The sequence below is a fragment of the Pseudomonas sp. B37(2017) genome (assembly GCF_002112885.1).
In the GTDB taxonomy this organism is placed as follows: Bacteria; Pseudomonadota; Gammaproteobacteria; order Pseudomonadales; family Pseudomonadaceae; genus Aquipseudomonas; species Aquipseudomonas paraglycinae.
In genome coordinates this window covers 53,819-110,095 of the sequence record NZ_NEIX01000003.1, presented here as the reverse complement: position 1 = coordinate 110,095, position 56,277 = coordinate 53,819, and the positions used below count along the sequence as shown (strand labels likewise).

Sequence of the window (56,277 nt, the reverse complement as noted above, 5' to 3'; positions counted from 1 at the left end):
GTCGGATCCGCGCCTGGGGCACAGCGCCCTCGAAGCGATGCACGATGCCATCGGTGAGCTGCGCGGCCTGCGCCTGCTGTGGCAGCGCGAATTCAACAACCCGCAGTTCAGCGTGCCGCAGCCGACCATGAACTTCGGCTGCATCCACGGTGGCGACAACCCCAACCGCATCTGCGGCCAGTGTTCGCTGGAGTTCGACCTGCGGCCGCTGCCGGGGATGGACCCCAAGCTCTTGCGCAGCGAGATTTTGCGCAGGCTCAACCCGGTCGCCGAGCGCCATCAGGTGAAGATCGATTACGCGCCGCTGTTTCCCGAAGTGCCGCCGTTCGAGCAGGCCGAAGACGCCGAGCTGGTGCGAATTGCCGAAAAACTCACCGGCCACACGGCCGAAGCGGTAGCGTTCGGCACCGAAGCGCCTTATCTTCAGCGCCTTGGCTGCGAAACCATCGTGCTCGGTCCCGGCGACATCGCCTGTGCGCACCAGCCGGACGAGTACCTCGAAATGTCACGTTTGCAGCCTACCGTGCATCTATTGCGGCAGTTGATCGAACATTACTGTCTCAAAGCTGTATAAATTGCCCAAACACCCACCCGTATTGATGAGGAGAGCGCGCGTGTCGCCAAGCCTGTTCCGACGATAACCATCAGCCCGCTGTGCGTTTTCCGTTTCGCCCCTTTTCCGGCTGCTATTTATTACAGGCCCAGGTTCATGCCCGAATACGTCAATTGGCTTCGCCACGCGTCTCCCTATATCAATGCTCACCGCGATTGCACCTTCGTCGTCATGCTTCCGGGCGACGGCGTGGAGCATCCGAATTTCGGCAACATCGTCCATGACATCGTGCTGCTGCACAGCCTCGGCGTGCGGCTGGTACTGGTTCATGGTTCCCGTCCGCAGATCGAAACCCGCCTCGCCGCCCGCGGCCTGACTCCGCATTACCACCACGGCATGCGCATCACCGATGCCGCGACGCTGGAGTGCGTGATCGACGCGGTCGGCCAACTGCGCATCGCTATCGAAGCGCGGCTGTCGATGGACATGGCCTCCTCGCCGATGCAGGGCTCGCGTCTGCGGGTGGCCAGCGGCAACCTTGTGACGGCGCGGCCGATCGGCGTGCTGGAAGGCGTCGACTACCACCACACCGGCGAAGTGCGCCGGGTCGACCGCAAAGGCATCAACCGCCTGCTCGACGAGCGCTCCATCGTGCTGCTGTCGCCGCTGGGTTATTCGCCGACCGGTGAGATCTTCAACCTGGCCTGCGAAGACGTCGCCACCCGCGCCGCCATCGATCTGGGCGCCGACAAGCTGCTGCTGTTCGGTGCCGACCTCGGTCTGATCGACGAAAACGGCAAACTGGTGCGCGAGCTGCGCCCGCAACAGGTGCCGGCGCATTTGCAGCGTCTGGGCAGCAATTATCAGGCGGAACTGCTGGATGCCGCCGCCGAAGCCTGCCGTGGCGGCGTGGCGCGCAGCCACATCGTCAGTTATGCCGAGGACGGCGCGCTGCTGACCGAACTGTTCACCCGTGACGGTGGCGGTACGCTGGTGGCCCAAGAGCAATTCGAACTGGTGCGCGAGGCGGCGATTGAAGACGTCGGTGGCTTGCTGGACCTGATCAGCCCGCTGGAAGAGCAGGGGATTCTGGTGCGCCGTTCCCGCGAAGTGCTGGAACGTGAAATCGAGCAGTTCAGCGTGGTTGAGCGTGAAGGGATGATCATCGCCTGTGCGGCGCTGTATCAGATTGCCGATTCGGATGCCGGCGAGCTGGCGTGCCTGGCGGTGAATCCCGAATATCGCCATGGCGGTCGCGGCGACGAATTGCTTGAGCGCATCGAGACCCGTGCCCGGGCGCAGGGCCTGAAGACCCTGTTCGTTCTCACCACCCGCACCGCCCACTGGTTCCGCGAGCGCGGCTTCGAACCGAGCAGCGTCGAGCGCCTGCCGGCGGCGCGGGCTTCTCTCTATAACTATCAGCGCAATTCGAAGATCTTCGAAAAGTCTCTGTGATGTGACGCCCTCATCGCGAGCAGGCTCGCTCCCACAAAGGTTCACTGAGCCTGTGTGGGAGCGAGCCTGCTCGCGATAGCGTTTATTCGGTTACAAACTTCGCACTGACATAAGGCGAGTAGTCAGGCAAAACGCTTTCGACCTTGCCCTGTTCCTTCAAGAACTTCGCCGTCTCACCAATCGCCTTCGCCGTGCCGCCGTCCAGCAGCGCTGTGGTCTGTTGCGCCTTGGCGTCCGGGAAGGCCGAACCGGCAAGCAATTCCGGAACGTCGGCAGCATTGGCACCGGTCAGTTTGGCGATTTTCTGTACAGGTACGGAATCGGCTGTCCAGCTGTCTTTATGGGCGGCGTAATCAGCGAACGAGTCCAGAGTCACCTTGGCGAATTTGGCCACGACTTCAGGATGCTTCTCGGCAAAGTCCTTGCGCGCTACCCAGACTTCGAAAGTCGGCGCGCCCCACTGGCCGACCTGCGCGGCATCGGTCAGGGTCTTGCCGGTCTTGCGGATTTCGCCCAGCGCCGGCGACCAGACAAAAGCGCCGTCGATGTCGCCACGTTTCCAGGCGGCCGCGATTTCTGCGGGTTGCAGGTTCACCACTTTGACTTTCGAGGTGTCCAGGCCCCAGTGCTTGAGCGCACCGAGCAGGCTGTAGTGGGAGGTGGAAACGAACGGGGTGGCGATGGTCTTGCCGATCAGGTCTTCGGGCTTGTTGATACCGCTGCCGTTACGCACCACCAAGGCTTCGGCGGCATTGATCTGCGCCGAGACGATGAAGGCAACGATCGGCAGATTGCGCGAGGCGGCGGCCGCCAGCGGGCTGGAGCCGAGGTTGCCGATCTGCACATCGCCGGAGGCAATGGCTGTCACAACTTCCGGGCCACTGTTGAACCGGCGCCAGTCGATCTTCTCGCCGATGGTCTTCTCGTAGATGCCGTCGGCCTGGGGGACTTTGCTCGGGTCGATACCGGTCTGGTAGCCCACGGTGAGGTTGGCGGCATGGGCTGAAAAAGAAATCAGCGCTGACACACAAACTGTAACAAATTGACTAGATAGTGCGCGTTTGGCCATCATGGCGTCGCCTTTTTGATAGGGATTGACGAATCGGGGTTGCGTCAAAGCTAATCGATCTAAAAAAAGGCTAACAAATACCATTTAGTAATGAGCTTAGTCGCCGATACGCTGTATCCCGGTGAAGATGGCAATTGGCTGGCCATATAGCCGAATGGTATGAAAAAGAATGAATAAATTCTTTTTGGGTTTATCAGGAAGTCTTTACCCTGCAGGGACCAAATAACTGCGATTAGACCTTGGTCGTAGACACACAAGGTTACGATTGACTTGTCAGTCACGGTCTGGCGCTAATCGCGCATCTTAGGATCCAGGGGCATCAGACCCCGGACCAGGAACACAAGAATTAGAAACGAGAGGAGCGAAACATGAACAAGTCCACCTTGGCCCTGGCCGTGGCCGTAGGGGTTTTGGCGCAGCAGGCAGGCGCCGCAGGTTTCATCGAAGACAGCAAGGCCACCTTGGGGCTGCGTAACTTCTACATCAACACTGACAACCGCGATGGCGCTGGCGCCAACAAGAACGAAGAGTGGGGCCAAGGCTTCGATCTGCGTTTCATCTCCGGTTACACCCAAGGCACTGTGGGCTTCGGTATCGACGCCATCGGCCTGCTGGGCGTGCGTCTGGATTCGGGCGGCGGCACCAACGGCAACAGCGGCACCGCTTACGGCGGCACTGTGTTCCCGAGCGAGTCCAACGGTAAAGCCGTAGACAACTTCTCCAGCCTGGGTCTGACTGCCAAAGCCAAGATCTCCCAGACTGAACTGAAGCTGGGTACTCTGCAGCCGAAGAACCCGGTCATCGTGACCAACGACGGTCGTCTGCTGCCACAAACCTGGCAGGGCGGCCAGATCACCTCCGGCGAAATCAAGGACCTGACTCTGGTCGGTGGTCAGATCGAAGCCGTGAAAGGCCGTAACTCCAGCAACAACGAAAACCTGTCCATCAGCGGTGCAAACACCCGTGGTACTGGCTTCCGTGACAGCAACAAGTTCATCTACGCCGGTGGTGACTACAAGATCACCAAAGACCTGACTGCCCAGTACTACTACGGCAACCTGGAAGACTTCTACAAGCAGCACTTCCTGGGTCTGGTACACAACTGGGCCATCGGCCCGGGCGTATTGAAGTCTGACTTCCGTTACTTCAACAGCTCCGACGACGGCAAGAACGGCACTGATCCTGCGTACTTCAGCACCGGTAACTACACCGGCGTGCGCAACGGTCGTGGCGAAGTCGACAACAACCTGTACAGCGGCCTGTTCCTGTACACCGTTGAAGGTCACACCTTCGGTGGCGGTTACCAGGTTTCCAACGGCAGCTCCGACTTCCCTTGGCTGAACCAGGGCGACGGTTCGTCGAACTACACCATCACCGACATGCAGATCCAGAAGTTCGGCCGTGCCGGCGAGAAAACCTGGCAAGCTCGCTACTCCTATGACTTCGCCAAAGTCGGCGTACCTGGCCTGACCGCCGGTGTGGTTTACCTGAAAGGCGATTCGATCGACACCGTTGGCACCAACGGTCGCGAAAGCGCTTCGAACCGTTCCGAGTGGGAACGCGACTTCACCATTGGTTACGTCGTACCGGAAGGTCCGTTCAAGAACGTCGGCCTGATGTGGAAAAACGCTGTATGGCGCACCGACCTGCCGAACACCCGTTCGCAGGACGAAAACCGCCTGATCGTCAGCTACTCGATCCCGCTGCTGTAATAGCGCGCTCCTGCACTGATGTAAAAAACCGATGTAAAAAAGCCCCGTCCGGCATCGCGCCGGACGGGGCTTTTGCGTTTTCGGGTCCGGCTCACCCCCGTAAGCCGTTCCCGATGTTCCCCTCTTTACAGCAACTCAAGGCCTTCTCGAACCTTGAGGGCGATGTTCGTCGCGATGCTGCGGGACGTCCAGTGAACAGATGTTTAATATTCTTTAAAGATATAAATATCTAGTTATTTATTCTTTTTCAGAAGATCGAATCCCGAGCTACAGTTGAGGTCTCCAACAACTCATCAGGAGCCGCACCATGAGCCTCAGACTTGGCGATATCGCCCCCGATTTCGAACAGGATTCCAGCGCCGGCAAGATTCGTTTTCACGAATGGCTGGGCGATAGCTGGGGCGTGCTGTTTTCCCACCCGGCGGACTTCACTCCGGTCTGCACCACCGAGCTGGGCTTCACTGCCAAGCTCAAGGACGAGTTCACCCAGCGTGGCGTGAAGGCCATTGCACTGTCGGTCGATCCGGTGGACTCGCACCACAAGTGGATCGAGGACATCAACGAAACCCAGAACACCATCGTCAACTTCCCGATCCTGGCCGATGCCGATCGCAAGGTGTCCGATCTGTACGATCTGATCCACCCGAACGCCAACGACACCCTGACCGTGCGTTCGCTGTTCGTGATCGATCCGAACAAGAAGATCCGCCTGACCATCACCTACCCGGCGAGCACCGGGCGCAACTTCCACGAGATCTTGCGGGTGATTGATTCGCTGCAGCTCACCGATAACTACAAGGTGGCCACCCCGGCCAACTGGCAGGACGGTGAAGAAGTGGTGATCGTGCCGTCGCTCAAGGACGAAGAAGAAATCAAACAACGCTTTCCGAAAGGCTACCGCGCGGTGAAACCGTACCTGCGCCTCACCCCACAGCCGAACAAATAACCTACCTCGGATCGTTCCCACGCTCCGCGTGGGAATGAATACATGGACGCTCCGCGTCCACTGTGACGCAGAGCGTCACGGGCGGCATTCCCACGCGGAGCGTGGGAACGATCAGTCAGGGAGCGATCAGTACGAACCACGATGCAGGGTTTCAGGCCGTTTTCACGGCCTGTTTTTTTGCCCGCAGGAAAGTGAAATGCATATCTCCATAAAGAATAACCAAATGAATAAATATGATTTATAGATATATGAATCAGCTGGTAAGGTCACTGACATCGAAGCGAGATCGCAACCCGCGAATCGCCTGTAACGCGCAAGGAATCGTCTGAATGCTGGTCGTCTCACTCGGTGGCAGTCCCAGTCAACGTTCCCGCTCCGGGGTGTTGCTGGAGCGCTCGCAACGCTGGTTGCAGCAGCAAGGGGTGGAAGTGGTGAGTTATCAGGTGCGGGACTTCCCGGCCGAAGACCTGCTCCACGCCCGCTTCGACAGCCCGAAGGTGCTCGACCTGCTGCAACAGATTGAAAACGCCGATGGCCTGCTGATCGCCACGCCGGTGTACAAGGCGTCGTTTTCCGGCGCCCTGAAGACCGTGCTGGATCTGCTGCCCGAGCGTGCGCTGAACCACAAGATTGTTCTGCCGATGGCTACCGGCGGCAGCATCGCCCACATGCTGGTGGTCGATTACGCCCTCAAGCCTGTGCTGTCGGCGTTGAAGGCCCAGGAAATGCTGCAAGGGATTTTTGCCGAGGACAGCCAGATCGCCTACGGCGAAGGCAGTGCCCAGGCGCAGTTGGCGCCGGCTCTGGAGCAGCGGCTGCATGAAGCGCTGGACCAGTTTGTCAGCGCCATGGCCCGCCGGCCGAAGCCGCTGGAGCCGGGGCTGTTGAACGAACGTTTGTTGAGTGCTCGCTGGAGCATTTGAGCCACACCGAACCTTGAAGTACTCACCTTACTCAGCCGCCAACGGCCAAGCAGGTGCAGCCAAAACCCAACAGCAAAAAGGAGAGCGCTATGCGCACTGTATTTTTGCGTCGTGGTCTGGTCGCTCTGTTTGCTGCGGCTGTGTCCTTCGGCGCCATCACTCAAGCTCAGGCCGAGACGCTTCGGATCGGTTATCAGAAGTACGGCACGCTGGTGCTGCTCAAAGCCAAAGGCACTCTGGAAAAGCGTCTCGCTGCTCAAGGCGTCGACGTGCAATGGACTGAATTCCCCGGCGGCCCGCAACTGCTGGAAGGCCTGAACGTCGGCTCGATCGACTTCGGCGTCACCGGCGAAACCCCGCCGGTCTTTGCCCAGGCGGCCGGTGCCGATCTGCTCTACGTGGCTTACGAGCCACCAGCGCCGAACAGCGAAGCGATCCTCGTGCCGAAAGATTCGCCGATCAAATCGGTGGCGGATCTCAAGGGCAAGAAAGTCGCCCTGAACAAAGGCTCCAACGTTCACTACCTGCTGGTGCGTGCGCTGGAAGACGCCGGCCTCAAGTACACCGACATTCAAACCGTATTCCTGCCGCCGGCCGATGCCCGCGCCGCGTTCGAACGTGGCAGCGTCGACGCCTGGGTCATCTGGGACCCGTACCAGGCCGCCGCCGAGAAACAGCTGCAAGCGCACACCCTGCGTGACGGCAAAGGCATCGTCGACAACCACCAGTTCTACCTGGCGACCAAACCCTACGCACAGAAAAATCCCGAGGTGATCAAGACCCTCGTGGAAGAAGTGCGCGCCGTCGGCGAGTGGTCCAAGGCCAACCCGGAAGACGTGACCCAACAGGTGTCGCCGCTGCTCGGCCTGCCGGCAGACATCACCCTGACCTCGGTGAAACGCCAGGGCTACGGCGCGCTGTTCCTGACCCCGGAAGTGGTCGCCGCACAACAGAAAATCGCCGACACCTTCTACCAGCTCAAGCTGATCCCCAAGCCGTTGAGCATCAAGGACGTGATCTGGACCCCACCGGCCGCTGTGGCCCAAAGCTCGGTCACCCAAGCCCAGTAAATCGAATCCCCAAGGAGACCACTCCATGAGCCTCAACATCTTCTGGTTCCTGCCTACCCACGGCGACGGCCATTACCTTGGCACCGCCGAAGGCGCCCGCGCCGTCGACCACGGCTATCTGCAACAGGTCGCGCAAGCGGCGGATCGACTGGGTTTTGGCGGCGTGCTGATTCCCACCGGCCGTTCCTGCGAGGACTCGTGGCTGGTGGCGGCATCGCTGATCCCGGTGACCCAGCGTCTGAAATTCCTTGTCGCCCTGCGCCCCGGGATCATTTCCCCGACGGTGGCGGCGCGTCAGGCTGCGACGCTGGATCGATTGTCCGGTGGTCGTGCGCTGTTCAACCTGGTGACCGGTGGCGATCCGGAAGAGTTGGCCGGCGACGGTCTGTTCCTCGATCACGAAGCGCGCTATCAGGCCTCGGTGGAATTCACCCGGATCTGGCGCCGCGTGCTGGAAGGCGAAACCGTGGATTACGACGGCGAGCACATCAGCGTGAAGGGCGCCAAATTGCTCTATCCGCCGATCCAGCAGCCGCGTCCGCCGCTGTATTTCGGTGGTTCGTCGGAAGCGGCGCAGGATCTGGCCGCCGAACAAGTGGAAATGGTCTTGACCTGGGGCGAGCCGCCCGCAGCCGTTGCCGAGAAGATCGAACAGGTGCGTGCCAAAGCCGCCAAGCTCGGACGCACCGTGCGCTTCGGCATTCGTCTGCATGTGATCGTGCGGGAAACCAACGCCGAAGCCTGGCAAGCGGCGGATCGCCTGATCTCGCATCTGGACGACGACACCATCAAACGTGCCCAGGCTTCGCTGGCGCGGTTCGATTCGGTGGGCCAGCAACGCATGGCTGCGCTGCACGGTGGCAGTCGCGACAACCTCGAAGTCAGCCCGAACCTGTGGGCCGGCGTCGGCCTGGTGCGCGGCGGTGCCGGTACCGCGCTGGTTGGCGACGGCCCGACCGTGGCGGCGCGCGTGAAGGAATACGCGGATCTGGGCATCGATACCTTCATCTTCTCCGGTTATCCACACCTCGAAGAATCGTATCGGGTAGCCGAACTGCTGTTCCCGCACCTCGACGTCGAGCGTCCGGAATTGCCGAAAAGCGCCGGTTACGTCAGCCCGTTCGGCGAGATGGTGGCCAACGACATTCTTCCCAAAGCCGCGTCCCAGAGCTGAGGCGCCGCCATGAAGAAATTTATCCACAGCCTCGCGCCCTGGGCGTTGCCGGTGTTGTTGCTGGCGGTGTGGCAGTTGTTGGTGTCGGCGGGTTGGCTGTCGACGCGGATTCTGCCGGCGCCGGTGGCGGTGATCGAAGCCGGCGTCAGCCTGGTGCGCAGCGGCGAAATCTGGACGCACCTGGCAATCAGCGGCTGGCGCGCCGCGCTGGGGTTCACCATCGGTGGCAGCATCGGTCTGGTGCTGGGCTTCATCACCGGCCTGTCGAAGTGGGGCGAGCGTCTGCTCGACAGCTCGGTGCAGATGATCCGCAACGTGCCGCACCTGGCGCTGATTCCGCTGGTGATCCTGTGGTTCGGCATCGACGAGTCGGCGAAGATTTTCCTGGTGGCATTGGGCACGTTGTTCCCGATCTACCTCAACACCTATCACGGCATCCGCAACGTCGATCCGGCGCTGGTGGAGATGGCGCGCAGTTATGGCCTATCCGGTTTCAGCCTGTTCTGGGAGGTGATTCTGCCGGGTGCGCTGCCTTCGATTCTGGTCGGCGTGCGCTTCGCCCTAGGCTTCATGTGGCTGACGCTGATCGTGGCGGAAACCATTTCCGCCAGCTCCGGCATCGGCTACCTGGCGATGAACGCTCGCGAGTTCTTGCAGACCGACGTAGTGGTGCTGGCGATTCTGATGTACGCGGTGCTCGGCAAGCTGGCCGACCTCGCTGCCCGTGGCCTTGAGCGTGTGTGGCTGCGCTGGCATCCGGCGTATCAAGTGGCGAGAGGAGGTGCGGCATGACCGCTCAACAACCTCCACGCCTGCTGCGCGGGATTCCGCTGGCGGTGCGCAACCTGCGAAAGACTTTCGGCTCGCGGCAGGTACTGCGTGACATCGATCTGCACATTCCGGCGGGGCAATTCGTCGCCGTGGTCGGGCGCAGCGGATGCGGCAAAAGCACGTTGCTGCGCTTGCTGGCCGGTCTCGACCAACCCACCGGCGGCGATCTGCTCGCCGGTGCTGCACCGCTCAGCGATGCGCGGGATGACACCCGGCTGATGTTCCAGGAAGCACGGCTGCTGCCGTGGAAAAAGATCATCGACAACGTCGGGCTCGGCCTCAAAGGCAACTGGCGTCCACAAGCCTTGCAGGCGCTGGATGCGGTCGGCCTCGCCGATCGCGCCAATGAATGGCCGGCGGCGCTGTCCGGCGGGCAGAAGCAGCGCGTGGCGCTGGCCCGGGCGCTGATTCATCAACCGCGTCTGTTGCTGCTCGACGAGCCGCTGGGCGCGCTGGATGCGCTGACCCGGATCGAGATGCAGCAACTGATCGAACGTCTCTGGCAACAGCATGGTTTCACCGTGTTGCTGGTGACCCACGACGTCAGCGAAGCGGTGGCGATTGCCGACCGGGTGATTCTGATCGAGGACGGCGAAGTCGGCCTCGACCTGCAAGTGGAGCTGCCGCGCCCTCGAGTGCGTGGTTCCCATCGCCTGGCGGCGCTGGAAACCGAAGTGCTCAACCGTGTGTTGTCCCTGCCCGGCGAGCCGCCGGCGCCGGAACCCGTTTCACCCTTGCCTACGCAACTGCGTTGGGCTCAATAACTCAAGCAAACGACAGGAATCAATGCCATGACTATCAAAGCCATCAACGTACGCAACCAGTTCAAAGGCGCGATCAAGGAGATCGTTCTCGGCGACGTGCTGTCGGAAATCGACGTGCAGACCGCTTCCGGCATCGTCACGTCGGTGATCACCACCCGTTCGGTCAAGGAGCTGGAACTGGAGGTCGGCAGCGAAGTGATCGCCTTCGTGAAATCCACCGAGGTGTCCATCGCCAAGTTGTAAGGGCGTGGGACAAAAACAACCCCGAAGGGTGTGAGCCCTTCGGGGTTTTTTGTTGATCGTTCCCACGCTCCGCGTGGGAATGCCTCTGGGGACGCTCCGCGTCCAGTGACGCGGAGCGTCTCGGGCTGCATTCCCACGCAGAGCGTGGGAACGATCATCGCTAGAGAATTCGCTTGGGAAGATACGGCGGCAGATAAAGTCCGATATAGGCATCGAACACCCGCATGCCTTCCTCGGCCATGCGCGGGGTGATCTGCCCGTGCTGTTGCACCGAGCGGGCGTAGACGCGGTCGCCCAGTTCCATGGCCAGCGCGAACACGTCGACGTCATCCGGCAGTCGCGGCAGTTCGAAATGATGGTCGAACAGCTTGTGCATCAGGTCGCCGAGTTCGAGGTCGTGCTGACGGTCAGCCTGGGTGACTTCGGTGAGGCCGTGTTGCGCGAGGATCAGCTGGCGGGCGGCGGCATCCTCGCCATAGATCTCCAGCATCCGCTCTTCGACCAGCCGCGACAGGTCACGCCAGTCGCGCAGGGCATCGTGATCGATCGGCGCTTGCAGGCAGGCGCGGAAGGCCGCGTGCACATCTGCCGTCAGCGCTTCGAGCAGCGCCGGGACGCTGGCGAAGAAGTGGTAGACCGAAGAGGGCGGAATCTGTGCGCGCTCGGCCACGCTGTAGATCGACAGGCTCGCCACGCCCTCGGCGGCCAGCAGCGTGCGCGCGGCGTCGAGTATCGAATCGATCCGCGCCTGACTGCGGGCACGGGGTTTGCGGACGGGGGCGGGACGCGTCATGAAAGTCTCCTGCGGGGCAGCGGGCATTGTACGAGCCGGCTCTTGTGTTGTCTTGTCGGCCGCTTTCGGGAGCAAGCCCCCTCCCACGGGGTATCTCCTGTGAGATGAAATTTTCTGTTCGCAGGAGATTCACTGTGGGAGCGGGCTTGCTCGCGAACCGCCGCAGGCGGCCATAAAAAAACGCCGCTGGCTGCGATAGCCGACGGCGTTCTTTTTGGCGCTGCAATCCGCTTAAACGGTGTGCAGGTACCAGTTGTACTCGAGGTCGGAGATGGAGTGTTCGAACTCCTCCAGCTCGCTCTCTTTACAGGCGACGAAGATATCGATGTATTTCGGATCGATGTACTTGGCCATCACCTCGCTGTCGTCCAGCTCGCGCAGGGCGTCGCGCAAGTTGTTCGGCAGGCTCTGCTCGTTCTGCTCGTAGCTGTTGCCTTCGACCGGAGCGCCCGGTTCGATCTTGTTGACCAGACCGTGGTGCACGCCCGCCAGGACCGAAGCCATCAGCAGGTACGGGTTGGCGTCGGCGCCGGCAACGCGGTGTTCCAGACGGACCGCGTCGGCGGAGCCGGTCGGTACGCGCAGGGCCACGGTGCGGTTGTCCAGGCCCCAGCTCGGCGAGTTCGGCACGTAGAACTGTGCGCCGAAACGGCGGTAGGAGTTGACGTTCGGGCAGAGGAAAGCCATCTGCGCGGGCAGGGTCTCGAGCACACCGCCGATCGCGTGACGCAGCGCGGCGTTCTGCTCGGGATCCTCGCTGGCAAAAATGTTTTTGCCTTCTTTGTCGAGAACCGAAATATGGACGTGCAGACCGTTGCCTGCCTGGCCCGGGTACGGCTTGGCCATGAAGGTGGTGTCCATTTCATGGTCGTAAGCGATGTTCTTGATCAGACGCTTGAGCAGGACCGCGTAGTCGCATGCCTTGATCGGGTCGGCGACGTGGTGCAGGTTCACTTCGAACTGCGCCGGGGCACTTTCCTTGACGATGGCGTCGGCCGGGATGCCTTGCTCTTTGGCGCCTTCCAGAATGTCCTGGAGGCAGTCGACGTATTCGTCGAGGTCGTCGATCAAGTAGACCTGGGTCGAATGCGGGCGTTTGCCGGAGATCGGCGAGCGCGGCGGCTGAGGGCGGCCGTTCACGTTTTCCTGGTCGATCAGGTAGAACTCGAGTTCGAATGCGGCGCAGATGGTCAAGCCCAGCTCGTCAAACTTTGCAACAACTTGACGGAGCACTTCGCGCGGGTCGGCGAAGAAAGGGTCACCTTCGAGTTCGTGCATGGTCATCAACAGTTGCGCGGTCGGGCGCTTCTGCCATGGCTCGTTGCACAGGGTATCGGGGATTGGATAGCAGATACGGTCGGCGTCGCCGATGTCCAGGCCCAGGCCGGTGCTTTCCACCGTCGAACCATTGATATCCAGAGCAAATAGAGAGGCCGGCAGGTTGATGCCTTTCTCGTAAACCTTGTGGAGGCTGGTGCGTTCGATGCGCTTGCCGCGCACCACACCATTCATATCCGCAATCAGAAGGTCAACGTACAGAACCTCAGGATGTTCCTTAAGGAACGCGTTCGCTTCGTTAAGCTGAACGGCACGCGGGGGTACCGACATGATGCAACACCTTTGTTGTTAAAAATATCAATCATTGATCTTTTCTGGTTTCAGTCAACCCGAACGGCCTGCCGAAGTCAAGCGAGGCCTTTTCTGCCCTGAAAAAGCGCCACGAGGGCATTTATGGGGCACTTTGGGGCATTTTTTTATCCGTGAAGGACGCGCCACCCGCAGGCTTGAGCAGGCCGTGTTGTATTTTTTACGGGGGTGTTGTGTAAAAAAATGAACAAGGCTAAGCTCGGATCAAACCCATAACAGCAATAATACCGGGGTGCTTCATGTCTCGCCTGCCGTTAATCGGCGTCACCGACTGCTCTTTGCAGTCCGGTCTGCATGCTTATCACATCAGTGGCGACACGTCCGTCCGCAGTGCGGCCAGCAAGGCCTGCAACGTGCCAGCGATCTCCCAGCGCATGGCAGATCGAGCGCCAGCGTCCGATATTCTGGACGTGTGCGAGGGCATCCTCTTTAGCGGTTCTCCTTTCAATATAGATCTCTTTCCTGCTCCCGGCCTGCACCGCGTCCGTCGCCGTGCCCGTGATTCCGCACGCCCGGGATGTGCACAGGAAATGCAACGCCAGCGTAAAGGGCAGGTAAGCTCCTCCTTCATTGTCTATGCGCGGTGCCTGGCGTAAGCCGGCACTGCGCGCAAGCAAGGCCCTTTAACGCGACGCCCCGTGCGTCAAACTTGCCTGACATGCGTCAGGAGACTCAGCCCAGAGGCATTTATGAGTAACAACCTCGACCAGCTCACCGATTGGTTGAAAGACCACAAGATCACAGAAGTCGAATGCATGATCGGCGACTTGACCGGCATCACCCGGGGCAAGATCTCGCCGACCAACAAGTTCATCGCCGAAAAAGGCATGCGCCTGCCAGAGAGCGTTCTGTTGCAGACCGTGACCGGCGACTACGTCGAAGACGACATCTATTACGAGCTGCTCGACCCGGCCGACATCGACATGATCTGCCGTCCCGACCAGAACGCCGTGTACCTGGTGCCCTGGGCCATCGAGCCGACCGCCCAGGTGATCCACGACACCTACGACAAGCAAGGCAACCCGATCGAGCTGTCGCCGCGCAACGTCCTCAAGAAAGTCCTGAAACTCTATGCCGACAAGGGCTGGCAGCCGATCGTTGCGCCGGAAATGGAGTTCTACCTGACCAAGCGCAGCGACGACCCTGACTATCCGTTGCAGCCGCCAGTTGGCCGTTCCGGGCGTCCGGAGATCGGTCGTCAGTCGTTCTCCATCGAAGCGGCGAACGAATTCGATCCGCTGTTCGAAGACGTCTACGACTGGTGCGAATTGCAGGAGCTGGACCTCGACACGCTGATCCACGAGGACGGCACGGCGCAGATGGAAATCAACTTCCGTCACGGCGATGCCCTGTCCCTGGCCGACCAGATTCTGGTGTTCAAACGCACCATGCGCGAGGCCGCCCTCAAGCACAACGTGGCCGCGACCTTCATGGCCAAGCCGATGACCGGCGAGCCGGGCAGTGCGATGCACCTGCACCAGAGCATCATCGACATCGAGACCGGCAAGAACGTGTTCTCGAATGAAGACGGGACCATGAGCCAGTTGTTCCTGCACCACATCGGTGGCCTGCAGAAACTGATTCCGGAATTGCTGCCGCTGTTCGCACCGAACGTCAACTCGTTCCGCCGCTTCCTGCCGGACACCTCGGCGCCGGTGAACGTGGAGTGGGGCGAAGAAAACCGCACCGTGGGCCTGCGCGTCCCGGATGCCGGCCCGCAGAACCGCCGGGTGGAAAACCGCCTGCCGGGCGCCGACGCCAACCCGTACCTGGCGATTGCCGCGAGCCTGCTCTGCGGCTACATCGGCATGGTGGAAGGCATCAACCCGAGCGCGCCAGTGGTGGGCCGTGGTTACGAGCGCCGCAACCTGCGCCTGCCGCTGACCATCGAGGACGCCCTGGAGCGCATGGAAAACAGCGCGACCATCGAGAAATACCTGGGCAAGACCTTCATCACCGGCTACGTCGCGGTCAAGCGGGCCGAGCATGAAAACTTCAAGCGCGTGATCAGTTCCTGGGAGCGTGAGTACCTGCTCTTCGCCGTCTGATACGCCGGGCGCGGTGGCCAGCCGCCGCGCCTTCACCGATAACAAGGAGAATTGGCATGACCAGCAACAACCCGCAAACCCGTGAGTGGCAAGCCCTCAGCAGCGATCACCACCTGGCCCCGTTCAGCGACTTCAAGCAGCTGAAAGAAAAAGGTCCACGGATCATCACCAACGCCAAGGGCGTGTACCTGTGGGACAGCGAGGGCAACAAGATCCTCGATGGCATGGCGGGTCTGTGGTGTGTGGCGATCGGTTATGGGCGCGATGAGCTGGCCGATGCGGCCGCCAAACAAATGCGCGAACTGCCTTACTACAACCTGTTCTTCCAGACCGCCCACCCGCCAGCACTGGAACTGGCCAAGGCGATTGCCGACGTGGCGCCGGAAGGCATGAACCACGTGTTCTTCACCGGTTCCGGCTCCGAAGGCAACGACACCATGCTGCGCATGGTTCGCCACTACTGGGCGATCAAGGGTCAGCCGAACAAGAAAGTCATCATCAGCCGAAAGAACGGCTACCACGGTTCCACCGTGGCCGGCGCGAGCCTGGGCGGCATGACCTACATGCACGAACAGGGCGACTTGCCGATTCCGGGCATCGTCCACATCGCCCAGCCGTACTGGTTCGCCGAAGGCGGCGACATGACCCCGGAAGAGTTCGGGATCTGGGCGGCCAATCAGCTGGAAGAAAAGATTCTGGAAGTCGGCGTGGACAACGTCGGTGCCTTTATTGCCGAGCCGATCCAGGGCGCCGGCGGCGTGATCATTCCGCCAGACACCTACTGGCCGCGCATCAAGGAAATCCTCGCCAAGTACGACATCCTGTTCGTGGCCGATGAAGTGATCTGCGGTTTCGGCCGTACCGGCCAATGGTTCGGCAGCGATTTCTACGACCTCAAGCCACACATGATGACCATCGCCAAAGGCCTGACGTCCGGCTACATACCGATGGGTGGCCTGATCGTGCGTGACGAAGTGGTGGCGGTGCTCAACGAGGGCGGTGATTTCAACCACGGCTTCACCTACTCCGGCCACCCGGTGGCGGCAGCGGTGGGTCTGGAAAACATCCGGATTCTGCGCGAAGAGAAAATCATCGAACGCGCCCATGAAGAAACGGCACCGTATTTGCAGAAACGTCTGCGCGAACTGAACGATCACCCGTTGGTGGGTGAAGTGCGCGGAGTCGGTCTGCTGGGGGCCATCGAGCTGGTGAAGGACAAGGCCACTCGCAAGCGTTACGAAGGCAAGGGTGTGGGCATGATCTGCCGCCAGTTCTGCTTCGACAACGGGCTGATCATGCGTGCCGTGGGCGACACCATGATCATTGCGCCGCCGCTGGTGATCAGCAAGGCGGAGATCGATGAGCTGGTGACAAAGGCGCGCAAGTGCCTGGACCTGACCCTGAGTGCGTTGCAGGGCTAAGTGCTAGGCTCTGAGCGATGGAGCTGTTGCGCTGTCGCTCGGAGCTGTCAGAAAGGCTGGTCTTTTCTTGAAAGACCGCCTCGGATCTTGCCAGACTAGCCGCGGTTCCAGTTGTCCGGGTTCGGCCACTGAACAAAGTGGTTCAAAAAAGAAAAATTTGGAGCATTAACGCATGAAGGCATTAGGCAAAAAGCTCGCTGGCAAGACTCTGCTCGCCATGTCCCTGATGGGCGTGATGGCGGGTGCGGTTCAGGCGGACGACAAGGTGTTGCACGTTTACAACTGGTCCGACTACATCGCGCCGGACACGGTTGCCAATTTCGAAAAAGAGACGGGCATCAAGGTCGTCTATGACGTTTTCGACAGCAACGAAACCCTGGAAGCGAAGCTGCTGGCCGGCAAATCCGGTTACGACATCGTGGTGCCTTCCAACAACTTCCTGGCCAAGCAGATCAAGGCCGGCGTTTATCAGGAACTGGACAAGTCCAAGCTGACGAACTGGAAGAACCTCGACGAAGACCTGCTCAAAGCCGTTGGCGACGCCAGCGACCCGGGCAACAAGCACGCGTTCCCGTACATGTGGGGTTCGATCGGCATCGGTTACAACCCGGAGAAGGTCAAGGCTGCGCTGGGCGTCGACAAGATCGATTCCTGGGACATCGTGTTCAAGCCTGAAAACATCGAGAAGCTGAAAAGCTGCGGCGTGAGCTTCCTCGACGCGCCGACCGAAATGATTCCGGCGGCTTTGCACTACCTGGGCAAACCGACCAACAGCAAAGACAAGGCTGACCTGAAAGCCGCCGAGGACCTGTTCCTCAAAGTGCGTCCTTCGGTTGCCTACTTCCACTCCTCGAAGTACATCTCGGACCTGGCCAACGGCAACATCTGCGTGGCGGTCGGCTACTCGGGTGACCTGGAACAATCCAAGACCCGCGCCAAGGAAGCCGGTGACAAGGTCAAACTGGCCTACACCATTCCGAAAGAAGGTGCCGGTACTTTCTACGACATGGTCGCCATTCCCAAGGATGCCGAAAACGTCGAAGCCGCCTACAAGTTCATGAACTACCTGCTCGAGCCGAAAGTGATGGCCGAAATCACCAACGCCGTGCGTTTCCCGAACGGCAACAAGGCGGCCACCGCCCTGGTGGACAAGGAAATCACCAGCGATCCGAGCATCTACCCTTCGGCTGAAGTGAAGAAGCAGCTCTATGCGATCAGCGATCTGGACGCACCTACCCTGCGCCTGATCACTCGCAGCTGGACCAAGATCAAATCCGGTAAATAAGCCGGTTTGAAGCAGTCACCGCTGGCCGTCGCCTTCATCTGGGCGGTCAGTGGTGCAATTAAATGACAGAAAGTTTTGCTGGAACGGTTTTTCGAAGGTAAGTTGCGCGCCGGTTTTGTTGCCGGGCAACCGTGACTGTCATGCAGCACGGGGCAACTTGGGCCCAACTAAATTAGAGGACCTCCACTTGCCTATTTTTTCTTCTTTGCGCAATGCCCTGCTGGCCGCTGCCGGCCTGACGTTCGCTGTCGGTGCCCAAGCCGCCGGTACTGTGCATATTTATAACTGGTCGGATTACATCGGCGAGACCACCCTGGCCGATTTCCAGAAAGAAACCGGGATCAAACCGGTCTACGACGTGTTCGATTCCAACGAAACCCTGGAAGGCAAACTGCTCGCCGGGCGTACCGGTTACGACGTGGTCGTGCCGTCGAACCACTTCCTCGGCAAGCAGATCAAGGCGGGCGCGTTCCAGAAGCTCGACAAGGCGCAACTGCCGAACTATTCCAACCTCGATCCGGTGCTGCTCAAGCGCCTGGAACAGAACGATCCGGGCAACCTGTACGCCGTGCCGTACCTGTGGGGCACCAACGGCATCGGCTACAACGTCGATAAAGTGAAGGCCGTGCTCGGCGTCGACAAGATCGATTCCTGGAGCGTGCTGTTCGAGCCGGAGAACATCAAGAAGCTGCACAGCTGCGGCGTGGCGTTCCTCGATTCGGCCGATGAAATGATGCCGACCGTGCTCAACTACATGGGCCTGAACGCCAACAGCACCAATCCCAAGGATTACGAGAAGGCCACGGCCAAACTGCTGGCGGTGCGTCCGTACGTGACCTACTTCCATTCCTCGAAATACATCGGCGATCTGGCCAACGGCGACATCTGCGTGGCCATCGGTTTCTCCGGCGACATCTTCCAGGCCAAGAATCGCGCCGAAGAAGCCAAGAAGGGCGTGAACATCGCCTACTCGATCCCGAAAGAGGGCGGCGCGCTGTGGTTCGACATGCTGGCGATTCCGAAGGATTCGGCCAACGTCAAAGAGGCCCACGCCTTCATCAACTATTTGCTGAAACCTGAGGTGATCGCCCAGGTCAGTGATTACGTCGGTTACGCCAACCCCAACCCGGGTTCGGACAAGCTGATGGAGCAGTCCATCCGCACCGACGAGTCGGTTTATCCACCGCAGGCCGTGCTCGACAAGACCTACGTGTCGATCGAGTTGCCGCCGAACATTCAGCGTTTGATGACCCGCAGCTGGACCAAGGTCAAGTCGGGTAAATAGCTTCAACGTACAAACTATCCTGGGTTCGTCTTGCGTGGGCGAACTGCACTCTTTTTTTCTGGGAGTTTTGTAAATGGCAGTTGCCTCCGGCGCCTATAAGAAAGCCCTCGAGGGCGACCAGACACCGAAACAGGTGCTGGTCAAAATCGACCGGGTCACGAAGAAGTTCGACGAGACGGTTGCCGTGGACGATGTGTCCCTGGAAATCAAGAAGGGCGAGATTTTCGCCCTGCTCGGCGGTTCGGGATCGGGCAAATCCACTCTGCTGCGGATGCTGGCAGGGTTCGAACGGCCCACGGAGGGGCGCATTTTCCTCGACGGCGTCGACATCACCGACATGCCGCCGTACGAGCGACCGATCAACATGATGTTCCAGTCCTACGCCCTGTTCCCGCACATGACCGTGGCGCAGAACATCGCGTTCGGCCTGCAACAGGACAAGATTCCCAAGGCCGAAATCGACGCCCGCGTGGCCGAGATGCTCAAGCTGGTGCAGATGAGCCAGTATGCCAAGCGCAAGCCGCACCAGTTGTCCGGCGGTCAACGTCAGCGTGTGGCACTCGCCCGTTCTCTGGCCAAGCGGCCGAAGCTGTTGCTGCTCGACGAGCCGATGGGCGCACTGGACAAAAAACTGCGTTCGCAGATGCAGCTCGAGCTGGTTGAGATCATCGAGCGCGTAGGCGTGACCTGCGTGATGGTGACCCACGACCAGGAAGAGGCCATGACCATGGCCGAGCGCATCGCGATCATGCACCTGGGCTGGATCGCCCAGATCGGCAGCCCGATCGACATCTACGAAACCCCGACCAGCCGTCTGGTCTGCGAATTCATCGGCAACGTGAACATCTTCGAAGGCGAAGTGATCGACGACGCCGAAGGCCACGCGACCATCACCTGCAAGGATCTCGACCGGCAGATCTACGTCGGCCACGGCATCAGCACCTCGGTGCAGGACAAGTCCGTGACCTACGCGATCCGTCCGGAAAAACTGCTGGTCACCGCCGACCAGCCGACCTGCGAATACAACTGGTCGAGCGGCAAGGTGCATGACATCGCCTACCTCGGCGGCCATTCGGTGTTCTACGTCGAATTGCCGAGCGGCAAGCTGGTGCAGTCGTTCGTGGCCAACGCCGAGCGCCGTGGCGCACGTCCGACCTGGGGCGATCAGGTCTACGTGTGGTGGGAAGACGACAGCGGCGTGGTACTTCGCTCATGAACATGCGCAAATTCAAACGCCGGCTCAATCGAATAATTCCCGGTGGCCGTCAGCTGGTCATCGGGGTTCCGTTCATCTGGCTGTTCCTGTTCTTCATGCTGCCGTTCTTCATCGTTCTGAAGATCAGCTTCGCCGAAGCGGACGTGGCCATCCCGCCGTACACCGAGATCTACACCTACGCCGAGCAGAAGCTGCAACTGCTGCTGAACCTGGGCAACTACGCGATGCTCGGCGACGACGAGCTGTACATCGCCGCCTACCTCGGCTCGCTGAAGATGGCGTTTTTCAGCACGCTGCTGTGCCTGTTGATCGGTTATCCGATGGCCTACGCCATCGCCAGCGCCCGCAAAGAGCTGCAAACGGTGCTGGTGCTGCTGATCATGATGCCGACCTGGACCGCGATCCTGATCCGCGTCTATGCGTGGATGGGCATCCTCAGCAACAACGGCCTACTCAACGGTTTCCTGATGAGCATGGGCCTGATCGACGAGCCGCTGCAGATCCTCAACACCAACCTGGCGGTGTACATCGGCGTCGTCTACTCGTACCTGCCGTTCATGATCCTGCCGCTGTACGCCAACCTGGTGAAGCACGACACCAGCCTGCTGGAGGCCGCTTCCGACCTGGGTTCGAGCACCTTCAACAGCTTCTGGAAAATTACCGTGCCGCTGTCCAAGAACGGCATCATCGCCGGCTGCATGCTGGTGTTCATCCCGGTGGTGGGCGAGTTCGTGATCCCGGAACTGCTGGGCGGTCCGGAAACCCTGATGATCGGTAAAGTGCTCTGGCAAGAGTTCTTCAACAACCGTGACTGGCCGGTGGCGTCCGCCCTGGCGGTGGTGATGCTGGCGATCCTGATCGTGCCGATCATCCTGTTCAACCGCAGTCAGGCCAAGGAAATGGAGGGTAAAGAATGAAGCGCTTCCGTTTCTCCAGCCTGATGCTGGTGCTCGGTCTGTTGTTCATCTACCTGCCGATGCTGATCCTGGTGATCTACTCGTTCAACGCCTCGAAACTGGTAACGGTGTGGGGCGGCTGGTCGGTGAAGTGGTACGTCGGCCTGCTCGACAACTCGCAACTGATGGGCTCGGTGGTGCGCTCGCTGGAAATCGCCTGCTACACCGCGATTGCCGCCGTGGCGCTGGGTACGCTGGCAGCCTTCGTGCTGACCCGCATCACCCGCTTCAAGGGTCGCACGCTGTTCGGCGGCTTGGTCACCGCGCCATTGGTTATGCCTGAGGTGATTACCGGTCTGTCGCTGTTGCTGCTGTTCGTGGCCATGGCGCAGATGATCGGCTGGCCGCAGGAGCGGGGCATCGTCACCATCTGGATTGCGCACACCACGTTCTGTGCGGCGTATGTGGCGGTGGTGGTGTCGGCGCGTCTGCGTGAGCTGGACCTGTCGATCGAAGAAGCGGCGATGGACCTCGGTGCGCGGCCATGGAAGGTGTTCTTCCTGATCACCATCCCGATGATCGCGCCGTCGCTGGCAGCGGGCGGCATGATGTCGTTCGCGCTGTCGCTGGATGATCTGGTACTGGCGAGCTTCGTCTCCGGCCCGGGTTCGACGACCCTGCCGATGGAAGTGTTCTCGGCCGTGCGTCTGGGCGTGAAGCCTGAAATCAACGCCGTGGCCAGTCTGATTCTGCTGGCGGTGTCGCTGGTGACTTTCCTGGTCTGGTTCTTCAGCCGCCGTGCCGAAGAAGCCCGCAAGAAAGCGATTCAGCAGGCCATCGAAGAAGGCGCTGCCGATTCGTGGAAGCAACCGGACGTGCGCCGGGCGCCGACGCCGGAAGCGGCTTAAGTCTGCGGACACAAAAAACCTCGCGACCGGAAACGGTCGCGAGGTTTTTTTATGCCGGTCAGGAAACCCAGGGCGACTGGCGAATCACCTCGACGAAGTTCATCGGCTTGAACCCCGGCGCCTGATCCTTCAGCACATCGGTCTTCACATTGCCGAACGTGGTCTGCGGACGATGACGCAAGCCATCGGCGAACGCGCAGATGATGCACTCCTTGAAACCTTCGCCCCGTGGATGCGCATGCACCACCGCCTCGCGCTGCACCGTGGTGAACGCCGCGTAGTCCATGCCCAGCACGTCCATCTCGACGCCTGCGGTCACCAGCGCCACGGTCGGGCGCAGATGCTTCGGCACCCCCGGCGTGGTGTGCAGGGCGATCGACAGCCAGACCTGCTCGATGTCGTCATCGCTCAACCCGTACGGCTTGAGAAACGCGGCGGCTGCGTTGGCGCCATCGACTTCGAAGCGCTCGTCATCACTGCGGTGACCTTCGACCAGACCCAGGTCGTGGAACATCGCGCCGACGTACAGCAGCTCCGGATCGTAGGCCAGTTGCTGGCGCTCACCGCTCAAGGCACCGAACAGAAACACCCGGCGCGAGTGATGGTAAAGCAGGTCGGATTCGATGTCGCGGATGTACTCGGTGGTGGCCCGGGCGAGGGCGCTGTCGGGGATCTGGATACCGGCGATGGTCGTGGTCATGTTGAGCTTCCTCGTCGAAAACGCCGTCGCGGCGCTGATGGGGAAAGTCTGTTCCCGGGGGCAAAACCGGACAATCGATCCATGGCTGCGATCCTTGCCATTCCACCTGCAAATCGTGCCAGCTCGCTTCTGCGGCGAGGATTGGCTAGGGTTGGCGCTGATCCGCCATTCCCCGGGAGCCGAGATTGCCATGAACAGAACCGTCGCCATCGTGGTGTTCCCCGGCGTGCAGGCGCTGGATGTCAGCGGGCCGATGGACGTGTTCGCCGAGGCCAACCGCTTCCTGGCGCCGGAGGATCATTACCGGCTCGACGTGATCGGCGTCGAGCGCGGATCGATGGCGTGCTCCAACGGGCTGAACCTGAGTGCGCATCGGCATTTCAGCGAAGCGTCGCAGGTTTACGATTTACTGCTGGTGGCGGGTGGGCCGCAGTTGCCGTTTCTGGACTTCGGCAGCACGTTCGATGCCTGGTTGCGTGAGGCCTGTGGGCGGGCGCGGCGATTCGGCTCGATCTGCAACGGCGCATTCATGCTCGCCCGTGCCGGGTTGCTGGACGGGCGCACGGTCACCACCCACTGGAACGACGCCGAAGCGCTGGCGCAGTTGTGCCCGTCGAGCCGGGTCGAGGCTGATCGGTTGTACGTCGAGGATGGCCAGCTCTACACCTCGGCGGGGGTGACGGCGGGGATCGATCTGTCGCTGTACCTGCTGGCGCGTGATTACGGGGCCGAGGTGGCGCTGAGCGTGGCCAAGCGGCTGGTGGTGTTCACCCAGCGCTCGGGCGGGCAGTCGCAGTTCAGCCCGTTCCTCACGCCCCATGCCGAGCCGACGTCGGCGGTGGCGATGGTGCAGCTGTATGTGCTGGCCAATCTCACCGGCGACCTGACCATCGCCGATCTGGCGAATGCCGCGAACATGAGTGCGCGGAATTTCTCCCGGGTGTTTGCTCGCGAAGCGAAAGTCACCCCGGCGGAGTTCGTCGAGCGGGCTCGGGTGGATGCGGCGCGGGTGATGCTTGAAAGCACCACGGCGCCCCTGAAGACGGTGGCGTATCAGTGCGGGTTTCGTGATGCGCAACATATGCGCAGCGTGTTCAATCGGCGGCTGGGGGTGACGCCGCAGCAGTTTCGGCTGAATTTTGCGGCGATGGTTTGAGATCTGTTTTGTTCTGACTGACCCCTTCGCGAGCAAGCTCGCTCCCACAGGAAACCGCGATCCAATGTGGGAGCGAGCTTGCTCGCGAAGGTGCCGCTCCAGTCAGCAAAAACCTATTGAGCTGACCGCGCCGGCAACAGCTTCAAGGTACTGCGCGTATTCGCCGTCACCTCTTCATCACTGAAATGCGCCTGCACATACATCCCGTCCACATACGCTTCCGCCTGATCGTCATAGTGGCTGTCGAACGGCACGCCGCTCTGGCCCACCGGGTTGATGGTCAGGCTGTGAGCCGGGTCGGCGAAGTCCACGAGCCGGCGGGTCGACGGGCCGTAGGTCACCGGCCACGGCGCCGGGCCGATCTTCGCCGAGAGGTTGTTCGGCACTTCATGGGAGCCCGGTGCGGCGAAGGGGCCGACGTTGAAAATGCGGTCCAGCGGTTTCTGCTGACCCAGCGGATGACCATGGGTCAGGGTGTGCGCCTTGCCCCATTGCCAGCCGGAAGCGTCGTCGCCGAGGATCGACTTCAGGTGCGCCATGCTCGCCTGCCACGCGGCGCGCACGGTGTCGGCGCGGGTCTCCTTGTTCGGCGTGCTGCGGTTGTCCCACCACGGTGAATCGGCATTCGCCGCGAGCTTAGGCAGGGCTGCATCGATCACTCGGGTCGACAGCAGGGTTTCGAAGAAATCATTGCCCAGCTCATCGCGCATCGCCGCGTCGGCGAGGTCGTAGAGGAACTGGTTGAACACCGTCGCACTGACCGAATCCAGCGGATAGTCGCCTTGCCATTGGGCCAGTTGTTCGATCAGCTTTTGCTCGGCAGGATTGCCCGCCACTTCACGCAATACTGGCAGCAGCGGCGCCAGCAGACGCGGGCCGTAACCGGTGGTGGTGCCCAGTTGCAGCTTCTGGTTGGCTTCGTTGTCCCACTTCACGTTCTTGTCGGCGAGCTGGTGGTTGAGCTGCTGGCCACGGTCGGCGAGGTTGTAGTAACCGGGAATCTCCATGCCGGTCGGCGACACGGGCTGGAAGTTGGCCGAGACGATATAGCCCCGCGCCGGATTCTCTTCCTGCGGGTTGGCGCTGAACGGGAAGTAGCCGTCCTTGTCCGCCTGATTGCTGCTGCCGTCGAGAATGAAGCCAGGCTTCACCCCGGCCGGTCGCTTGGGCAATAGCGCCGAGGCCCACCACGCGATATCGCCCTTGGCGTTGGCGTAGACGATGTTCAGCCCCGGCGCCTGCACCTTCGCGGCAGCGGCACGGGCTTTGGCCAGGGTGTCGGCGCGGTTGAGCTGGTAGAAACCTTCGAGGATCGGATTCGGTGTTTCGAGGAGCGCCCACCACATCGCAATCGGGGTTTTCCCGGCGGCGCTGCCGAGGGCGTCGTTGACGATCGGCCCGTGGGGCGACTGACGCAGAGTGATGGTCACCGGGGTCTGGCCTTTCACCGCGATCTGCTGCTCGGTCTTGACCATGTCGGTCCACTCGCCGCGATACCAGACCTGATCCGGGTTGTCCGGATTGACCTTCTCGGCGATCAGGTCGAGGTCATCGTTCTGGAACATGGTCAGGCTCCAGCCGAAATCCAGGTTGTGGCCGAGAAACGCAAACGGCACCAGCGCCTGATGATGTCCGTAGAGTTCAAACCCCGGCGCCGACAACTGCGCCTCGTACCACACCGACGGCACCGAAAAACGAATGTGCGGATCGCCCGCCAGCAAAGGCTTGGCGCTCTTGCTGTGGCTGCCGGCGATCACCCAGGCGTTGCTGCCTTCGAACTGCGGCAGACCGTTGTCGATCAGCGCCTGTTCGCTGACGCGGGCGAGGGTGTTCAGGTCTTTCCAGTCTTCGGCGGCGAGGGCCGGTGCGGTGCCGGCGTGGCCCTTGGCGAGCACGCCCTTGGGCTGCCAGTCGAGGTCGAAGACGTTGAGGTAATCGGCGCCCAGTTGATCGCGCACGTAGGTCAGCAGCGGTTCGGTGCGAAACGCGGCGGCGAAGCTGTAGGCCATGTAGCCGGCGACGCTGATGCTGTCTTCGGCGGTGAACGGCCGCTTGGGGATGCCCAGCACGTCGAACTCCACCGGGGCGGCGTGCGAGTCCTGATATTGATTGATGCCGTCCAGATAGGCTTGCAGGGCCTTCCACGCCGGTGACTGCTTGTCGAGGCCGGCCACGTAACTGGCGGCACGCTCGCGAATGCGCAGGCTGCGGAACAGTTTGTCGGTGTCGAGCAGTTTCGGCCCGAGCACTTCGGCCAGTTCGCCCCGGGCCAGACGGCGCATGGCTTCCATCTGAAAGAGGCGATCCTGGGCGTGCACATAGCCGAGGGCGCGGTAGAGGTCGGTCTCGTTTTCGGCACGGATGTGCGGCACGCCGCGCTCGTCGTAACGCACGGTCACCGAGCCTTGCAGGTTGCGCAGCTCCACCTGGCCCTGACGCGTCGGTTGCTTGCTGTAGAGGTAACCGCCGACCCCGATGGCGGAAATGACGATCAGCAACGCAAGTACGGTCAGGCCTTTTTTCATGAAAAATCTGCTCCCTGTCGTTCTATTTATATGAAGGCATTGATGGTGCTGATCTATTTGAGGATCACAACCGGGATTTCATAACACAGTATTTCTTGAATAGGAAGTTTCCTTCAGGTTTTCGGGAAGTGCACTACAAGTTTGTTGTTGCTGCGTTTAACGGGGCGGGCCTATAAAAGACCTCGAGAAAAAGCAGAGGGCGAAAACAAAGTTCGCGAATTCAATACATGGAATAACTGACATGGAGAAGTCGTATGAGTGATATTGAAAATTATCTTGGACCTCACAGACAAACCGGGCCAGGCAGATATGAACTGGCCCCCATACCGGTTCGGGACAGGGCTCCGTCTCGATTGGGGCAGGGTGGGTTTTTCTCGGGAAGTTGGGGTTTGAATGAAGGACCGCATAGAGGAACAGGTCAAGGGTCTGGAAAACTTGATCCGTTAACTCCATTTATCTGGAATGATTTGATGCAGGAGCAACAGAATGCTCAGGCATATATTGATCTTGAGTACGCTGGAGTATTCAGCAATATCGGCGCGGCATCAAACAATGAAGTAGAGCAGGCCAGGCAAGCAGCCAGTGCTGGACTTTCTGCGGCTCAGAAGGTCAAGGCCGATCAAGAAGTAACCATTCAGGTTATTCATTCAAAGTTGTTGGAGTATCGGGCTCATACCGAGACCGCTTACTCGCTGTATGGACATAATCCATTTTTCCTGATGAAGGATTTGTCCTTCAAGAAGATAAGAGACAGTCTGGCATTGCCGGTTCCGGATGTTTCCGTCGCTTATGCGGCGATCGACAGGGCCTATCGCTCGGCAATGGAGCTCCGGCGCCTTTCGTGGGTGATGGCTATCATCGCCAATCAACTTCCGGAGTTGGCCACAAGAAGAGCCCAGGTTGAGGCCGCGACGCCAACCACGAGGGACGCCCAGCAGATTCTTTCTGCCGAAAGGCTATCCGTGGTGAATCTGGAAACGAATATCCGCCTGCACTTCCTGCCGGGTTTTCTGGTTGAAAAAATCGCCGCTGCAGCGGGCTCAACCGGAGGCAGTCTCTCCCAGACACTCACCAATTATAAAATCGCAGCGGACAGCATTCGTGCTGTCGAGCAGGCAGCCGTCCGGCCTTATGCAATCGCCAATCCGGCGATCAACGCCCCGTTGAGCAAGCCTGAGCTCGAAGCGCTGAAGAACCTGGTGGACTTGCAGGCCACGACCGAACTGGGCAAGCGCTGGCAGGACTATCACGCGTCACTCCTGCATTCGGAAAACGCCCGGCATATGGCAGCGGCGGCGGACGCATTTGCCGGTCTGATCGCCCGCGCCCAGGAGGCGGAGCGGTTGCAGGAGCAGATACGCGTTGCCCGGGAGCAAGAAGCCCGGCAGTTGCAGGAACAGGCACGTATCGCCGCGCAGGTTGAAGCCAGGCGTGTTGCCGATGAGCAGGCACGTATACGGGAGCAGGCTCGTATTGCCGCTGAAGCAGAGGCAAGGCGCCTTGCCGAGGAACAAGCACGCATATCGGCAGAGGCCATTCGCAACGCCCATACCTTCCGCGCGCCAGGTGCCGCTTCGGCTACAGGGCCGTTGTTCATGACATCAGCCGGAGCCGTGGCGGTTGTCGAGGCCGCTTCGGCCAGTCTGCAAGCGGCCGTTCGTAGCGCCATCGCGGGGTTAGGCAGCCTTGCGGCCAGTGTCGGGGCTGGCGCGGTCGTCGGTGTTTCAGCGTTGGTCTACTCGTCGAAACTGGGCAACGGCGAATTGCCTGACCGTTACGCGTTCAGCACGCCGCTGTCGGACCTCGCACCAGATTTCGCACCCGATCTGCACGCCATCGCGGCGGCTGGCGGGACGGTTGATCTGCCTTTCCGTGTCAGTTCAAAGACCGACGCGAACGGGCAGTCAGAGGTTTTTGTCGTCAAGACTGATGGGCGGAATATTCCGTCGGCGGTCAGGGTAGTGGCAGCCTCCTACGACGCCGAACGCAACGTCTACACCGCGACCACCACCGATGTTCCGCCACGCACCCTGACGTGGACCCCGATCGTCAATCCGGGAAACAGCTCGACGACCTCACCGTACGGGCAACCGGATGTGCCTGCCTATACTGGGGCAACAGTGGTTCCGGTAGAGGGACGCCTCGATTCGTTCCCGGGCGTTTTCGAAGCCGGATTCGATGACTATGTGCTGGTGTTCCCGCAGGACTCCGGGCTGCCACCGAACTACACGATGTTTCGGGATCGGCGGGAGGATCCGGGTGTCGCATCAGGTGTGGGGCAGGCGGTATCGGGCAACTGGCTCGGGAGCGCATCGCAGGGCGAAGGCGCGCCGGTGCCGGCGCAGATTGCCGATCAGTTGCGAGGGCGGGAGTTCAGGAATTTTCGGGCGTTTCGAGAGGCGTTTTGGAAGGCGGTGGCTGGGGATCCGGAGTTGGCGGCTCAGTTTGATCGCAGCGCGCTAGCTAGTATGAAAGACGGCCAATCGCCTTTTGTTAAAGAGAGTGAGCAAGTTGGGAAGCGTGTGAAGATTGAGTTGCATCACAGGAAATATATTTCTGAAGGTGGCGGGGTTTATGAGGTTGACAACATAGTCGCAATGACTCCAAAGAGACATATTGGTATGCATAGAGGGTCAGATAATGATTAAGTTAATTAGCGAAATGTCAGAGTCGGATTTTCTGAAGTTTGTTACGAGAATTTATGACAACGACTATGAAAGTGAAGAGGAACACATCGATGCTGTTTTTGAGTTCAAGGCCTTGAGTGAGCATCCATCTGGATCGGATCTGATTTTTTATCCAGAGCCAGGAAAAAGTGGACCGGCAGCTGTAGTTGCAGAGGTCAAAGCGTGGCGTGCAGTCAACGGAAAGTCTGGTTTTAAAGAGGTTTGATATTCATAAATGTGGTTGTGCCCCTGGCAATTTTGTCAGGGGCATTTTTACAGGGTGGTGTGGCTTGTTAAATATTTCGGACTATGCGGAAAGAGAGTTCTTGGATTTTGTAATTTCAATTTGTGATGCTAGTGCTCGAACAGAGGAGGAAGATGTAAAACTGGTATTGGAATTCAGGCGGTTAACAGAGCATCCGGACGGCTCGGATCTGATCTATTACCCAAGAGATGATAGGGATGATAGTCCTGAAGGGATTGTAAAGGAGGTTAAAGAATGGCGCGCTGCTAATAACAAGCCCGGATTCAAGGCGGTTTAGTCTTTTACTGTCAATATGCTTCTAACGTCTTTGATTGATGCAATTTCTATATGTCAGCCCGAAGCCGTTCACTCCCCACCAACCCACGGGCAGTAGCAACCCACCGCCAACGTATGAGTCGCATTGACCGGCCGATCATCACTCAACGCTTGCAGGATCGGTTCGATAAAACTGTTGCTGGAGTTGCACGTCAGGCCTTCGCTGTACGGGCCGAAGTACGCCAGTTTGCCGCTGCGGTCCCAGATCGCCACGGCCGGGCTCGCGGGAATCTGTTCGGAGCCGGGCAGCACCGCGATGGTTTTGAGATTGCTGAGGGTGGCGGGCAACTGGCCGTGGCTGCCGGCCTTCTGCACCGCGAAGAATTCCACGCCCCTGGGGCCGAACTGTTCGACCATCTCGGTCAGGTGCTGTTGGTTGCCGACGTTGCATGGGCAGGCGGGATCCCAGAAGTGCACCAGACGGATATTGCCGGGGCCGGCGAGGTCGTCGGGCAGGCGCAACGGGTCGCCGGAGAACACCGCGGTGTGTTCGCTGAAAGCCCGCAGGTAGCGGCCCTGAAACCAGTCGTACGCGGCCCACAGCACGCCGGCACACACGATGGCGAGCAGGCTGGCAAACAGTGCGGTGCGGTGGGGCGAACGCATGGTTTTGATTCCTCAGAGGCGCGCTAGCTTGCCATGCTTGCCGCGACAGATGAATATCGCAGGCCGATAAAGTCCGTTTACCGTTCTGGAATTGCCCATGTCTGTTGCCTTCGATCCCGATCATCTGCGTGCGAGCCTCAAGCCTTTGGCCGAGTGGCAGCCGTTGTCCGAGGAGGCGAAGGCGTATCAGCGGTTCTACAAGACCGACTTTCCGGAACGCGATGTGTGGCGCGGCATGGGCCGGTTCGACATCGATGGCTATCAACTGGTCAGCCATTGCTGGTGGCCCGCGGAAACGGCCAAGGCCACGCTGTTTCTGGTGCACGGCTTTTATGACCACACCGGCCTGTACCGGCATGTGATCGAGTGGGCGCTGGATCAGGGCTTCGCGGTGATTGCCTGCGATCTGCCGGGGCATGGTCTGTCCAGTGGCGAGCGGGCGAGCATCCGCGATTTCTCCGAATATCAGGATGCGCTGCAAGGCCTTTTCGCCGAGGCGCACTCGATTGCGCTGCCGCAGCCATGGCACCTGTGCGGGCAAAGTACTGGCGGGGCGATCATTGTCGATCACGTGCTCAATCATGGTGAAAACAGCCCGGCGCAGGGGCAATTGATTTTGTTGGCGCCGTTGGTGCGTCCGCGTGCCTGGGGCTGGTCGCAGTTCAGTTATTACCTGTTGCGGCCCTTTGTCAGGGGCATCGCCCGGCGTTTCAGCGAGAACTCCAACGACCCGGATTTCCTGCCGTTCCTGCAGGCCGATCCGTTGCAGCCAAAACGCTTGCCGACCGCATGGGTCGGGGCGTTGTCACGCTGGATCAACCGGGTTGAGTACGCGAAAAAAAGCCCGCGCCGGCCACTGATCGTTCAGGGCCAGGCGGACATGACCGTGGACTGGCAGCACAACCTGCAAGTGATGAAATGGAAGTTCGACCGGCCGCAGATTCTGTTGCTGGCCGAGGCACGGCATCACCTGGCCAACGAGACGGCGGAAATGCGCGAGGAATATTTCGAGTTCTTGAGCAAACGGATCAAGGGCCGGAATCACTCGTGATCCTGAGGGCCCCTTCGCGAGCAAGCTCGCTCCCACAATAGATCGCAATCCTTTGTGGGAGCGAGCTTGCTCGCGAAGGCGGTCGGTCAGGCAGCAGAGATTTATTGATTCAGGTTCGAGGTGCTCTGGCCCACGGCCAGCCCGGCGCGGATTGCTGCCAGTGCGGCCTGATAGTAGGCCTTGCCTTCGGTGGATTCGGCAAAGGTCGCGAACTCTTCCAGTTCTTCATCCGACAGGTCGCGATAGACGTACAGCAGCGTGTTGTTCAGGTCGGCGCCGATCTGATCCATCAGACGCTGGCGTTGACCGTTCAACATGCCCTGGGCCTGACCGCCGCCGAGCAGGCCGGGGATCATCGAACTCAGGCTGTCCGCCGCCACGCCGGCAATCGCCAGGCTGACTTCGGCACCGGCTTCACGGGCGGGCAGGGCCTGGGCGAGGTGGCCGATGATCAGCAGACGGCTGTCGCTGGCCGGCATCTTCGGCAGGCCCTTGGCGTTCTTTGCCAATTGATCGCGACGGGTCGCCAGCAGTTCGGCGGCGACGATCTTCTTGCCCAGCGGTGACTGAAAGAACGACAGGGCCGGTTTCGGATCGGCGAGGTTCTTGCGCAGTTGCGCTTCGGCGCGTTGATCCACGGCCTGGGGGGCGAAGCGCTGATTGCTGTTGTTCACCAGCGCCTGAAACACCGCCGGCGGCAGGCTGTTCTGGTAACGCTGCTGCGCGGCACTCAGGGCGTCGTTGAAATGCGCGCGTTGTTCTGGCCAGCCGGCGACCTTGTACAACTGGTCGTGGCCGTCCGCCCAGGCGGGCAAAACGCAGAACATCAACAGTGAAAAAAGCAAACGGCGCATAAGGACTCCTGTCGGCAGCCGACTATTCTCCGTGCGGTGCCAGTACTTGTCGAGAATTCGTATCAAGCCGCCGCGCGGCTCTGTCGGATTTCTTGCTGCAGGCATACTATGCGCGCCATGCAAATATCCTCTGATCACCCGCTGCTGTTACGTATCGTCGACGACCTGGCCGAGCGCGGCTGGTCGCAGCAGAACATTTTCCTGCCTGCGGATTTGACCCGCGCACTGGCGGCCGAGTGCCGCAAACGTGACGCCGAAGGTGAACTGGCGCCGGCGGGGGTCGGACGTGGCCCGTTTTCGGAGATCCGCGAGGGGATTCGCGGCGACCATATCCAATGGATCGACCCTGGTCAGGCCGAAGCCAGCGACCGTTATCTGAACCTGATGGACAGCCTGCGCGAGGCGCTCAACCGGGGCCTGTTCCTGGGGCTTGAAGACTTCGAGTGCCACTTCGCCCTGTACCCGCCGGGTGCGTTCTATCGCAAGCATGTCGACCGTTTTCGCGACGATGACCGGCGCATGGTCTCGGCGGTGATCTACCTCAATGACGGCTGGCTGCCGGAGGATGGCGGGCAACTGCGCATGTACCTGGAGAATGACCGCGTTCATGACGTACAGCCTACGGGCGGTTGTCTGGTGGTGTTTCTCTCCGGCGAAGTCCCTCACGAAGTGTTGCCAGCCAGTCGCGAGCGGCTGTCGCTGACAGGCTGGTTCCGCCGCCGTGGCAACGAGCCGTTCTGAGATGCACAGGATTTTGGTCAGTCGCTGCCTGCTGGGCCATCGCGTGCGTTACGACGGTGGGGCCAGCGGGCCGTTCGATCTGCTGGAACAGTGGATTGCCGAAGGGCGCGTAGTGCCGTTGTGCCCGGAAGTCGCTGGTGGTTTGCCGACGCCACGGGCAGCGGCAGAGATTCCGGGCGGGCAGGGCAGCGAAGTGCTGGACGGACTCGCTTCGGTGATCACCACCGAGGGCGAAGATGTCAGTGCGCAGTTTCTCGACGGCGCGCAGCAGGCGCTGGCGCTGGCGCAAAAGCACGGGATTCGGGTGGCGGTGCTCAAGGCCAACAGTCCTTCGTGTGGGAATCTGTTGACCTATGACGGGACGTTCAGTGGGGTGAAGGTGAGTGGCGAGGGGGTTACCGCCGCGTTGCTGAAGCGCCATGGCGTACAGGTCTTCAGCGAACTCGAACTGCCGCAAGCCGCACAGGCCCTCAGCTTGCTCGACTAGTCACGTTCACTTCAGTTTTCCGTAGCCTGCACACTCAACCACTTCTTCGACAACGCCTCCAGCCGCCCATCCGCCCTGATCCGCTGCAAGGCATTCTCCAGGCTCGCGTGAAACGCCGGGTTGCCCTTCTGAAACGGAATCGCCAGATCCACCGGCGGCCCGACCTTCGGTTTCTCTTCAGTCAGCGCCTGCACCAGAACCATCGGCCGAGGTTGCTCGTCCTTTTTCGCCAGCAATTGCGCATTGACCTGCGTGTAAGGTTCGCTCACGTCGAAACGATCCTTGAGCTCGGGTGTCAGTGCTATGTGGTTGAGCGCGACGTCGTACTTGCCGCTTTCAACGCCCTGGAGCAGATCGGCTTCGTCGGTGACGATGAAGTCGGCGCGCACATCCAGTTCGTTGGCCAGCAGTTGCCCAAGCTCGACCTCGAACCCCGTGAGCGTGTCGCCGTCCTTGAAATTGAAGGGCGGTGTATTAGCCTCAAGGGCTATGCGCAACTCGCCACGGTCGTAGACGTCATCAATCAGTTCGGCGTGAGCCAGAGGGCTCAGAAGGGGAAGCAGGCAGATCAGGCCAGGCAGAAAACGCATGGTCACTCCTTTGAAATCGATATCGGCCTGTTTTCCAGGCTCGCTTTGCTATGGTTGTCGAGTGCCTTCGACAACGAATGGTCATGAAGTTGTCATGACCGTGCGGATTTTACGGAAAAACTGGAGAAGAAAATGAAAAGCTTTATGTCACGTGCAGCGTTGGCCGGTGTGCTGATGGGTGTTTCGGTACTGGCCAGTGCGGCCACACCGGCACCGAAGGGCGCCGAAGTGTTCATCGTTTCTCCCGAGGACGGAGCCACGGTTCCGCAGACCTTCACGGTCAAGTTCGGTGTAAAGGACATCGCGCTGGCACCGGCCGGTGACGTCACCAAGAACACCGGTCATCACCATCTGCTGATCGATGCCAAGGAAATCGTTCCGGCCGGCTCCGTCGTGCCGACCGACGCCAACCACATGCATTTCGGCAAGGCGCAGACCCAGGCCGACATCAAGCTCGCGCCGGGCAAGCACACCCTGCAACTGGAGCTGGGTGACAGCGGCCACATGGCGTTCGATCCGCCGATCGTGTCGAAGAAGATCACCGTCAACGTCGAATGACGTTTTCGCGTGCATGAAAAAGGGAGCCCGAAGGCTCCCTTTTTTGTCGCTCAACGCTTGATCAGAACAACACGCGGCTACGGATGGTGCCGTTGACGTGTTGCAGCTTCTCTTGCGCCAGCTCCGAGTACTCGGCGTCGACGTCGATCACCACGTAGCCGACCTTCTCGTTGGTCTGCAGGAACTGACCGGAGATGTTGATGCCGTTTTCGGCGAAGACCTTGTTGATCTCGCTCATCACACCCGGGATGTTCTCGTGGATGTGCAGCAGGCGGTGCTTGCCAGGGTGAGCCGGCAGGGCCACTTCCGGGAAGTTCACCGACGATACCGAAGTACCGTTGTCGCTGTACTTGACCAGTTTTTCTGCCACTTCCAGACCGATGTTGGCCTGCGCTTCAGCGGTGGAACCGCCGATGTGCGGGGTCAGGATCACGTTGTCCAGGCCACGCAGCGGGCTTTCGAACTCTTCGTCGTTGGAGCGCGGCTCGACCGGGAACACGTCGATGGCGGCGCCGATCAGGTGCTTGTCCTTGATCGCAGCGGCCAGGTGATCCAGTTCGACCACGGTGCCGCGTGCAGCGTTGATCAGGATGCCGCCCTTCTTGATGGCGCGGATTTCCTTCTCGCCGATCATCCACTGGGTCGCAGCGGTTTCCGGAACGTGCAGGGTGACGATGTCGGACATGCCCAGCAGCTCGTGCAGGTTGCCGACCTGGGTCGCGTTGCCCAGTGGCAGCTTGGTCACGGTGTCGTAGAAGAACACCTGCATGCCCAGGCCTTCAGCCAGGACCGACAGCTGAGTACCGATCGAGCCGTAGCCGACGATGCCCAGTTTCTTGCCACGGATCTCGAAGGAGTTGGCTGCGGACTTGATCCAGCCGCCACGGTGGCAGGAAGCGTTTTTCTCAGGGATGCCGCGCAGCAGCAGGATCGCTTCGGCCAGCACCAGCTCGGCAACGGAGCGGGTGTTGGAGTACGGCGCGTTGAACACGGCGATGCCGCGCTCGCGGGCCGCTTCCAGGTCAACCTGGTTGGTGCCGATGCAGAAACAGCCGACCGCGACCAGCTTCTTCGCGTGATCGAAGATCTCTTCGGTCAGCTGGGTGCGCGAACGAATGCCGATGAAGTGAGCGTCAGCGATCTTTTCCTTGAGCTGGGCTTCCGGCAGGGAGCCTGTCAGGTATTCGATGCTGGTGTAGCCCGCCGCCTTGAGGACGTCGACAGCCGATTGGTGGACGCCTTCGAGAAGAAGGAACTTGATCTTGCTCTTATCGAGAGAAGTCTTGCTCATCTGCGTAAACCTGTATCCCGGAGAAAAATGGCAGGAAATGGTCAACAGACATTGACCTGGACGACAAGAAAGCCGTCACCGCAGAACCGGCCTTGGGCACTGGCCTGCGGGGTCGGTATGCTAGCATAGCCACCCCGCTAAACACTCATTCCTGCGACGTGAAGCGTTCTCAGGATGACCATGAATTGTTCGAGAGTTCCGTCGATGACCAATCCTGCCCTGATTGATGAACTGAAGACCCTGGTCGAGCCTGGCAAAGTCCTGACCGATGCCGACTCCCTGAACGCTTACGGCAAGGACTGGACCAAGCACTTCGCTCCGGCGCCCAGCGCCATTGTGTTCCCCAAGACCATCGAGCAGGTGCAGGCCGTCGTCCGCTGGGCCAACGAGCATAAAGTGGCGCTGGTGCCGTCGGGCGGACGCACCGGTCTTTCCGCCGCGGCCGTGGCCGCCAATGGCGAAGTGGTCGTGTCGTTCGACTACATGAATCAGATTCTCGACATCAACCTGACCGACCGCACCGCCGTCTGTCAGCCGGGCGTGGTCACCGAGCAATTGCAGAACGCCGCCGAAGAACATGACTTGTACTACCCGGTGGACTTCGCTTCGGCCGGTTCCAGCCAGATTGGCGGCAACATCGGCACCAATGCCGGCGGAATCAAGGTCATTCGCTACGGCATGACCCGCAATTGGGTGGCGGGCATGAAAGTGGTGACCGGCAAGGGCGATGTGCTGGAACTCAACAAAGACCTGATCAAGAACGCCACCGGTTATGACCTGCGGCAGCTGTTCATCGGCGCTGAAGGCACTCTCGGTTTTGTGGTCGAGGCCACCATGCGCCTGGATCGTGCACCAAAAAACCTGACTGCGATGGTCCTCGGCACCGCCGATTTCGATTCGATCATGCCGGTGCTGCACGCCTTTCAGGGTCGACTCGACCTGACCGCGTTCGAATTTTTCTCCGACAAGGCCCTTGCCAAGGTCATGGGCCGTGGTGATGTTCCGGCGCCGTTCGAAACCGATTGCCCGTTTTATGCCTTGCTGGAATTCGAGGCGACCACCGAAGAAGTGGCCAACACCGCCCTGGAAACCTTCGAGCATTGCGTGGAGCAGGGCTGGGTGCTGGACGGCGTGATGAGCCAGAGCGAAACCCAGTTGCAGAACCTGTGGAAGCTGCGCGAGTACATCTCCGAAACCATCTCCCACTGGACGCCGTACAAGAACGACATCTCGGTCACCGTCTCGAAAGTCCCGGCGTTCCTGCAGGAAATCGACGCGATCGTCGGCGAACACTATCCGGATTTCGAAATCGTCTGGTTCGGCCACATCGGCGACGGCAACCTGCACCTGAACATCCTCAAGCCGGACAACCTGAGCAAGGACGAGTTTTTCGCCAAGTGCGCCACCGTCAACAAGTGGGTGTTCGAAACCGTCGAGAAGTACAACGGTTCGATTTCCGCCGAACACGGCGTGGGCATGACCAAGCGCGACTACTTGACCTACAGCCGCTCGCCGGTGGAAATCGAATACATGAAAGCGGTCAAGGCGGTGTTCGACCCGAACGGCATCATGAACCCGGGCAAGATCTTCGCGGTTTGATTGGCAATCCCTGATGAATCAATGAAGGCAGGAGTCGGTAATGAGCTATCAGCACCAGTATGTCGACGGTACGCGGATTCATTTTCCGCTGGGGAAAGTGGTGTGCATCGGCCGTAACTACGCCGAACACGCCAAGGAACTGGACAATCCGGTGCCTACCGAACCGTTGCTGTTCATCAAGCCCGGCAGTTGCGTGGTGCCGCTGGAAGGCGGTTTCAGCATTCCGACCGAGCGTGGCTCGGTGCATTACGAGGCGGAAATCGCCGTGTTGATCGGCAAACCGCTGTCGACCAAACCGAGCCGCGAAGAAGTGCTGGACGCGATCTCCGGTTTCGCCCCGGCGCTGGACCTGACCCTGCGCGACAAGCAGGCCGAGCTCAAGTCCAAGGGCCTGCCGTGGGAAATCGCCAAGTCGTTCGATGGCGCGGCGGTGATTGCGCCGTTTGTGGTCGGCAGCACTTTCGCCGACCTGACCGACATCGGCATTCGCCTGACCATCAACGGCGAAGTGCGCCAGGACGGCAACAGCAGCGCAATGCTCAACCCGATCGTGCCGATGATCCAGCACATGGCCGGCTGCTTCTCGCTGCAGGCCGGTGACGTGATCCTGACCGGCACGCCGGTGGGCGTCGGCCCGCTGAACGTTGGCGATGAGATCGTGCTGGAGCTGCCGGGCGCCAGTCGCTTCACCAGCAGCGTTCGCTGACTGCAACTCTGAAATACCTTTGTGGGAGCCAGCCTGCTGGCGATGACGGACTGTCAGTTGATGTTTCATTCGACTGATACACCGCCATCGCCAGCAGGCTGGCTCCCACGTTTGTTTTTGTGTTGTAGCCCGCAAACACATAAGGCATTCCGGCCATTTGCCGTTTTTTTCACATTTTGTCCGGATAATTCCGGTCATTCTGGCGTCTGAGCCGGCCTCTTTGTGCTATTACCCGTAGCCTGAATTTTCGGAACGCGTCCTTCGATGTCATCTCAAACTCAGCTCAAACCCGCCCGCCGTTCACGTTTCGCCCTGCGTTGGTATTCCTGGCTTTTGTTGGCAGCCGCGGCTGTGTACGGGCTGGCGTTTGCCATGCATTGGGACGACCGCGGTGTGCTGTGGGTGCTGGAGCGTTTCGAAAGCACGGCCGAGCAGCAGGAAAGCGTCTGGCTCCCGGACTACCGGGTGGTGATCGACGCCAAGCTGCTGCCGGGCATGGAAAAGGACGAAGCTTCGGACCTCTCCTATAACCCGCAGACCAAAACCCTGTTTTCGGTGATGGGCAAGAATCCGTTCCTGGTCGAGCTGACCCTGCAGGGTGACGTGCTGCGCAAGATGCCGCTGGTGGGCTGGAGCAATCCAGAAGGCCTGACGGTGATGGAAAATGGCTTGATGGCGATTGTCGACGAGCGCGAGCACATACTCTCGATCGTCAAGGTCGATGCCGAGACCCGCGAACTGAAGCGCGACGATTTCCCGAAATACGACCTCGGCCCGTCGAAAGACCAGAACAAGGCCTTCGAAGCCATCACCTGGGACGCCCGCAATCAGCAACTGCTGCTGGGCGAAGAGCGTCCGCCTGCGCTGTTCACCTGGAAAAGCGACGGCAGTCAGACGCTCAAGGGCGACAAGCAGAAACTCGACAGCGACGAACTGGACCTGCGCAACCTTTCGGCCCTGGCGATCGACCCGCGCACCGGCCACACCCTGGTGTTGTCCGCCGATTCGCATCTGTTGCTGGAGCTGGACGAAAAGGGCGAGCAAGTCAGCTTCATGACCCTGCTCGGCGGTTTCAACGGCTTGAAGAAAACCATTCCCCGCGCCGAAGGCGTGACCATGGACGAGGCGGGCACGCTGTACATGGTCAGCGAGCCGAACCTGTTCTACCGCTTCGAAAAGCAGAAGTAACAACTCCTACAGCAATTGCAGATCTGTGCAGTTGTGGCCTGAGGCAAGTGGCCATTAAGCTTCAGTTCAGACAGGCGTGATATTTCATCCGCCTGTTTTGACTCCGAGCCTGCCCGAATGCGTCGACTTGCCCGCCCCAAGCCTCTGTTCATCATCCTCTCGGTGATTGCCCTGATCGCGCTGATTGCGATCGGCCAATACATGCGCCTGTTCGAGCGTGCCTGGTTCAACCTGCATACGCTCTGGCAGCCGATGAGCAGCGAGGCCATCGGGCTGGACCAATATCGGGTAGAGATCGAGGCAAAAGTCATCGACGGGCTGAACGACGATGTCTCGGCGCTGACCTACGATCCGGTGCGCAAGAGTCTGTTCACGGTCACCAACAAGAATGCCGAGCTGATCGAGCTGTCGCTGGACGGCGCGATCCTGCGTCGGGTCGCCTTGATCGGCTTCGGTGATCCGGAGGCGGTGGAGTTCATCAGCGCCGACACCTATGTGATCACCGATGAGCGCCAGCAACGGCTGATCAAGATCCATCTGGAACACGACACCACGTTCCTCGATGCAGCGGACGCCGAGCAAATGACCCTCGGTGTGCACATGAGCGGCAACAAGGGCTTTGAAGGCCTGGCTTACGACTCGGTGGGCAAGCGCCTGTTCGTGGCCAAGGAACGGGATCCGATGCTGATCTATGAAGTGCACGGTTTTCCGCACTTCAACCCGGAAAAATCCTACGCGGTACACGTGATCAATAACCCCAAGCGCGATGCCGGGATGTTCGTGCGCGATCTGTCGAGCCTGCAATACGACGAGCGCAGCGGCTATTTACTGGCGCTGTCCGACGAGTCGCGGCTGATTCTGGAACTGGATGTGGACGGGCGCCCGTTGAGCACCCTGTCGTTGAGCGGTGGCCGGCAGGGCCTGAAGAAAACCGTGCCGCAGGCGGAAGGTATCGCGATGGATGACGACGGGACGCTGTATCTGGTGAGCGAACCGAATCTGTTTTATGTCTTCAGGAAGCCTGCGCAGAACTAATCCGCTTCACAAAACACTGTGGGAGCGAGCCTGCTCGCGATGAGGGAGGGTCAGTCGCCAAACATGTCGACTGACACACCGCTATCGCTAGCAAGCTAGCTCCCACAGGTTTTTCATCTGCCCACAAATATGTGGGCAGCCTGGTTTATTCAGCTTTGAGGGTCTTCACGCCTTCGCTGGTACCCAGCAACAGCAGATCCGCCGGACGCGCCGCGAACAGACCGTTGGTGACGACGCCGACGATCGCGTTGATCTGCGCTTCCAGCTCCACCGGGTTGGTGATTTGCAGGTTGTGCACGTCGAGGATGATGTTGCCGTTGTCGGTCAGCACGCCTTCGCGGTAGACCGGGTCGCCGCCCAGTTTCACCAGTTGGCGGGCCACATGGCTGCGGGCCATCGGGATCACTTCCACCGGCAGCGGGAACGCGCCGAGCACCGGCACCAGTTTGCTGGCGTCGGCGATGCAGATGAAAGTCTGGGCCACGGCCGCGACGATCTTCTCGCGGGTCAGGGCTGCGCCGCCGCCCTTGATCAGGTTCAGGTGTTCGTCGCTTTCATCGGCGCCGTCGACGTAGAACTCCAGGTTGCTCACGGTGTTCAGCTCGTACACCGGAATCCCGTGGCCCTTGAGGCGCGCGGCGGTGGCTTCGGAGCTCGCGACCGCGCCATCGAACGCGCCCTTGTGCTGGGCCAGGGCGTCGATGAAGCAGTTGGCGGTGGAGCCGGTGCCGACGCCGACGATGCTCTTGTCGTCGAGTTTCGGAAGGATGAAGTCGACGGCGGCCTGGGCCACGGCCTGTTTGAGTTGATCCTGGGTCATGCGGGCTCCGGAAGCGGGCAAGGTAAGAACGGAAAGGCCGGCATTATAGCCTCAAGCCGGGCTAAAACCTCTGCATTCGTGTGGTCGTCCGGCCGAAAGCCGGGTTAGACTCGCTGGTCCCGCCCAACCGCCAGTGATGCTTTCCGATGCTCGAACAGTACGTCAAGAAGATCCTCACCTCGCGCGTTTATGACGTTGCCGTAGAAACCCCGCTGCAGAACGCCCGCCAGCTCTCCGAGCGGTTGGGCAACGACATCTGGCTCAAGCGCGAAGACTTGCAGCCGGTGTTCTCGTTCAAGATTCGCGGCGCCTACAACAAGCTGACCCAGTTGAGCGACGAAGAGCGCGCTCGCGGCGTGGTCACCGCGTCGGCGGGCAACCATGCGCAGGGCCTGGCCCTGGCGGCGAAAGTGTTGGGCGTGAAAGCGACCATCGTGATGCCCAAGACCACCCCGGAGATCAAGGTCGAAGGCGTGCGCTCCCGTGGCGGCAAGGTGGTGCTGCACGGCGACTCCTTCCCGGAAGCCCTGGCCTACTCGCTGAAACTGGTCGATGAAAAAGGCTACGTCTACATCCACCCGTACGACGATCCGCACACCATTGCCGGGCAGGGCACCGTGGCGATGGAAATCCTGCGCCAGCACCCGCAGCCACTGGACGCGATCTTCGTTCCGGTGGGCGGCGGCGGTCTGATCGCCGGCATCGCGGCGTACGTGAAATACCTGCGCCCGGACATCAAGGTCATCGGCGTCGAGCCCGATGACTCCAACTGCTTGCAAGCGGCAATGGCCGCAGGCGAGCGCGTGGTACTGCCGGCCGTGGGCATCTTCGCCGACGGCGTGGCGGTGGCGCAGATCGGCCAGCACACCTTTGACATCTGCAAGGATTACGTCGACGAAGTGATCACCGTCAGCACCGACGAGATCTGTGCGGCGATCAAGGACATCTACGACGATACCCGTTCGATCACCGAGCCGGCTGGCGCCCTGGGCGTGGCCGGGATCAAGAAGTACGTCGAGCAGCGCGGCGTCAGCGGCCAGACCTTCGTGGCTATCGATTCCGGGGCCAACGTCAACTTCGACCGCCTGCGCCACGTCGCCGAGCGCGCCGAACTGGGTGAAGGCCGCGAAGCGATCATCGCCGTGACCATCCCGGAGAAGGCCGGCAGCTTCAAGGCGTTCTGCGAGGCCATCGGCAAGCGTCAGATCACCGAATTCAACTACCGCTACAACAATGGCAGCGAAGCGCACATTTTCGTCGGCGTGCAGACCCACCCGGACAACGATCCACGCAGCGCGCTGCTGGCGAGCCTGACCGAGCAGGGTTTCCCGGTGCTCGACCTGACCGACAACGAACTGGCCAAGCTGCACATCCGTCACATGGTCGGCGGTCGTGCGGCGCACGTGGTCGATGAAGTGGTGCTGCGCTTCGAGTTCCCGGAGCGTCCGGGCGCGCTGTTCAACTTCCTCAACAAACTCGGCGGGCGCTGGAACATCTCGATGTTCCACTATCGCAACCACGGTGCGGCGGACGGCCGTGTCGTGGCGGGCCTGCAAGTGCCCCACGACGAGCGTCATCTGGTGCCCGCAGCCCTTGAGGAAATCGGCTACCCGTACTGGGACGAAAGCGACAACCCGGCCTATCAGCTGTTTCTTGGCTGAACGGCTACGCTGATGGGCAGGCCATAAGGAAATCGGATCATGGAAACGTTAACCGCCCTGAAAGCGGCGCACATGCTGGCGACTGCGGTGCTGTTGCTCGGTGCGCTGGGCCTGGGAATCTGGGTCTGGCGCGCACGGCGCAAGGGTGACGCGACGGCGGGCAGCCGTACGTTGCAGCGGCCATGGCTGTTTGTCTGGCTGTTGATCGTGCTGGCGCTGGTAAGCATGCCGTTCACCGGCTGGTGGATGGTGCATCTGGTGGGCTGGCCGCTGGGGCAGACGTGGATTCTGGCGTCGAGCGTGCTCTACACGGTGGCGGCGCTGGCGTGGTTCTGGCTGCTGGTGCGCATGAACCGGTTGCGCAAGGCGCCGGGCGGCGTGGACCGGTTCAGTCTGGGGCTGGCGTTGTTCGGATTGGTCTGCTTTATCGCGATTGCCGGGTTGATGGGCGCCAAGCCGGTTTAAGGCCTGGCGCCTGCTGCGGTCTCAGTCGCGCAGCGAAATCACCGGCCAGCCACGCTTCTCAGCCTCGGCCCGCAGGTTCGGATCCGGATCAACTGCCACCGGATTCGCCACCTGCTCCAGCAGCGGCAGGTCATTCATCGAGTCGCTGTAGAAATAGCTGCCTTCCAGCGAATGCCCGGTTTCTTCCAGCCAGCGGTTCAGGCGTGTCACCTTGCCTTCGCGGAAGCACGGCACATCGGTGCTGCGCCCGGTGTAGCGGCCGTCCTGCATCTCGCACTCGGTAGCGATCAGGGTTTCAACGCCCAGGCGCACGGCAATCGGCGCGGTGACGAAGCGGTTGGTGGCGGTGATGATCACCAGTTTGTCGCCGGCATCGCGGTGCTTTTTCAGCAACTCAAGCGCCTTCGGCAGCATGATCGGCTCGATGCAGTCGCGCATGTAATCGTTGTGCCACTGCTCAAGCACGGCCATTTCGGTGCGACCGAGGATTTCCAGGCAGAAGTTCAGGTAGGCCGCGTTATCCAGTTTGCCGGCCAGGTAATCCTGATAGAACTCGTCGTTGCGCGCCTTGTAGGCGACCGGGTCGAGGAAGCCGCGTTCGCACAGATAATCGCCCCAGGCGTGATCGCTGTCGCCGCCCAGAAGGGTGTTGTCCAAATCGAATAAAGCCAGGCGCATTGCAGTTACCCGCTGAAAAGTCAGTAAAAAGGCCACAAGAATACGGTCTTTTCACAAGAGTGCACATAAGCTCGGAACCTTCGTTGCCGCCTTCACAACCTTTGTGGAACAATGCGGCGACATGCGTTTGCGAGGTTGTTGCCGTGATCGACCCCGATGGTTTCCGCCCTAATGTCGGGATCATTCTGACGAATGACGCCGGCCAGGTGCTATGGGCTCGCCGTATCAATCAAGATGCCTGGCAGTTTCCGCAAGGGGGAATCAATCCCGAGGAGACGCCGGAAGACGCCTTGTACCGCGAGCTGAACGAAGAAGTTGGCCTGGAACGCGAAGATGTTGAAATACTGGCCTGCACCCGAGGCTGGTTGCGCTATCGTTTGCCGCAACGTCTGGTGCGAACCCACAGCCAACCGCTGTGCATCGGCCAGAAACAGAAATGGTTTCTCCTGCGCCTGATCTCCAACGAGCAGCGGGTGCGGATGGATTTGACCGGTAAACCGGAGTTCGATGGCTGGCGCTGGGTCAGTTATTGGTATCCGTTGGGCCAGGTGGTGACATTCAAGCGCGAAGTGTATCGCCGCGCTCTCAAAGAGCTTGCCCCGCGCCTTTTAGCGCGCGACTGACGACGGAGTTCGACCCCGAGCCATGCTCAATACGCTGCGCAAGATCGTCCAGGAAGTTAACTCCGCCAAGGATCTCAAGGCGGCGTTGGGGATTATTGTGTTGCGCGTCAAAGAGGCCATGGGCAGCCAGGTCTGCTCGGTCTACCTGCTTGATCCAGAGACCAACCGCTTCGTGCTGATGGCCACCGAGGGCTTGAACAAGCGCTCGATCGGCAAGGTCAGCATGGCACCCAACGAGGGTCTGGTCGGCCTGGTCGGCACGCGTGAAGAACCCCTGAACCTCGAAAACGCCGCGGATCACCCGCGCTACCGCTACTTCGCCGAAACCGGCGAGGAGCGCTACGCCTCGTTCCTCGGGGCGCCGATCATTCACCACCGCCGCGTCGTCGGCGTGTTGGTCATCCAGCAGAAAGAACGCCGCCAGTTCGATGAAGGTGAAGAAGCCTTCCTCGTGACCATGAGCGCGCAGCTCGCGGGCGTAATCGCCCACGCCGAGGCCACAGGCTCGATCCGTGGTCTGGGCCGTCAGGGCAAGGGCATCCAGGAAGCCAAGTTCGTCGGCGTACCGGGTTCGCCGGGCGCGGCGGTCGGTACCGCGGTGGTCATGCTGCCGCCGGCGGATCTGGACGTGGTGCCGGACAAGACCATCACCGACATCGACGCTGAACTGGCGCTGTTCAAGACCGCCATCGAAGGCGTGCGCGCCGACATGCGTGCGTTGTCGGCCAAGCTGGCGACCCAGCTGCGTCCGGAAGAACGCGCGCTGTTCGACGTCTACCTGATGATGCTCGACGATGCCTCGCTGGGCAGCGAAATCACCAACGTGATCAAGACCGGGCAGTGGGCCCAGGGCGCGTTGCGTCAGGTCGTGACCGATCACGTCAACCGTTTCGATTTGATGGACGACGAATACCTGCGTGAGCGGGCGTCGGACGTCAAGGACCTGGGCCGCCGTCTGCTCGCCTACCTGCAGGAAGAGCGTCAGCAGAATCTGGTCTACCCGGAAAAGACCATTCTGGTCAGCGAAGAACTGACGCCGGCGATGCTCGGCGAGGTGCCGGAAGGCACGCTGGTCGGTCTGGTATCGGTGCTCGGTTCGGGTAACTCCCACGTCGCGATCCTGGCCCGGGCCATGGGTATCCCGACGGTGATGGGTGTAGTCGACTTGCCATACGCCAAGGTCGACGGCATTCCGATGATCGTCGACGGACTCAAGGGCGAAATCTACACCAACCCGAGCGAAGTGCTGATCAAGCAGTTCGCCGAGGTGGTGGAAGAAGAGAAACAACTGGCGCTGGGTCTCGACTCCCTGCGCGACCTGCCGTGCGTGACCCTCGATGGTCACCGCATGCCGCTTTGGGTCAACACCGGCCTGCTGGCGGATGTGGCGCGGGCGCAGAAGCGCGGCGCCGAAGGCGTCGGTCTGTACCGTACCGAAGTGCCGTTCATGATCAACCAGCGTTTCCCGAGCGAGAAGGAACAACTGGCGATCTACCGCGAGCAGCTTGCCGCGTTCCATCCGCAACCGGTGACCATGCGCAGCCTGGACATCGGCGGCGACAAGTCGCTGTCGTACTTCCCGATCAAGGAAGACAACCCGTTCCTCGGCTGGCGCGGGATCCGCGTCACCCTCGACCACCCGGAAATCTTCCTGGTGCAGACCCGCGCGATGCTCAAGGCCAGCGAAGGCCTGAACAACCTGCGGATCCTGCTGCCGATGATCTCCGGCATCCACGAGCTCGAAGAGGCGCTGCACCTGATCCACCGGGCCTGGGGCGAAGTGCGCGACGAAGGCACCGACGTGCCGATGCCGCCGGTGGGCGTGATGATCGAAATTCCTGCGGCGGTTTACCAGACCAAAGAGCTGGCGCGGATGGTGGACTTCCTGTCGGTCGGCTCCAACGACCTGACCCAGTACCTGCTGGCGGTGGACCGCAACAACCCACGGGTGGCCGATCTCTACGACTACCTGCACCCGGCGGTGCTGCAAGCCCTGCAAACCGTAGTGCGCGACGCCCATGCCGAAGGCAAGCCGGTGAGCATCTGCGGCGAGATGGCCGGTGACCCGGCGGCGGCGGTGCTGTTGATGGCGATGGGTTTCGACAGCCTGTCGATGAACGCCACCAACCTGCCGAAGGTGAAATGGATGCTGCGTCAGATCAACCTGAGCAAGGCCAAGGATCTGTTGGCGGAACTGATGACCATCGACAACCCGCAGGTGATCCACAGCTCGCTGCAACTGGCGTTGAAGAACCTCGGGTTGGCGAAGATGGTCAATCCGGCGGCGGTCAAACCGCTATAAAAAGACAAGATCGCAGCCTTTGGGCTGCGATCTTCATAGGTTGATCTCCACTTCCCCCAGATGCCCGCCATACGGCCCGAAACTACGCTCCACCATCCGCCGCGTCCCATCCGCCTGCACAATCAACGCCGTACTCGCCCGAGTCCCGTAACTCTGGCTGGCAATAAACACACTCGACAACAACGACTCGGTCGCCAGCCCCACGCCGGTGTCCGGCAGGTCAGCAAACGGCGCCGTCTGCGCATCGCTCAATAAGGCCAGCAACCGGTCGGGCTGCGGATCATCCAGCACCGCACTCAATGCCGCCTTGGCCTTGAGCAGTTTCGGCCACGGCGTGTCCAGCCCGGCGTTGGACAATCCATAAACGCCTGGCTGCAGCATCACCGGTTCCGAAGACCGCGCATTGAAGTGCCACAGCTCGTTGGCATTGCCCAGCAGCAGGTTGAAGCCGGCATAGTCCGGCGAACGGGCGACAACGTCGGACAAATAGTCATCGATCGACAGGTTTCCGGTCAGAAACCCTGCCACCAGCTCGCCCCGAGAGCGTCGCGCCGGCGGCTGATGCGGATCGCGAATGTTGGTCAGCGCCGCAAAACGACCGTTGGCACCAAGACCGAGCCAGGTGCCCCCGGCCTCAAGATCGCGACCGGCATGAACATGCGGCGACTCGGGCCACTGCGCCAGGGGCAGGCTGGGCCGGGCGTAGAACTCGTCACGGTTGGCCGCGACGATCAGCGGCTGGGCATGCCCCGGTCGCCAGGCGAAAACAATCAGGCACATAAGGTGGTCCTTGTGTGTTTTTTGCCCACTCTACGCAGACATCGTCCGTGCATCCATCGCCAGTGGAGCCGAAGGGTATCCATCCGTTACCATGCCGCTCCGGTTTTGGGGATGCGCCTTGGGAGGCAGTCATGGAATTTCTGCTCTATCTGGCGCTGGGCGCCTGTGCGGGCGTATTGGCCGGGCTGTTCGGGGTGGGCGGCGGGATCATCATCGTCCCGGTGCTGGTGTTCAGTTTCACCTTGCAGGGCTTCGATCCGTCGATCCTGACCCACCTTGCGGTCGGCACCTCGCTGGCGACGATCATCTTCACCTCGGTCAATGCGGTGCGCGAGCATCATCGACGCGGCGCCGTGCGCTGGCCGATCTTCAAGTGGATGACCGTCGGCATCCTGCTCGGCGCCGGTTTCGGGGCGCTGACCGCCGAAGCGATCTCCGGGCCCAACCTGCAAAAGATCATCGGTGTGTTCGCCCTGGTGATCGCGGCGCAGCTGGCGCTGGACGTCAAACCCAAGGCCAGCCGAACGGTGCCCGGCAAGCTCGGTCTGACCATGGCCGGCAGTTTGATCGGCTGGGCCTCGGCGATTTTCGGGATTGGCGGCGGCTCGCTGACCGTGCCATTCCTGACCTGGCGCAGCGTGCCGATGCAGCAGGCGGTGGCGACATCGTCAGCCTGTGGCCTGCCAATCGCTGTCGCCAGTGCAATAAGTTTCATGATTCTGGGCTGGCATGATCCGTTGCTGCCGGCCCATAGTCTCGGTTTTGTGTATTTGCCGGCGCTGCTGGGCATTGCCCTGACCAGCATGGTGTTCGCCCGTCTCGGCGCGCGGCTGGCGCACAGGTTGTCGCCGAAGTTGCTGAAACGGCTGTTCGCGGCTTTGCTGTTTTGCGTGGGCCTGAGCTTTCTGTTCTGAGCCGTCTGTTTTGGCAGGTCGCAATCCTGGCTTAATCCTGAGGTGACAGCGTCGCCCGGGAATTTTTGAAGATTTGAATGCTAACGAGGAGTCGCAATGCTGCCTTACCCGCAGATCGATCCGGTGGCCCTGGCCATCGGTCCGCTGAAAATCCACTGGTACGGCCTGATGTACCTGGTCGGCATCGGCGGCGCGTGGCTGCTGGCATCGCGCCGGCTCAACCGTTTCGACCCGACCTGGACCAAGGAGAAGCTCTCCGATCTGGTGTTCTGGCTGTCGATGGGGGTGATCGTCGGCGGGCGTCTGGGCTATGTGCTGTTCTACGACCTGAGCGCCTACATCGCCAACCCGACGCTGATTTTCGAAGTGTGGAAGGGCGGCATGTCGTTCCACGGCGGTTTCATCGGCGTGATGCTGGCCGCGCTGTGGTTCGGCAAGCGTAACGGCAAGTCGTTCTTCCAGCTGATGGACTTCGTGGCGCCGATGGTGCCGATCGGTCTGGGCGCCGGGCGCATCGGCAACTTCATCAACGCCGAGCTGTGGGGCAAAGCCACCGACGTCCCGTGGGCGATGGTGTTCCCGCCGTTCAGCGACCCGGCGCAACTCCCGCGTCATCCGTCGCAGCTGTATCAGTTCGCGCTTGAGGGCGTCGCTCTGTTCCTGATTTTGTGGATTTTTTCGCGCAAGCCTCGGCCGACCATGGCGGTCTCCGGCATGTTCGCGCTGTTCTATGGCATCTTCCGTTTCATCGTCGAATTCGTCCGCGTGCCGGACGCGCAACTGGGCTATCTGGCCTGGAACTGGCTGACCATGGGTCAGGTACTCTGCGTACCGATGATCATCGGCGGGCTGTTCCTGATCTGGCTGGCCTACCACCGCGCCCCGGCGGCGCCGGTTGCACCGACAGCTTAAATATTCGAACCCCGGCGCCGTTTGCCGGGGCTCAAGGACACAGGTAACTCATGAAGCAATATCTCGATCTGGTGTCGCACGTCATCAACAACGGCACCAAACAGGCCAACCGTACCGGCGTGAACACCATCAGCTTTCCGGGCGCCATGCTGCGCTTCGATCTGCAGGAAGGTTTCCCGGCGATCACCACCCGCAAGATGGCCTTCAAATCGGCCATCGGCGAGATGTGCGGCTTTCTGCGTGGCGTGAACAACGCCGCCGAATTCCGTGCGCTGGGCTGCAAGGTCTGGGATCAGAACGCCAACGAAAACGCCCAGTGGCTGGCCAACCCGTTCCGCCAGGGCGAAGACGACCTCGGCGAAATCTACGGCGTGCAATGGCGCAAATGGCCGGCGTACAAGCAGATCCCGTTGAGCAACACCGCCGCCATCGAACAAACCCTGAGCAACGGCTATAAGCAGATTGCCCAAGGCGAAGAAGACGGCCAGGCCTACGTGGTGCTGTACAAAGCCATCGATCAGGTGCGCCAGTGCGTCGACACGATCATCAAGGACCCGGGCAGCCGCCGCATCCTGTTCCACGGCTGGAACTGCGCCCAGCTCGATGAAATGGCCTTGCCGCCGTGCCATCTGCTGTACCAGTTCCACCCGAATGTCGAGACCAAAGAGATCTCTCTGACCCTCTACATCCGCTCCAACGACCTGGGCCTGGGCACGCCGTTCAACCTCACCGAAGGCGCCGCGCTGCTGAGCCTGATCGGTCGCCTGACCGGCTACACGCCGCGCTGGTTCACCTATTTCATCGGTGACGCCCACGTCTACGAAAACCACCTGGAAATGCTCAACGAACAGCTCAAGCGCGAGCCATTCGCCATGCCGAAGCTGAAGATTTCGGACCGCGTGCCGGAGTTTGCCAAGACCGGTGTGTACCAGCCGGAATGGCTGGAGCTGGTGGAGCCGAGCGACTTCTCGCTGGAAGGCTACGAGCACCATGCGCCGATGACTGCGCCGATGGCGGTCTGAAGCACGAGTGACAAACAACTGAGGGAGCCAAGTGGCTCCCTCAGTTGTTTCTGGTGGTCAGATCGTTCCCACGCTCTGCGTGGGAATGCTGCCATGGACGCTCTGCGTCCAAAGTGACGCAGAGCGTCACGGGATTCATTCCCACGCAGAGCGTGGGAACGAGCGACAGTTGTTAGTGGCCGTGGCTTCTGCCCACATGCGAATGCTCAACCTCCGCCGCCACAACACCGCCACTTACCTCCAGCCGCTGCAAAATCCCGCACTGATCCGCCTCCGGCCCCTCGCCACAGCGCTGGCGCAGGTCGAGCAGTTGCGTCTGCAATGCCAATAACCCGTCAATCCGCGCCTTGACGTGCTGGATGTGTTCGTCGATCAGCGCATTCACGCTTTCGCACTGGTCCTGCGGGCTGTCGCGCAAGGCGAGCAGGCTGCGGATTTCTTCGAGGGTCATGTCGAGGGTGCGGCAGTTGCGGATGAAGGTCAGGCGTTCGGCGTGGGCCTGGGTGTAGACGCGGTAGTTGCCGTCGCTGCGGGCCGGTTCCGGCAGCAGGTTTTCACGTTCGTAGTAGCGGATGGTTTCCACGGCGCAATCGGTCTGTTTCGCCAGTTCTCCGATCTTCATGACGGCAATCTCCAAAAGGGTGCTTGACCCTATAGTGGCTACAGGGTCTTTACTTGGCAACAGGCACCTTCATGGACGCGACCAATGAGCGATTCCCTGCACACCCACAAGCCCGGCGACGGGCACGATCACAGTCACAAACTGCAGCCTGTGCATAAACATGCCCACGCCGGCGATTCCTGCTGCGGGTCGAAAACCGTTGCGCCTGCGCCGGTTCGTTCGAGTGAAGACTCTTGCTGCTCGTCGAAAGCCGCCGCGCCTTCACTGGTGCAACTGAGTGAGGCAAAAAGCGCCGACGCCCGGCTGAGCAGCTTCCGCATCGAGGCGATGGACTGCCCGACGGAGCAGACGCTGATCCAGAACAAGCTCGGCAAACTGGCCGGGATTCAGCAGCTGGAATTCAACCTGATCAACCGCGTGCTCGGCGTGACCCACAATCTGCCGGACACCGCGCCGATCATCGACGCGATCAAATCCCTCGGCATGCAGGCCGAACCGCTGGAGGCGGGCGTCGAAGCGCCAGCGCTGGCGCCGGTGAAAAAACACTGGTGGCCCCTCGCGCTATCCGGCGTCGGTGCGCTCGCTGCCGAAGTGATCCACTTCACCAGCGCCGCCCCGACCTGGGTGGTGGCGATCATCGCGCTGATCTCGATCCTCAGCGGCGGCCTCACCACCTACAAAAAGGGCTGGATCGCCCTGAAGAACCGCAACCTCAACATCAATGCGCTGATGAGCATCGCCGTGACCGGCGCCGTGTTGATCGGCCAATGGCCGGAAGCGGCGATGGTGATGTTCCTGTTCACCGTGGCCGAGCTGATCGAAGCGCGCTCGCTGGATCGCGCACGCAACGCCATCAGCGGTTTGATGCAGATGACGCCGGAGCAGGCGACCGTGTTGCAGGCGGACGGCAACTGGGTCGAACTGGACGTCAAAAACATCGATCTCGGCGCCCGCGTGCGGGTGAAACCCGGCGAGCGCATCGCGCTGGACGGTGAAGTCGTCAGCGGCAGTTCGACCATCGATCAGGCGCCGATCACTGGCGAAAGCCTGCCGGTGGAGAAAACCGCCGGCGACAAAGTCTTTGCGGGCACCATCAACCAGGCAGGTTCGCTGGAATACACAGTGACGGCAGCGGCGAACAATTCGACTCTGGCGCGGATCATCCACGCCGTGGAACAGGCGCAGGGCGCGCGGGCGCCGACTCAGCGCTTCGTCGATCAGTTCTCGAAAATCTACACCCCGGTGGTCTTCGTCTTGGCCCTGGCCGTGGCGATCATCCCGCCGCTGTTCATGGGCGCCGCGTGGTTCGACTGGATCTATCGCGCGCTGGTGCTGCTGGTGGTCGCTTGCCCGTGTGCATTGGTGATTTCCACTCCGGTGACCATCGTCAGCGGCCTCGCGGCGGCGGCGCGCAAAGGCATTCTGGTCAAGGGCGGCGTGTACCTGGAGGGCGGTTTCAAGCTCGACTATCTGGCCCTCGACAAGACCGGCACCATCACCCACGGCAAACCGGTGCAGACCGACTACCTGTCCCTCGACCCGACCGCCGACGCCACGGCCCCGGCGATTGCTGCCGCGCTGGCCGGGCGTTCCGATCACCCGGTGTCGCTGGCCATCGCCAACGCGGCTGTGGATAAAGGGGTCGCGGCTCTGGTTGTGGATAACTTCGAAGCGCTGGCCGGCCGTGGGGTAAAAGGCGAGGTCAACGGTCAGGTCTACCACTTGGGCAATCACCGACTGGTTGAAGAACTGGGTCTGTGCTCGCCGCAACTGGAAGAAAAACTGTTCGCGCTGGAGAAACAGGGCAAGTCCGTGGTGTTGCTGCTCGACCGCTCCGGTCCGCTGGCACTGTTCGCCGTGGCCGACACCGTCAAGGAAACCAGCCGCGAAGCGATCCGCCAACTGCACGAACTGGGCGTGAAAGCCCTGATGCTCACCGGCGACAACGTCCACACCGCGCAGGCGATTGCGGCGCAGGTCGGGATCGATCAGGCCAAGGGCGACCTGCTGCCGACCGACAAATTGCAAGCCATCGAAGACCTGTATGCGCAGGGCCGTCGGGTCGGCATGGTCGGCGACGGCATCAACGACGCGCCGGCACTGGCTCGGGCCGAGATCGGTTTCGCCATGGCCGCAGCCGGCACCGATACGGCGATTGAAACCGCCGATGTCGCCCTGATGGACGACGATCTGCGCAAGATTCCGGCCTTCATCAGCCTGTCGCGCCATACCGCCGCTATTCTGAAACAGAACATCGCGCTGGCGCTGGTGATCAAAGCGATCTTTCTTGGGGTAACCTTCGCCGGGCTCGCCACCATGTGGATGGCGGTGTTTGCCGACATGGGCGTGAGCCTGCTGGTGGTGTTCAACGGTTTGCGCCTGTTGCGCAAATAGAGGAAGAGGGGCGGTTGTGCTGAGTGCCGAGCTGAAAGCGTTTTACATGGTGGCCCGCCTGGGCAGCATCACGCTGGCGGCGAAAAAGCTCGGCCTCAGCCAACCGACCGTGACCACCCAGATCCGCAATCTGGAAAGCCAGTATTCGGTGGAGCTGTTCTACCGCGGCGGCCGGCGCCTGAGTGTCAGCGACGAAGGTGCGCGACTGTTGCCGATGGTCAAAGCCTTGTTGCAGCAGGAAGCCGATATCGAATTCTTCCTGCGCAACAGCGGCCAGGTCCAGGGCACGCTGCGCATCGCCGCCACCGCGCCGTATTACATCCTCGATCTGGTGAAGACCTTCCGCGAGCGCCTGCCGCAGGTAGAAGTCTCGGTGGAAATCGGCAACTCTCAGCAAGTGCTCGAAGCGCTGGAGGATTACCGGGTGGATGTCGCGGCCTCGTCGCAATTGCTCGACGATGCCCGGCTGATCCGCCGGGTGTTGGGCAGCGATCCGCTGGTGCTGGCGGTGCATCGCAATCATCCACTGGCGGCGCACGACCATGTGACGCTGAGCGCGCTGGCCGGGCATACCTTGCTGATGCGTGAATCCGGCTCGACCACCCGTCGCCTCACCGAAGAATTGCTGGCCAGCGCCGGGGTCAGTTTCGGCCCGTTGCTGGAGATCGGCAGCCGCGAATCGATCCGCGAGGCGGTGCTGCGCAACATCGGCATCAGCATCATCGCCCGCCAAGAAGTGCCGCACGATCCGCAGTTGCGGGTGCTGACGCTCGAAAATGCGCCGCAGATTCCCGAATATCTCTACTGCCTCAAGGAACGCAAGAATGCCCGCTTGCCGGCGGCGTTTCTCGGACTGGCGCAGGAAATGTCCCCGGCTTGATCGTAATGATCGTTCCCACGCAGAGCGTGGGAACGATCCGCGATCCGCGGGGAACCCAAATCCCTGAATACCACTATCGGTCGATTTTGCCTTGTTGCCATATGACCGACGCATTACAACTCTAGGATTCGTCTCATCTGCTTGATGAGGCCTGTCCATGAACCCTGCAATCGCAACTGCCCTGACCAACCCCGGCGCACCGATGAAAGTGCGCGGCGTGCAGAAGCGCTTCGGCGCCTTCACTGCGCTGGATAACGTCTCCCTTGATGTCGCGGCTGGTGAGCTCGTTTGCCTGCTCGGCCCGTCGGGCTGTGGCAAGACCACATTGCTGCGTTGCATCGCCGGTCTGGAAAAGCAGGACAGCGGCGAGTTGTACCTCGGCGAGCGCGACGTTTCCCACCTCGTCCCGCAGGCCCGGGACTACGGCATTCTGTTTCAGTCCTACGCGCTGTTTCCCAATCTGACCGTCGAAGCGAACATTGCCTACGGCCTCGCCAGTAGCGGTCGCGATGAAGTGCGCCGTCGCGTCGGTCAGATGCTGGAACTGGTCGGCCTCAGCGGCAGTGAGAAAAAGTACCCGGGCCAGTTGTCCGGCGGCCAGCAGCAACGGGTGGCACTGGCCCGCGCCCTGGCCCCCGCACCGTCGCTGCTGTTGCTCGACGAACCGATGTCGGCCCTCGATGCCCGCGTCCGCGAGCATCTGTGCACCGAGCTGCGCCAACTGCAACGCAACCTCGGCATCACCACTCTGATGGTCACTCACAATCAGGACGAAGCCATGCTGATGGCCGACCGCATCGCCGTGATGAACAACGGCAAGGTCGAGCAGTACGCCACCCCGCAGGAAATCTACAACCGCCCGGCCACGCCGTTCGTGGCCGAGTTTGTCGGCCAGGGCAACTGGCTGCCGTTCCAGCGCAGCAGCGACAGCCACGCCAAGGTCGGCGGGATGAACCTGCGCCTTGCCGATGGCAGCGTCCATAGTCCGTCGGGCCGGCTGTTCTGCCGCCCGGAAGCGATCAACGTCAATCCGTTGGTGCACGAAGAAAACCTGTTCCCGGCTAAGGTCCGCGAGATCACTTTCCTCGGTAACCGCTGCCGCATGAGCTTCGAACTCGATCAATTGCCCGGTCACGCCTTGCTCGCTGAACTGGCGCCGGAAGCCATGCCACGCCTCGGCGCCCAGCAGATCATGGTCGCCTTGCCGCCACGCAGCCTGCAGGTGTTTGCCTGATGAACAGCAACCTCGCACTGCCGCTACCGCAAAAGCAGGCGCGGCAGGTGTCCGGGGCCGAGGTCGGCGACCGGATCTTCGTCCTCGGCGGCAAACTCCTGCTGCTGGTGCTGCTCGGTGTGGCCGTGCTGTTGCCATTGCTGGCGATCTTCTGGCGCGGCTTCAGCAGCGAAGCCGGGCAGGGTGGTGGCTGGCTCGCCGCCAAGGAGCTGGTGAGCAGCGACAATTTCCACTGGTTGCTCGGCAACAGCCTGAAGGTTTCCCTCAGCGTCGCGACGATCGTCGTACCGCTGGCCTACCTGTTTGCCTACGCCTTGCAGCGCACGTTGATTCCGGCAAAAGGCATCTGGCGGGGGATTTCACTGCTGCCGCTGATGGCGCCGTCGATGTTGCCGGGG

The 56,277-nt window shown here is 60.9% G+C and carries 54 protein-coding genes (2 of these 54 only partly in view); 41 read left to right on the top strand and 13 right to left on the bottom strand.

Annotation, left to right across the window (positions count from 1 at the left end; translation table 11 throughout):
* Both argE and argA read left to right on the top strand, forming a co-directional pair.
* A protein-coding gene (gene argE / locus CAF90_RS09750; protein WP_085605996.1) for an acetylornithine deacetylase crosses the window boundary here: on the top strand, positions 1–574 show its 3' end. Its footprint begins 575 nt before the window's first position; only the last 574 of its 1,149 coding nucleotides appear in the window; its start codon lies off the left edge, out of view; its stop codon occupies positions 572–574.
* 135 nt (positions 575–709) lie between these two features.
* Positions 710–2,008 (top strand): amino-acid N-acetyltransferase, encoded by a 1,299-nt coding sequence (argA, locus tag CAF90_RS09745; RefSeq protein WP_007951778.1) that lies wholly within the window; start codon positions 710–712, stop codon positions 2,006–2,008.
* Between the two features lie 82 nt (positions 2,009–2,090).
* Here the strand turns inward: argA and tauA are convergent, their stop codons facing one another.
* On the bottom strand, positions 2,091–3,080 hold the full coding sequence (tauA, locus tag CAF90_RS09740) for a taurine ABC transporter substrate-binding protein (RefSeq protein WP_085605994.1): 990 nt from the start codon (positions 3,078–3,080) through the stop codon (positions 2,091–2,093).
* A 365-nt stretch (positions 3,081–3,445) separates the two neighbouring features.
* On the opposite strand from tauA, the gene CAF90_RS09735 reads away from it, so the two are divergent.
* The 8 genes from CAF90_RS09735 to CAF90_RS09695 all read left to right on the top strand — a co-directional run bounded on the left by CAF90_RS09735 (position 3,446) and on the right by CAF90_RS09695 (position 10,740).
* The gene (locus CAF90_RS09735; RefSeq protein ID WP_085605992.1) at positions 3,446–4,789 is read left to right on the top strand and encodes an OprD family porin; all 1,344 of its coding nucleotides are present in this window, start codon (positions 3,446–3,448) and stop codon (positions 4,787–4,789) included.
* Between the two features lie 307 nt (positions 4,790–5,096).
* A complete protein-coding gene (locus CAF90_RS09730) occupies positions 5,097–5,735 on the top strand; it encodes a peroxiredoxin (RefSeq protein ID WP_085605990.1) in 639 nt (212 codons plus the stop codon).
* 329 nt (positions 5,736–6,064) lie between these two features.
* Positions 6,065–6,658, top strand: a complete 594-nt coding sequence (ssuE, locus tag CAF90_RS09720; RefSeq protein WP_011336454.1) for an NADPH-dependent FMN reductase — start codon at positions 6,065–6,067, stop codon at positions 6,656–6,658.
* Positions 6,659–6,747: 89 nt separating this feature from the next.
* Positions 6,748–7,728: a sulfonate ABC transporter substrate-binding protein gene (locus tag CAF90_RS09715; RefSeq protein WP_007953529.1), complete on the top strand. Its 981-nt coding sequence runs from the start codon at positions 6,748–6,750 to the stop codon at positions 7,726–7,728.
* A gap of 25 nt (positions 7,729–7,753) precedes the next feature.
* A complete protein-coding gene (gene ssuD, locus CAF90_RS09710) occupies positions 7,754–8,902 on the top strand; it encodes an FMNH2-dependent alkanesulfonate monooxygenase (RefSeq protein WP_011336452.1) in 1,149 nt (382 codons plus the stop codon).
* 9 nt (positions 8,903–8,911) lie between these two features.
* Entirely contained in the window at positions 8,912–9,694 is a 783-nt protein-coding gene (ssuC, locus tag CAF90_RS09705) for an aliphatic sulfonate ABC transporter permease SsuC (protein ID WP_085605986.1), read from the top strand.
* Positions 9,691–10,497 (top strand): aliphatic sulfonates ABC transporter ATP-binding protein, encoded by an 807-nt coding sequence (gene ssuB / locus CAF90_RS09700; RefSeq protein WP_085605983.1) that lies wholly within the window; start codon positions 9,691–9,693, stop codon positions 10,495–10,497. Before ssuC ends, ssuB begins: the two co-directional genes overlap by 4 nt.
* Positions 10,498–10,524: 27 nt before the next feature.
* Entirely contained in the window at positions 10,525–10,740 is a 216-nt protein-coding gene (locus CAF90_RS09695; RefSeq protein WP_007953520.1) for a molybdopterin-binding protein, read from the top strand.
* A 160-nt stretch (positions 10,741–10,900) separates the two neighbouring features.
* Here CAF90_RS09695 and CAF90_RS09690 read toward each other — a convergent pair whose 3' ends face one another.
* Positions 10,901–11,533 carry a TetR/AcrR family transcriptional regulator gene (locus tag CAF90_RS09690; protein WP_039765384.1) on the bottom strand — a complete coding sequence of 211 codons (633 nt, stop codon included), beginning with the start codon at positions 11,531–11,533 and terminating at the stop codon, positions 10,901–10,903.
* 231 nt (positions 11,534–11,764) lie between these two features.
* Complete coding sequence (locus CAF90_RS09685) at positions 11,765–13,141, bottom strand: glutamine synthetase family protein (RefSeq protein WP_007953516.1); 1,377 nt, start codon at positions 13,139–13,141, stop codon at positions 11,765–11,767.
* Positions 13,142–13,419: 278 nt separating this feature from the next.
* Between CAF90_RS09685 and CAF90_RS29175 the strand changes: the two genes are divergently transcribed.
* The 8 genes from CAF90_RS29175 (at position 13,420) to CAF90_RS09645 (ending at position 22,239) form a co-directional block, all read left to right on the top strand.
* Complete coding sequence (locus CAF90_RS29175; RefSeq protein ID WP_139834478.1) at positions 13,420–13,776, top strand: gamma-glutamyl-gamma-aminobutyrate hydrolase family protein; 357 nt, start codon at positions 13,420–13,422, stop codon at positions 13,774–13,776.
* Between the two features lie 93 nt (positions 13,777–13,869).
* Positions 13,870–15,228, top strand: coding sequence for a glutamine synthetase family protein (locus tag CAF90_RS09675; protein WP_007953514.1), 1,359 nt, complete (start codon positions 13,870–13,872; stop codon positions 15,226–15,228).
* A gap of 56 nt (positions 15,229–15,284) precedes the next feature.
* Positions 15,285–16,649, top strand: a complete 1,365-nt coding sequence (locus CAF90_RS09670; RefSeq protein ID WP_085605979.1) for an aspartate aminotransferase family protein — start codon at positions 15,285–15,287, stop codon at positions 16,647–16,649.
* Between the two features lie 172 nt (positions 16,650–16,821).
* Positions 16,822–17,934, top strand: coding sequence for a polyamine ABC transporter substrate-binding protein (locus CAF90_RS09665; RefSeq protein ID WP_085605976.1), 1,113 nt, complete (start codon positions 16,822–16,824; stop codon positions 17,932–17,934).
* Positions 17,935–18,121: 187 nt separating this feature from the next.
* Positions 18,122–19,219, top strand: coding sequence for a polyamine ABC transporter substrate-binding protein (locus tag CAF90_RS09660; protein ID WP_041475453.1), 1,098 nt, complete (start codon positions 18,122–18,124; stop codon positions 19,217–19,219).
* A 73-nt stretch (positions 19,220–19,292) separates the two neighbouring features.
* Entirely contained in the window at positions 19,293–20,435 is a 1,143-nt protein-coding gene (locus CAF90_RS09655; RefSeq protein ID WP_007953506.1) for an ABC transporter ATP-binding protein, read from the top strand.
* 35 nt (positions 20,436–20,470) lie between these two features.
* A complete protein-coding gene (locus CAF90_RS09650; protein ID WP_170844921.1) occupies positions 20,471–21,352 on the top strand; it encodes an ABC transporter permease subunit in 882 nt (293 codons plus the stop codon).
* Positions 21,349–22,239, top strand: a complete 891-nt coding sequence (locus CAF90_RS09645) for an ABC transporter permease subunit (protein WP_007953503.1) — start codon at positions 21,349–21,351, stop codon at positions 22,237–22,239. Before CAF90_RS09650 ends, CAF90_RS09645 begins: the two co-directional genes overlap by 4 nt.
* A gap of 58 nt (positions 22,240–22,297) precedes the next feature.
* Here CAF90_RS09645 and CAF90_RS09640 read toward each other — a convergent pair whose 3' ends face one another.
* Positions 22,298–22,939, bottom strand: a complete 642-nt coding sequence (locus tag CAF90_RS09640; protein WP_085605974.1) for an HD domain-containing protein — start codon at positions 22,937–22,939, stop codon at positions 22,298–22,300.
* 190 nt (positions 22,940–23,129) lie between these two features.
* Between CAF90_RS09640 and CAF90_RS09635 the strand changes: the two genes are divergently transcribed.
* Positions 23,130–24,095: a GlxA family transcriptional regulator gene (locus CAF90_RS09635; RefSeq protein ID WP_085605972.1), complete on the top strand. Its 966-nt coding sequence runs from the start codon at positions 23,130–23,132 to the stop codon at positions 24,093–24,095.
* A gap of 113 nt (positions 24,096–24,208) precedes the next feature.
* Here CAF90_RS09635 and CAF90_RS09630 read toward each other — a convergent pair whose 3' ends face one another.
* Entirely contained in the window at positions 24,209–26,620 is a 2,412-nt protein-coding gene (locus CAF90_RS09630; protein WP_085605970.1) for a penicillin acylase family protein, read from the bottom strand.
* A gap of 389 nt (positions 26,621–27,009) precedes the next feature.
* On the opposite strand from CAF90_RS09630, the gene CAF90_RS09625 reads away from it, so the two are divergent.
* From CAF90_RS09625 to CAF90_RS09615, 3 genes are read left to right on the top strand one after another with little or no spacing between them, the layout of a single operon-like run.
* The gene (locus CAF90_RS09625) at positions 27,010–29,268 is read left to right on the top strand and encodes an S-type pyocin domain-containing protein (RefSeq protein WP_371915856.1); all 2,259 of its coding nucleotides are present in this window, start codon (positions 27,010–27,012) and stop codon (positions 29,266–29,268) included.
* The gene (locus CAF90_RS09620) at positions 29,261–29,512 is read left to right on the top strand and encodes a bacteriocin immunity protein (RefSeq protein WP_085605966.1); all 252 of its coding nucleotides are present in this window, start codon (positions 29,261–29,263) and stop codon (positions 29,510–29,512) included. Before CAF90_RS09625 ends, CAF90_RS09620 begins: the two co-directional genes overlap by 8 nt.
* Positions 29,475–29,828, top strand: coding sequence for a bacteriocin immunity protein (locus tag CAF90_RS09615; protein WP_371915855.1), 354 nt, complete (start codon positions 29,475–29,477; stop codon positions 29,826–29,828). The genes CAF90_RS09620 and CAF90_RS09615 overlap by 38 nt, the downstream gene beginning before the upstream one ends.
* Positions 29,829–29,896: 68 nt before the next feature.
* Here CAF90_RS09615 and CAF90_RS09610 read toward each other — a convergent pair whose 3' ends face one another.
* Positions 29,897–30,472 (bottom strand): DUF6436 domain-containing protein, encoded by a 576-nt coding sequence (locus CAF90_RS09610; RefSeq protein WP_085605962.1) that lies wholly within the window; start codon positions 30,470–30,472, stop codon positions 29,897–29,899.
* Between the two features lie 97 nt (positions 30,473–30,569).
* Here CAF90_RS09610 and CAF90_RS09605 point away from each other — a divergent pair, with 97 nt between their 5' ends.
* Positions 30,570–31,523: an alpha/beta hydrolase gene (locus CAF90_RS09605; RefSeq protein WP_085605960.1), complete on the top strand. Its 954-nt coding sequence runs from the start codon at positions 30,570–30,572 to the stop codon at positions 31,521–31,523.
* 101 nt (positions 31,524–31,624) lie between these two features.
* Here CAF90_RS09605 and CAF90_RS09600 read toward each other — a convergent pair whose 3' ends face one another.
* The gene (locus tag CAF90_RS09600; protein WP_007953496.1) at positions 31,625–32,377 is read right to left on the bottom strand and encodes a DUF2059 domain-containing protein; all 753 of its coding nucleotides are present in this window, start codon (positions 32,375–32,377) and stop codon (positions 31,625–31,627) included.
* Between the two features lie 108 nt (positions 32,378–32,485).
* Between CAF90_RS09600 and CAF90_RS09595 the strand changes: the two genes are divergently transcribed.
* Complete coding sequence (locus tag CAF90_RS09595; RefSeq protein ID WP_007953495.1) at positions 32,486–33,118, top strand: 2OG-Fe(II) oxygenase; 633 nt, start codon at positions 32,486–32,488, stop codon at positions 33,116–33,118.
* A gap of 1 nt (position 33,119) precedes the next feature.
* A complete protein-coding gene (locus CAF90_RS09590; RefSeq protein WP_085605957.1) occupies positions 33,120–33,605 on the top strand; it encodes a DUF523 domain-containing protein in 486 nt (161 codons plus the stop codon).
* Positions 33,606–33,616: 11 nt separating this feature from the next.
* Here the strand turns inward: CAF90_RS09590 and CAF90_RS09585 are convergent, their stop codons facing one another.
* Complete coding sequence (locus tag CAF90_RS09585) at positions 33,617–34,195, bottom strand: transporter substrate-binding domain-containing protein (RefSeq protein ID WP_085605955.1); 579 nt, start codon at positions 34,193–34,195, stop codon at positions 33,617–33,619.
* 132 nt (positions 34,196–34,327) lie between these two features.
* Between CAF90_RS09585 and CAF90_RS09580 the strand changes: the two genes are divergently transcribed.
* Positions 34,328–34,753, top strand: a complete 426-nt coding sequence (locus tag CAF90_RS09580; RefSeq protein WP_007953489.1) for a DUF4399 domain-containing protein — start codon at positions 34,328–34,330, stop codon at positions 34,751–34,753.
* 61 nt (positions 34,754–34,814) lie between these two features.
* Here the strand turns inward: CAF90_RS09580 and serA are convergent, their stop codons facing one another.
* Positions 34,815–36,044 (bottom strand): phosphoglycerate dehydrogenase, encoded by a 1,230-nt coding sequence (gene serA / locus CAF90_RS09575; protein ID WP_007953487.1) that lies wholly within the window; start codon positions 36,042–36,044, stop codon positions 34,815–34,817.
* Positions 36,045–36,248: 204 nt separating this feature from the next.
* Between serA and CAF90_RS09570 the strand changes: the two genes are divergently transcribed.
* The 4 genes from CAF90_RS09570 (at position 36,249) to CAF90_RS09555 (ending at position 40,572) form a co-directional block, all read left to right on the top strand.
* The gene (locus CAF90_RS09570; protein ID WP_039765411.1) at positions 36,249–37,643 is read left to right on the top strand and encodes an FAD-binding oxidoreductase; all 1,395 of its coding nucleotides are present in this window, start codon (positions 36,249–36,251) and stop codon (positions 37,641–37,643) included.
* Between the two features lie 40 nt (positions 37,644–37,683).
* On the top strand, positions 37,684–38,349 hold the full coding sequence (locus CAF90_RS09565) for a fumarylacetoacetate hydrolase family protein (RefSeq protein WP_007953483.1): 666 nt from the start codon (positions 37,684–37,686) through the stop codon (positions 38,347–38,349).
* A 264-nt stretch (positions 38,350–38,613) separates the two neighbouring features.
* Positions 38,614–39,537: an SdiA-regulated domain-containing protein gene (locus CAF90_RS09560; protein ID WP_085605953.1), complete on the top strand. Its 924-nt coding sequence runs from the start codon at positions 38,614–38,616 to the stop codon at positions 39,535–39,537.
* A gap of 117 nt (positions 39,538–39,654) precedes the next feature.
* Positions 39,655–40,572, top strand: coding sequence for an SdiA-regulated domain-containing protein (locus tag CAF90_RS09555; protein WP_085605951.1), 918 nt, complete (start codon positions 39,655–39,657; stop codon positions 40,570–40,572).
* 145 nt (positions 40,573–40,717) lie between these two features.
* Here CAF90_RS09555 and rpiA read toward each other — a convergent pair whose 3' ends face one another.
* The gene (gene rpiA / locus CAF90_RS09550) at positions 40,718–41,392 is read right to left on the bottom strand and encodes a ribose-5-phosphate isomerase RpiA (protein WP_007953476.1); all 675 of its coding nucleotides are present in this window, start codon (positions 41,390–41,392) and stop codon (positions 40,718–40,720) included.
* Between the two features lie 146 nt (positions 41,393–41,538).
* Here rpiA and ilvA point away from each other — a divergent pair, with 146 nt between their 5' ends.
* Both ilvA and CAF90_RS09540 read left to right on the top strand, forming a co-directional pair.
* Complete coding sequence (ilvA, locus tag CAF90_RS09545) at positions 41,539–43,053, top strand: threonine ammonia-lyase, biosynthetic (protein WP_085605949.1); 1,515 nt, start codon at positions 41,539–41,541, stop codon at positions 43,051–43,053.
* Between the two features lie 39 nt (positions 43,054–43,092).
* On the top strand, positions 43,093–43,518 hold the full coding sequence (locus CAF90_RS09540) for a DUF2269 family protein (protein ID WP_085605947.1): 426 nt from the start codon (positions 43,093–43,095) through the stop codon (positions 43,516–43,518).
* A 21-nt stretch (positions 43,519–43,539) separates the two neighbouring features.
* Here the strand turns inward: CAF90_RS09540 and CAF90_RS09535 are convergent, their stop codons facing one another.
* A complete protein-coding gene (locus tag CAF90_RS09535) occupies positions 43,540–44,196 on the bottom strand; it encodes an HAD family phosphatase (RefSeq protein WP_085605945.1) in 657 nt (218 codons plus the stop codon).
* 143 nt (positions 44,197–44,339) lie between these two features.
* Here CAF90_RS09535 and CAF90_RS09530 point away from each other — a divergent pair, with 143 nt between their 5' ends.
* Both CAF90_RS09530 and ptsP read left to right on the top strand, forming a co-directional pair.
* The gene (locus tag CAF90_RS09530) at positions 44,340–44,819 is read left to right on the top strand and encodes an RNA pyrophosphohydrolase (protein WP_003229203.1); all 480 of its coding nucleotides are present in this window, start codon (positions 44,340–44,342) and stop codon (positions 44,817–44,819) included.
* A gap of 22 nt (positions 44,820–44,841) precedes the next feature.
* Positions 44,842–47,121, top strand: a complete 2,280-nt coding sequence (gene ptsP / locus CAF90_RS09525) for a phosphoenolpyruvate--protein phosphotransferase (RefSeq protein ID WP_007953470.1) — start codon at positions 44,842–44,844, stop codon at positions 47,119–47,121.
* A 33-nt stretch (positions 47,122–47,154) separates the two neighbouring features.
* Here ptsP and CAF90_RS09520 read toward each other — a convergent pair whose 3' ends face one another.
* Complete coding sequence (locus CAF90_RS09520) at positions 47,155–47,901, bottom strand: NRDE family protein (protein ID WP_085605943.1); 747 nt, start codon at positions 47,899–47,901, stop codon at positions 47,155–47,157.
* A 131-nt stretch (positions 47,902–48,032) separates the two neighbouring features.
* Between CAF90_RS09520 and CAF90_RS09515 the strand changes: the two genes are divergently transcribed.
* From CAF90_RS09515 to CAF90_RS09505, 3 genes are all read left to right on the top strand, one after another.
* The gene (locus tag CAF90_RS09515) at positions 48,033–48,815 is read left to right on the top strand and encodes a sulfite exporter TauE/SafE family protein (protein ID WP_085605941.1); all 783 of its coding nucleotides are present in this window, start codon (positions 48,033–48,035) and stop codon (positions 48,813–48,815) included.
* 96 nt (positions 48,816–48,911) lie between these two features.
* A complete protein-coding gene (gene lgt, locus CAF90_RS09510; RefSeq protein ID WP_085605938.1) occupies positions 48,912–49,727 on the top strand; it encodes a prolipoprotein diacylglyceryl transferase in 816 nt (271 codons plus the stop codon).
* A 50-nt stretch (positions 49,728–49,777) separates the two neighbouring features.
* On the top strand, positions 49,778–50,749 hold the full coding sequence (locus tag CAF90_RS09505; RefSeq protein ID WP_085605936.1) for a thymidylate synthase: 972 nt from the start codon (positions 49,778–49,780) through the stop codon (positions 50,747–50,749).
* 172 nt (positions 50,750–50,921) lie between these two features.
* On the opposite strand, the gene cadR is transcribed toward CAF90_RS09505, so the two are convergent.
* Positions 50,922–51,371, bottom strand: coding sequence for a Cd(II)/Pb(II)-responsive transcriptional regulator (cadR, locus tag CAF90_RS09500; RefSeq protein ID WP_007953454.1), 450 nt, complete (start codon positions 51,369–51,371; stop codon positions 50,922–50,924).
* An 84-nt stretch (positions 51,372–51,455) separates the two neighbouring features.
* Here cadR and CAF90_RS09495 point away from each other — a divergent pair, with 84 nt between their 5' ends.
* The 4 genes from CAF90_RS09495 to CAF90_RS09480 all read left to right on the top strand — a co-directional run.
* Complete coding sequence (locus CAF90_RS09495) at positions 51,456–53,765, top strand: heavy metal translocating P-type ATPase (protein ID WP_085605934.1); 2,310 nt, start codon at positions 51,456–51,458, stop codon at positions 53,763–53,765.
* 16 nt (positions 53,766–53,781) lie between these two features.
* Entirely contained in the window at positions 53,782–54,645 is an 864-nt protein-coding gene (locus tag CAF90_RS09490; protein ID WP_007953452.1) for a LysR family transcriptional regulator, read from the top strand.
* A 157-nt stretch (positions 54,646–54,802) separates the two neighbouring features.
* A complete protein-coding gene (locus tag CAF90_RS09485; protein ID WP_085605932.1) occupies positions 54,803–55,879 on the top strand; it encodes a putative 2-aminoethylphosphonate ABC transporter ATP-binding protein in 1,077 nt (358 codons plus the stop codon).
* Positions 55,879–56,277 carry the beginning of a putative 2-aminoethylphosphonate ABC transporter permease subunit gene (locus CAF90_RS09480; RefSeq protein WP_085605930.1) on the top strand. 1,326 nt of this gene lie beyond the right edge of the window, so the window shows 399 of its 1,725 coding nt (coding positions 1–399); its start codon is at positions 55,879–55,881; the stop codon falls past the right edge of the window. The genes CAF90_RS09485 and CAF90_RS09480 overlap by 1 nt, the downstream gene beginning before the upstream one ends.

Excerpts from the sequence above, each read along its gene's own strand:
- CAF90_RS09670 (WP_085605979.1), top strand. The coding sequence starts at position 15,285 with ATGACCAGCAACAACCCGCAAACCCGTGAGTGGCAAGCCCTCAGCAGC.
- CAF90_RS29175 (WP_139834478.1), top strand. The coding sequence starts at position 13,420 with ATGTCTCGCCTGCCGTTAATCGGCGTCACCGACTGCTCTTTGCAGTCC.
- tauA (WP_085605994.1), bottom strand. The coding sequence starts at position 3,080 with ATGATGGCCAAACGCGCACTATCTAGTCAATTTGTTACAGTTTGTGTG.
- CAF90_RS09600 (WP_007953496.1), bottom strand. The coding sequence starts at position 32,377 with ATGCGCCGTTTGCTTTTTTCACTGTTGATGTTCTGCGTTTTGCCCGCC.
- CAF90_RS09535 (WP_085605945.1), bottom strand. The coding sequence starts at position 44,196 with ATGCGCCTGGCTTTATTCGATTTGGACAACACCCTTCTGGGCGGCGAC.
- CAF90_RS09520 (WP_085605943.1), bottom strand. The coding sequence starts at position 47,901 with ATGTGCCTGATTGTTTTCGCCTGGCGACCGGGGCATGCCCAGCCGCTG.
- CAF90_RS09515 (WP_085605941.1), top strand. The coding sequence starts at position 48,033 with ATGGAATTTCTGCTCTATCTGGCGCTGGGCGCCTGTGCGGGCGTATTG.
- ptsP (WP_007953470.1), top strand. The coding sequence starts at position 44,842 with ATGCTCAATACGCTGCGCAAGATCGTCCAGGAAGTTAACTCCGCCAAG.
- CAF90_RS09580 (WP_007953489.1), top strand. The coding sequence starts at position 34,328 with ATGAAAAGCTTTATGTCACGTGCAGCGTTGGCCGGTGTGCTGATGGGT.
- ilvA (WP_085605949.1), top strand. The coding sequence starts at position 41,539 with ATGCTCGAACAGTACGTCAAGAAGATCCTCACCTCGCGCGTTTATGAC.
- serA (WP_007953487.1), bottom strand. The coding sequence starts at position 36,044 with ATGAGCAAGACTTCTCTCGATAAGAGCAAGATCAAGTTCCTTCTTCTC.
- CAF90_RS09610 (WP_085605962.1), bottom strand. The coding sequence starts at position 30,472 with ATGCGTTCGCCCCACCGCACCGCACTGTTTGCCAGCCTGCTCGCCATC.
- cadR (WP_007953454.1), bottom strand. The coding sequence starts at position 51,371 with ATGAAGATCGGAGAACTGGCGAAACAGACCGATTGCGCCGTGGAAACC.
- CAF90_RS09595 (WP_007953495.1), top strand. The coding sequence starts at position 32,486 with ATGCGCGCCATGCAAATATCCTCTGATCACCCGCTGCTGTTACGTATC.
- CAF90_RS09540 (WP_085605947.1), top strand. The coding sequence starts at position 43,093 with ATGGAAACGTTAACCGCCCTGAAAGCGGCGCACATGCTGGCGACTGCG.
- CAF90_RS09570 (WP_039765411.1), top strand. The coding sequence starts at position 36,249 with ATGACCAATCCTGCCCTGATTGATGAACTGAAGACCCTGGTCGAGCCT.
- CAF90_RS09675 (WP_007953514.1), top strand. The coding sequence starts at position 13,870 with ATGAGTAACAACCTCGACCAGCTCACCGATTGGTTGAAAGACCACAAG.
- CAF90_RS09635 (WP_085605972.1), top strand. The coding sequence starts at position 23,130 with ATGAACAGAACCGTCGCCATCGTGGTGTTCCCCGGCGTGCAGGCGCTG.
- CAF90_RS09505 (WP_085605936.1), top strand. The coding sequence starts at position 49,778 with ATGAAGCAATATCTCGATCTGGTGTCGCACGTCATCAACAACGGCACC.
- CAF90_RS09640 (WP_085605974.1), bottom strand. The coding sequence starts at position 22,939 with ATGACCACGACCATCGCCGGTATCCAGATCCCCGACAGCGCCCTCGCC.
- CAF90_RS09485 (WP_085605932.1), top strand. The coding sequence starts at position 54,803 with ATGAACCCTGCAATCGCAACTGCCCTGACCAACCCCGGCGCACCGATG.
- CAF90_RS09620 (WP_085605966.1), top strand. The coding sequence starts at position 29,261 with ATGATTAAGTTAATTAGCGAAATGTCAGAGTCGGATTTTCTGAAGTTT.
- CAF90_RS09495 (WP_085605934.1), top strand. The coding sequence starts at position 51,456 with ATGAGCGATTCCCTGCACACCCACAAGCCCGGCGACGGGCACGATCAC.
- CAF90_RS09690 (WP_039765384.1), bottom strand. The coding sequence starts at position 11,533 with ATGACGCGTCCCGCCCCCGTCCGCAAACCCCGTGCCCGCAGTCAGGCG.
- CAF90_RS09665 (WP_085605976.1), top strand. The coding sequence starts at position 16,822 with ATGAAGGCATTAGGCAAAAAGCTCGCTGGCAAGACTCTGCTCGCCATG.
- rpiA (WP_007953476.1), bottom strand. The coding sequence starts at position 41,392 with ATGACCCAGGATCAACTCAAACAGGCCGTGGCCCAGGCCGCCGTCGAC.
- CAF90_RS09585 (WP_085605955.1), bottom strand. The coding sequence starts at position 34,195 with ATGCGTTTTCTGCCTGGCCTGATCTGCCTGCTTCCCCTTCTGAGCCCT.
- ssuD (WP_011336452.1), top strand. The coding sequence starts at position 7,754 with ATGAGCCTCAACATCTTCTGGTTCCTGCCTACCCACGGCGACGGCCAT.
- CAF90_RS09655 (WP_007953506.1), top strand. The coding sequence starts at position 19,293 with ATGGCAGTTGCCTCCGGCGCCTATAAGAAAGCCCTCGAGGGCGACCAG.
- ssuE (WP_011336454.1), top strand. The coding sequence starts at position 6,065 with ATGCTGGTCGTCTCACTCGGTGGCAGTCCCAGTCAACGTTCCCGCTCC.
- CAF90_RS09560 (WP_085605953.1), top strand. The coding sequence starts at position 38,614 with ATGTCATCTCAAACTCAGCTCAAACCCGCCCGCCGTTCACGTTTCGCC.
- CAF90_RS09645 (WP_007953503.1), top strand. The coding sequence starts at position 21,349 with ATGAAGCGCTTCCGTTTCTCCAGCCTGATGCTGGTGCTCGGTCTGTTG.
- CAF90_RS09735 (WP_085605992.1), top strand. The coding sequence starts at position 3,446 with ATGAACAAGTCCACCTTGGCCCTGGCCGTGGCCGTAGGGGTTTTGGCG.
- lgt (WP_085605938.1), top strand. The coding sequence starts at position 48,912 with ATGCTGCCTTACCCGCAGATCGATCCGGTGGCCCTGGCCATCGGTCCG.
- CAF90_RS09555 (WP_085605951.1), top strand. The coding sequence starts at position 39,655 with ATGCGTCGACTTGCCCGCCCCAAGCCTCTGTTCATCATCCTCTCGGTG.
- CAF90_RS09565 (WP_007953483.1), top strand. The coding sequence starts at position 37,684 with ATGAGCTATCAGCACCAGTATGTCGACGGTACGCGGATTCATTTTCCG.
- ssuC (WP_085605986.1), top strand. The coding sequence starts at position 8,912 with ATGAAGAAATTTATCCACAGCCTCGCGCCCTGGGCGTTGCCGGTGTTG.
- argA (WP_007951778.1), top strand. The coding sequence starts at position 710 with ATGCCCGAATACGTCAATTGGCTTCGCCACGCGTCTCCCTATATCAAT.
- CAF90_RS09605 (WP_085605960.1), top strand. The coding sequence starts at position 30,570 with ATGTCTGTTGCCTTCGATCCCGATCATCTGCGTGCGAGCCTCAAGCCT.
- CAF90_RS09695 (WP_007953520.1), top strand. The coding sequence starts at position 10,525 with ATGACTATCAAAGCCATCAACGTACGCAACCAGTTCAAAGGCGCGATC.
- CAF90_RS09590 (WP_085605957.1), top strand. The coding sequence starts at position 33,120 with ATGCACAGGATTTTGGTCAGTCGCTGCCTGCTGGGCCATCGCGTGCGT.
- ssuB (WP_085605983.1), top strand. The coding sequence starts at position 9,691 with ATGACCGCTCAACAACCTCCACGCCTGCTGCGCGGGATTCCGCTGGCG.
- CAF90_RS09685 (WP_007953516.1), bottom strand. The coding sequence starts at position 13,141 with ATGTCGGTACCCCCGCGTGCCGTTCAGCTTAACGAAGCGAACGCGTTC.
- CAF90_RS09630 (WP_085605970.1), bottom strand. The coding sequence starts at position 26,620 with ATGAAAAAAGGCCTGACCGTACTTGCGTTGCTGATCGTCATTTCCGCC.
- CAF90_RS09715 (WP_007953529.1), top strand. The coding sequence starts at position 6,748 with ATGCGCACTGTATTTTTGCGTCGTGGTCTGGTCGCTCTGTTTGCTGCG.
- CAF90_RS09730 (WP_085605990.1), top strand. The coding sequence starts at position 5,097 with ATGAGCCTCAGACTTGGCGATATCGCCCCCGATTTCGAACAGGATTCC.